Here is a 57,671-nt window from a genome sequence, read left to right as displayed (position 1 = left end):
GAACTGAATATGGACTATCGTGCTGCCGCTGCCGCCGCGATTATTGGTATGGGAGCAACGTGGGCCTTAGGTATTAGTTCTTCTGCGGCACAACTGCAAGCCAACAAAGCCAGCCTGCCCGAATCGATTTACAATCTAACCGGTGTGATTCCCTTTACCGAAACCATTTTCTTGCCACAGTCCATGATCATGACGGCTGTATTGATTATTGCCTCGATTGCTATTGCATTTTGGTCTGCACCCAAAGGGCAAGACATTAAAACCATTGATCAATTTCCCATTCAGTTTGAGGAAGAAACTAACCCGACACCAACCACAAAACGCCCAGGAGACTGGTTAGAGAACTCGCCTTTATTGAGTATCTTGATTGTGCTCTTGGGTCTGGTTTGGATGTTCAATGAGTTCAGCAAAAGCAATCCGATCTTGGCTATTTCAAGCCTAAACACCTACAACTTTATTTTCCTGATGCTGGGTATTGCACTGCATGGTACGCCACGAAATTTCCTCAATGCCGTCACAAAAGCCGTGCCAGCGGTCTCAGGTGTTCTGATTCAGTTTCCGCTGTATGGCAGTATCGCCTTTATGATGACGCAAGCCTTGAACAGTCATGATTTGTCGCTATCACATTATATTGCTGAGTTTTTTGTTTCGATTGCCTCCAAAGAGACCTTTGCCATTGTGATGGGCTTATATTCTGCCATTTTAGGCTTTTTCATTCCTTCTGGCGGTGGTAAGTGGATTATTGAAGCACCCTATGTCATGCAAGCTGCACATGATTTAAAAGTGCATTTGGGCTGGTCGGTGCAAATCTATAATGCTGCTGAAGCCTTGCCAAATTTAATCAACCCATTTTTTATGCTGCCAATGCTTGGCATTCTCAAATTAAAAGCCAAAGATGTGATTGGCTTTACCGTCACTCAATTGGTTTTCCACCTGCCTTTGGTGCTGTTCCTACTTTGGATTTTAGGCCGTAGCCTGACCTATATGCCACCTACCTTCTAAACGAGGAAAAAAACACAATCTAAATAAAAAAGGACGAATCATATTCGTCCTTTTCTCATTCTATAAATATTCAATAAAGCGTATTTTTAATGTAGCCCAATTAAGTAAACACGTTATTTAAATACACAATGCGCTCATTGGTTTTTTGATTAAAGCACTTGGTATATTGCAATTGTTGATCTTGGGCACGTAAAGCATCATCCCAATATTGTGACTGCTTTTGATAGGTTTCTTTTTCACTATCCGTCATTTGGTAGACACTTTTTTGGGAAATCACTTTACAGTCCACATCACGCTTTTCAAACCACTCAGTTTGGTCTTGTTGTAGCTGCTGTTTTTGTTCCTCAGTGAAATTGTCCCAAGTTTGGTTCAGACGTTCCACCACTTTGACTTGGTCAGCATCCAATTCCTTCTTACGAATATTCATGGCTTTCTGTGCCAGTTCCATCTGCGCAACTTCTTGCTCATTATATTGTTTTATATTCTTTTGTATTTCTGCATTTTCTTTTTCATATGCCGCAAACTGAACCGCATGCTGCGTCACCAACACTACACCATCAATCACGCCATTTTGATTGGGTACATTCAGGCTAATGCCTTCTTTATCCGTTTTAATGATGTTATAGCTAAATGCACCTTGTAGCTGATCATTGTCTAAGTTGAGTGAATATTCACCCTCTTCTAAGACATCACGCAAAGTACTTTGATAACCGTCCTCACACTCTTCACATGGACGCGCTAAAAACGCATTTTCAGCACGTTTCTGTAACCCTTTCGGGAAAATCACCACCAACTGGCTTTCGCAGTCCAATTGCTTCGCTGTATCAGGTTTTTCTGTAGTTGTTGAAATCCCTTTAATTTCAAAGCGAATACCGTTATTAATCTGCGTTAATAATTTTTCATCGGCCTCATATTCACGGCTATCACGCAGACGACGGTCTAGGGCTTTTAAGTATTCAGCTTTTAAATGCGCTTGAATTTGTTCGACATTGGCAGGAGCCGTACAACTCCAATCTGACATTTCTTGTGGTTCAGCAACCGTTTCTGCTTTATTCTCGGTTCGGTTACAAGCACTTAAAAATAAACTGCTCAAGATTAAACTGGCAAAAATTGTTTTCTTCATCATTGTTATAAAACCATAAGGCTGTTGTTTTTCGCAGCGTATTTAACCAAAAAATAAGCTTTTATGCGAGTAGCTATATAAAAGAACCCTGCCGTAGCAGGGTTAAAACATCGCTTAATTAACCTTTTCAACACCACGATCATCCACTTCACGCACCACACCAGAGTCTGTATTTAAAACCTCAAACTCGATACGGCGGTTTTTAAACTTACCTTCATCGGTTTGATTGTCTGCAATTGGCTTTTCTTGGCCATAACCAATCGCTCGCAACTGCGCAGGATCGACGCCTTTAAAAATTAAATAATCCACCACCGCCTGCGCTCGATTTTGCGACAAAGTTTTATTGACTGCCGCATCTCCCGTTGCATCTGTATGCCCCATCACGGTCAGTTTGACTTGAGGTGCTTTTTGCATCAGTGCCGCGGCCTGATCCAAAATCGACTTATTGACATCAGGTATCGCCGATGAAGCTGTATCAAAGTTAATAATTTGCAAATTCAATGCCGTGGCAACGTCTAATGCTCGAACTTGCTCAGGATTAATTTCTGCCAGTGCACGCTCAGCATCACTAATACTGGTATCCACGGCACGGCTGACATCCAGTGCTTGCTGAGTCACAACTGTCATATTACGCAGTAAAGGTTTAATTTGATCTGCCACTTTAAGTGCATTGGCTGGATCTTGTGATTGAATCGATAACTGATTGCCAAACCATGTTAAATTTACATTTGGCACACCTTTCAATGCACTGATTACACTGGGTATCGCATCTTGGTCGATAAATTCAGTGTGATACATACTCTGCATATCTGCACCACAGCCGATGCTGTTATTAAAAATTTGCTTTACTTCTTTTTGTAAAATTTCAACATAAGCTGCATTGGCTGAGAAAATTTGGCAAGTGACCAAGTCTCCTGTTGCCCCTGTGGTGATTTGAAATTTAGCAGGTTGGCTGGCATTCACATTTGCAACTGGTGCTGTTTCAGTCGTGGCTTTTTCGGTACAGGCCCTAAAAATAAAAGCAAACAATGCCGCAAAAATAATTAAAGCCAAAATTGGCAGTAAAAATGACCGTTTCTCATCTACTTTTGTGGCATGTACACTTGCAGGTGCGACATGTGTAGCCTGTCCTTGTAAGGTATTTACCCCTAATCCAGCCAGTAACGCGCTTGCCCACTCAGGTAACGCACGACTAATGGAATCTGTGTTGACCTGTAGTAAATGAGAAATCGCTTCAGGTTCTGAAGAGCCTGCCTCTGTGGCTAAAAATGCTAATGCAGGTGTAATCGAACGGCTCAAGGTACTTTCAATTTCATCTGCGGGTGCTGCCCCGCGAACATGCTCCAAAAACTGTTGCTTGAGACTGACATTCGAGGCAAAAGCATCATTGAGACGTGGATTCAACTGCTGCTGAAATGCAGGAATCAGTTCAGATTTTGACTTTAATATAGACAGTAAAATTGGTAAAAAGGATTGAATTGCTTGATTTTTTTCAAGTAAATGTTGTGTATCACCCTCTAAAACAATTGCAGAGACATTTTGTTTTAGTAAATCCATAAAATCGACATTCATGAAGTCTTACCCCACTTTTTCTCATTGTTTTCATCGTCATTTTTCAGTTTATCTGTTCATTTTTTATACTTTGTAAAATATTGTATTTGCATCAGTTTTACCTAGGCCCAATAAAAAAGCCAGCCGAAGCTGACTTTTTAATCCACGTTTAAGGTAATATTTAAGCTGCAAAAGTTTTTATAACTTTTCCTTTCACCACTTGATTGATCAAAGGTGTATTTTTACCTTGTGACAAAATATTGTCTTTATTCACAATCCAGTCTAACTCAGGATCAACCAACACCCAGCCAGCTTCAACAGACCAACGTTCAAGCATATTGGCTACCGTGGCAGGTGCAATCGTGACTTTTTCGACCCATTCCAAAGGGCTGAATAAACCTTCACGTACCAATTGCACACCAAAAGCTACATAGGTATCAAAAGCGGTAATGCCCGGCTGTGTTTCAGCAAATGGTGCTAGCTTTGCAGAGCTGCTCAGCGGTTCATGATGCGTACAAATCGCATCAATCACGCCACTTTTCACGCCTTGGCGCAGGAGCTCTTTATCCGACTCAGCACGTAACGGCGGACGGACGTGTGCAAGTGAGTTGAAGCCATCAATCAGCTGATCTGTTAAATGCAACTGATGCATTGCCACATCACATGTGACTGGCAGGCCTTTATCTTTAGCGATTTTGATCAAATCGACAGAAGCGCCTGTAGACAATAAGCCAAAGTGAGCACGAACACCCGTCGCTTCAATCATTAGCAAATACTTGGCAATGGCAATGGTTTCAGCAATCGCAGGGATGGTTGGTAAGCCCTGACGCGATGCCACAAAGCCCTCATGGACACAGCCATCTTTGGCAATTTGCGGTTCTTCTGCATAAAACACCACCGTCATGCCAAGGCCAGCTGCGTATTCTAAAGTGCGCAGCACCACATCATCGTCTGCAAAAGGCGCATTGGCATTTGAAACGGCTGTACAACCACCCTTTTTGAGACCCGCCATATTTGCAGGTTGCTTACCTTGTAAGCCTTGGGTTTGAGCACCAATCACTTCCAGATAAATGCCGCCATCCAGCATCGCTTTTTCCATCAAACCATGAATCAAAGCACCATTGTCTTGCACAATCGGTTTTGAGTCTGGCGGTGTAAACACATGCAAAATACCATTTTCACGCGCAGCACGACCTTCTGATTTTAATGTCCCGTGCTGCTGCTGACCTGGCTCACGTAGGCGTGCACATAAGTCCACCATGGTTGGCATCAACCACTTGCCTTGGCCATCAATTGTTTCAGTGACATTGGCTGTTTCAGCAACCAACTTGCCATTTTCGATATACACCGTTTGAACCGCATCTGTTCGATGAATTGGGTCAAGAACACGTACATTTTCAATTTTTACAACAGTCATGACTTATTCCTTATACCGCAATCGCGTCTAACAAACCTTGCTCTTGTAGTTGACCTTGCATTGCAAGCGCCAAAACTGCCATACGTACAGCAATCCCGTTGGTCACCTGATTTAAAATCACAGACTGTGGACCATCGGCAATACTGGAATCAATCTCTACACCACGGTTCATTGGCCCCGGATGCATCACGATGCAATCAGGTTTTGCCATTGCCAGACGTTCTTTGTTTAAACCGTACATTTTGTAGAATTCAGCTTGAGATGACAGCGCAGGCGAATCAATACGTTCATTTTGAATGCGTAAGGTAATAATCACGTCGCAGTCTTGAATCCCTGCTTCCATGTTATTAAATAAACGCACACCTTCACCGTATTCATCAAAGCCGTATGGCAGCAATGTGTTCGGTGCAATTACACGAATGTCTTTACACCCCAGTGTTTGTAATGCAGCAACATCTGAACGCGCCACGCGAGAGTGTTTAATATCACCAATGATAGCAATTGAAATATCTTCAAATTTCTTTTTGGTTTCACGGCGAATGGTCAGCATGTCCAACATAGCTTGTGTTGGATGTGCATGACGGCCATCACCTGCATTGATAATTGCAACATGCGGACAAACGGTTTGGGCAATGAAATGTGCAGCACCCGAGGAAGAGTGACGTACCACAAAAATATCCGCTGCCATCGCTTCTAAGTTCCACAAGGTGTCTCTGAGTGTCTCACCTTTGGAAGTACTTGAACGTGCAATATCAATATTTAATACATTTGCAGAGAGACGTTTTGCCGCTGCTTCAAAAGTGGTACGAGTACGGGTTGAATTTTCAAAAAAAAGGTTCATTACCGTTCGACCTTCTAAGAGGTTGTTGGTAATCAGCTGATTTTGGTCATTAAAAAAGGACTGCGCGGTGTCCAATATTTTTGTAAGAGTTTCTTTAGAAAGACCTTCGATGGTGAGGAAGTGCTTGAGATGACCATCTTGGCTGAGTTGAATCTGACTCGGAGTATGCAATGCTGCCAAGTGCATGAGAGATTCCTTGTACGTTAAGTTAACGCATTATACAGATTTTCTTTTTGATTTGGATCTCAGTTTATAACAATTGCCTTAATTATCATCGGCTTCAAAACTAAGATTATGAAATTCTTATCTATTATTTCAACCAGTTAAATTAAACCATTAAAGGCTAAATTACCCAAATTCAGAGTGTGTCAAATTGCTATAAATATCAATTCAATAGAGTTTCTTATCTCATTTATCCTAAGCGGACATTTTAAAAAGCTCTCTTGCGAGAGCGATCTAACTTCAGCGATTCTTATCGTAAAGCGCCAATATAGTGATGTGACACCTGGGCACGGTAGATTTCTTCTTCAGTGGCATCTAATTCATGTCGTGTCGTGTCGACCTGTTTAGGTTTTTCGATCACGGCTGCTTCTTCATAGTTAAAAACATCCATGACAATGTCTAAACGACTCACCAATCGAATCAGTTCAGCATCTTCTGTACTTAAAGCAAGCTCTGCCATCTGACGTGCATAACTTGGGTTTTCCACCAAATACATCACATCAATTACACGCCCCGATACACGGCGCAAACGTGCATAAAGTAAAGTTGCAATTGAAAAAGCATCAGCATGACTTACAACACCGCGATCTAACTTGGTCGACATATTCATCCCCTTTCAAGTGAAAAATATTTACTGACGATCTATCAAAAATCAGTCAGTAAATTAAACTTGCAAAGATTTAGCAAAATACGTACCAAAAACGTTATTGTTCACATGGTGATTCATTTATTTTAATATTTCCGCTGAGTAGAAGCATATTTAAAAAACCATTCAGAGGCAAAATACGTTAAACTTTAGCGAGTTTATTTTGTTTTATTTTGGTCTCTCAAATTTATGAAAACCGCTTCGCGTTTAAGCAGCTATTGGGTTACGTGTGCCGATGGCTTAGAAACCTTACTCCAAGAAGAATTAGAAGGTTTAGGTGTTCAAAACATTGAACGTTTTCCTGGGCGTTTAGTTTTCAAAGGTACACTGGAACATGCCTATCGCATTTGTATGTGGTCGCGTCTTGCGTCGCGTGTACTCACACCAATTCATGTCCATGAGCTGGAATTTAGCCATGACGCACGTGATGTTGCTGAAGAGCTCTACGAAGGTGCAATTAACTTTGATTGGTCGCTGATTTTTGCACCACAAAGCACCTTCGCCGTACGTTTACATATTGAACGTGAAATTAAGGTGAACAGCCAGTTTGCAACCTTACGTGTGAAAGACGGTATCGTCGATTCATTCATGGAAGCTGTGGGTAAGCGTCCAAGTATTGATATTAAGCAACCTGAAATTACCATTTATGCACTCGCAGGCAAAACTGAACACACTTACTGTTTAGACTTATCTGGTGATTCACTGCATAAACGTGGCTACCGTCGTTATATGACCGATGCCCCAATTAAAGAAAACTTAGCCGCTGCGATTTTACAAAAAGCCAAGCTCCTTACAAAAAGACCCGATATTTTCCTTGACCCAATGTGTGGTTCTGGGACGTTCATTATTGAAGCATTGATGATGCTGACTGACCGCGCACCTGGTTTAGTTCGTCGTTTCGGTTTCAATGGCTGGAATGGCCATGATCATGATCTGTGGATGAGCATTAAAGCGGAAGCTGCTGAACGTCATCAAACAGCCTTGGAACAACCGCTCCCTAAGTTCTACGCATTTGACGCAGACTGGGAAGCAGTAAAAGCCACCAAGCAAAATATTATTGCTGCTGGTTTTGAACGTGTACTTGACCAGATCCAAATCGAAGAACGGACTTTGGCGGACTGGCCAAACTTTGAAGCCGAAGGAAAAACAGCCTTTATTGTGACCAACCCACCTTATGGTGAGCGTTTGGGTGATAAAGCCTCAAACCGTGCTTTATATTTAGGCTTATCTGCTTTGCTGCAAAAGAACTTCCCAAATCAAACCGCAGCCGTTATCGCCGCAGCCGTCGAGCAAGCCGATGTATTGGCGCTGAATGACCCGCAAACCATGCGTTTGATGAATGGTAAACTGCCAATTTACGTACGTTCAGGTTCAGTTAAGCCAGTTGCAGTGATCAAGCCGTTCTTGGAAACATGGCAGCCGCAACAGTTTGAAGCAATTGAAGGCGCTGAAGACTTTGCTAACCGTTTACAAAAGAACATGCAGACCTTAAAGAAATGGGCAGTAAAAGAAAACATTCACTGTTTACGTTTATATGATGCCGATCTTCCTGACTTTAACGTCGCAGTCGATTTGTATGGCGAACGCTTACATGTCCAAGAATATGCGCCACCGAAAAAAATCGATCCTGAAAAAGCCAAAAAGCGTTTCAATCTTGCTTTACAGGCGATTCGTGCGGTGACAGGTTTAGGCCGTGATGCGATCTTTATCAAAACGCGTGCTCGCCAAGAAGGTAAAACTCAATATACTAAGCAAAGTACTGCTTCTAAGCGTTTTATCGTGCAGGAAGGTAAAGCGAAAATCTTGGTCAATCTAACCGATTACTTAGATACCGGCTTGTTCTTAGACCATCGTCAAATGCGTTTACGCATTGCACAAGAAGCGCGTGGTAAGCACTTCTTAAACCTATATAGCTATACCTCTACAGCCAGCTTACATGCAGCTTTAGGCGGTGCAGCAAGCACCACCAGCGTCGATCTTTCAAATACTTATTTGAACTGGTCTAAAGAGAACTTCGTCTTGAACGGCTTAACAGTCGATCATGCTGATGAACAACATCAGTTCTTTGCCAGCGACTGTTTTGAGTGGTTAAAAGAAGGTCATGAACAGTATGAGCTGATTTTTATTGACCCACCGACTTTCTCAAACTCGAAGAAGTTCTACGGTACCTTTGATGTACAACGCGACCATTTATCATTGCTTAAACGTGCAATGAACCGTTTAACCACGGATGGTACTTTGTACTTCTCGAACAACTACCGTGGTTTTGAAATGGACGAAGAAATTTTGGCGTTCTTTGATGTCGAAGAAATTACCAATGAAACTATTGGGCCAGATTTCAAGCGCAATCAAAAAATCCACCGTGCGTGGAAAATTACCCACCCAAAAAATTAATGCACTGAAGATGAAATATCAGTAGGTCTTTCATCTTCGCTAAATTTGTATTAGACAATTTTCAGATATAAAAAAGGGACGAAATACGTCCCTTTTTATATGCTACACCATCATATTTTGCATTATTCAGTCAGGAAATTGGTTTGCCCATACTTGTACTCAACTGACATTTTCATGATATCGCCCTCACGCTTCACCTGTCCAGAATTCTGCATCGCCGAAAGCAAGCTTTCGATCTCTTGTGGAGACATGCTGATGCCACCTTTTTGCAAATAATTATTCATGATGCGCGAGATTATATTTTTATCAAACTGAACATCTGCTTTATATTCCACTAAACTTGGCATCATTTTGACCATACCCATCACGGTCGATTGATGACTCGGCATAATCCGTCCCGTTATACTCGCCTGAGTAACGCCATCCCCGATAGCAAACTGATTGTCTTTGGATTCGAAACGAAACCCTTCATTGATCACTGCCAATAGAGCAGGCTCCATATCTTTTTCCATGGCCTCTTTTGCCAAACAACTGTTTTCACTTTTCGCCAAAATATCAAACAGCGTCTGTAATTTCTGTCGGTTTACATCAAGCACATTAAAATTAAACTGTACGTTTTGGACTGCTGGTGCTGAAGGCATTTGCATTTCATCTAGACGCAACAACATTTCAGTGTTTACAACTCGGTCTGTCAGCTCACTTTGTGTTTCTATGCTAAAATTCTTCAGTTCGGCATTGGTAGGTTTATTGATATCTCGATCTGACATTTTCAGCAGATCCATCTTAATTTTGGTTTCACCCGCCTCAAGATATTCACCATTCAGCCCTTGGTTACTTTCTAGCTTTAGCCCCACCATTTGCAAATGTATATTTGGATCGGTGACTGTTAAATTCGGAATTTCAAGCTGTAAATCCAGTATCTTTAACTGTTGTTCGATCGGTTTTGCACGAAACTTTAATGTCATCGGGTCTAATCTAGACTGGAGTTGAGCTTCATTGCGGGTAATCACTGGCGTAGTCAAGGTACTATTCAAAGTACCCAACCAATTCACTTTGCTTTGTACTTTAAGTGGTTCCTTCAACAAAGACTGAAGTGCACCGGGTGCCTGAGTAATGTTAATATCTGAACGAATCGCATATCCATTCCAACTCCGTTGAATATGATCCTGCCCCTTCAATTGGATCACTTCTTTCGGTTTGCATGGGTCTAGCACTAATTCAGCGGTCCAGTTCGCACTGCCGTTTAAAGCCCCCATGTGAAATTGTTGATATTGCAACTTTAAATCATTCGACTGTTTGGTGCTGTGTTGATAATAAGCCTTCAAACTTTTATCCGCATAAAGATTCCCCCCTACTGCGACCACAGCAAGCGTAAGTACGCCTCCAATACCCCACTTCAATTGAGTCATTTCTTCTATCTCAAGTTGTTTGTTTTTTATTAAAATAAATTATAAAGAGAATCTTTAAATAAAGATAATTGTTTTGCAAATAAATCACTTAGATGCAACACCCATCACATAAACGTGAAAACTTACGTCACATTTTTGCTTAAAAGTGTCATCTTTTAACATTTCTATCACGCAATAAAAAACCCAGCCGAAGCTGGGTTTTTTAGTTTCAATGAACCGTTTAAATGATTAACTCATTTTCACTTTGTCAAAGCTCAACTGACCATCTTGTGCAGTGATCATAATATTGTCTCCAGCTACATAGTAACCAGACAATATTTTTTGCGCTAAGTTGTTTTCAACCTGTTGTTGGATGGCACGTTTCAATGGGCGTGCACCGTATACAGGATCAAAACCAGCGTCAATCAATAAGTCAAAGGCTTGATCATCCACCGTTAAGCGCATATCTTTTTCAACCAAACGATCACGTAAACGATCCAATTGGATATCAGCAATACCACGAATTTGCGCTTTTTTGAGTGAATGGAAGACCACTAACTCATCAATACGGTTGATAAACTCTGGACGGAAATGTTGCGTCACGGCATTCATCACCACTGCTCGAACTTCTTCATCCAAAGGATTATCACCCAACTCACGCACATCACTCGAACCTAAGTTCGATGTCATGACGATTACGGTATTTTTAAAGTCAACCACGCGACCTTGCGAATCCGTTAGGCGACCATCATCCAACACTTGGAGCAAGATGTTAAACACATCGGGATGTGCTTTTTCTACTTCATCGAACAGTACGACACTATACGGTTTACGGCGTACAGCTTCGGTTAGCACACCACCTTCTTCGTAGCCGACATAACCGGGAGGCGCACCCACCAAACGGCTGACAGAGTGTTTTTCCATAAACTCGGACATATCGATACGAATCATGGCATCGTCACTATCAAACAAAAAGTTTGCCAGTGCTTTGGTCAACTCTGTTTTACCAACACCAGTTGGACCCAAGAATAAGAACGAGCCGCTTGGTCGGTTCGGATCAGACAAGCCCGCACGCGAACGACGAACCGCATTTGAAACTGCAACCACAGCATCATCCTGCCCAACAACACGGTTATGTAAGAACTCTTCCATATGGAGAAGTTTCTCACGTTCACCTTGCATCATTTTAGCCACTGGAATGCCCGTAGCAGCACTAACGACTTCTGCAATTTCATTGTCAGTGACTTTGTTGCGCAGTAGTTTTGGCTCTTCTTTTTCCTCAACGACTTCTTCTTCATTGAGACGTTTTTCCAGCTCTGGAATTACACCATACTGAAGACGCGACATTTCACCCAAGTCATTTTCACGCTGCGCTTTTTGCAACGCAATACGAGCCTGATCTAATTCAGCTTGAACTTGTTTGGTGCCTTCAACTAAGGTTTTTTCAGCTTTCCAAACCTCTTCTAGATCATTGTATTCGTGTTGAACTTCGCTAATTTGCTTTTCAAGATGAGCGACTTCAGCACGACTACCAGCATCTTCATCTTTTTTCACTGCTTCAAGTTGCAGTTTCAATTGAATCAAACGACGTTCAAGTTTATCCAAAGCTTCTGGCTTAGAGTCCAGCTCCATTTTGATACGAGAAGCCGCTTCATCAATCAAATCAATCGCTTTATCAGGCAATTGACGGTCGGTGATGTAACGATGCGACATTTTCGCTGCTGCAATGATGGCAGAGTCTAAAATTTTCACACCATGGTGCACTTCGTAGCGCTCTTTCAACCCACGTAAAATCGCAATAGTGTCTTCCACACTCGGCTCATCGACCAATACTTTTTGGAAGCGACGCTCTAGCGCAGCATCTTTCTCAATGTACTGACGATATTCATCTAATGTGGTTGCACCAACACAGCGTAACTCACCACGTGCCAGAGCAGGTTTTAGCATATTGCCTGCATCCATCGCACCATCGCCTTTACCTGCGCCCACCAGTGTGTGTAATTCATCGATGAACAAAATGACTTCACCATCTTGTTTAGACAAATCTTTCAGTACTGCTTTTAAGCGCTCTTCAAACTCGCCGCGGTATTTGGCACCCGCAAGCAAAGAACCCAAATCTAAAGATAAAACACGTTTACCTTGTAAGCTTTCAGGCACTTCACGGTTAATAATCCGCTGTGCTAAGCCCTCAACAATGGCTGTTTTACCCACCCCTGGTTCACCAATCAACACAGGGTTATTTTTGGTACGACGCGACAAAACTTGAATGGTACGACGAATCTCGTCATCACGCCCAATCACAGGATCTAACTTACCTGCAAGTGCGCGTTCAGTTAAATCAATGGTGTATTTATTCAGAGAATCACGTTGATCTTCATGATTGTTGCTCATGACTTTCTCATCACCTCGAATTTTTAAAATGACTTTGCGTAAGCTTTCTGCTTGCACGCCCACGCTGTTGAGTAGCGTTTTAGTTGCCCCCACTTCGGCTAAGGCTTGCATCACCCAATCGGTAGACAAAAACTCATCGCCTGCTTTTTGCGCGAAGCTATCTGCCAAATTCAGCGCTTTGACTGCCTCTGAACTTAAGTTGACGTCCCCTGTAGGATTCGTCAGTGTTGGTGCATCAGCTAGCGCTTGTTTTAATTTGCTTTGTAAAGCAGGTAAATTGGCACCCGCTTGTTGCAACAAACTCAGATTGGAGGTTTCTTCTAACAATGTTGATAAGATATGAATACCTTCAATTGCGGTATGGTCTTTCCCCACTGCAAGTGATTGAGCATCTGAGAGAGCTTGCTGTAAGCGGTTTGTGAATTTTTCAAATCGCATTCTTGTTTTCCTCACAACAAATTTCGAACTTGATGGATATATGGGAACAATTGCTCAAAATTCAATTTAAATTTAATTAATTTTTCTACATTTTAACTTATTTTTCATTAGTTTATCTTAATAATAAACTTATAAGACTCGGTTATAAGATGGGTCTTACCCGCCTTATTTTCAAGCGTCAACCTAGATTATTTATGTATTAAAGACCACGACGACCTATCAATCAGTGACAACCCAAATCATTTGATCAATTATTAATCAAACAAGCAACGCATTTTTCTATTTATTCGTGTGATGAATTGTGTCCCAGTTTACGGAATCAAAACAAAAGCGTGAAGCATGAAAAAGGCCGATCACTAGATCAGCCTCAAATGACTTAAAAGTCAGCTTTTAATTTGCTTCAATAATCTCAAAATCATGGGTGATTTCAACCCCACCATCCATCAACATTTTGCTCGCAGAACAGTACTTTTCTGCCGATAATTCCACGGCTTTTGCGACTTGCTTTTCCTTCACCGCATGACCCGTAATCACGAAATGTAAGTGGATTTTTGTGAACACTGCAGGGATGCTATCTGCCCGCTCTGCCTTGAGTTCACAGCGTACATCGGTAATTTCTTGGCGTGATTTTTTAAGTATGGTCACGATGTCAAAAGAGGCGCAACCACCCAGTCCCGTCAGGATCAATTCCATTGGTCTTGGACCACGATTTTCACCCCCATATTCTGGCGATCCATCCATGATAACACTGTGACCACTTTGAGTTTTTGCTTCGAAAGCAACATTCTCTAACCAATGAACAGTTGTTTGCATTGCAAGTACCTAAAAAAAGCTATAGATTGACGAAGTGACTGTACACTAACATAAATTGAGTTGATAAGGAATTTCAGCTCTGACTGTGTGACAAGTTCACCCTAGGTCTGTGCGATCTATATTTTATCCATTTTCGGAACCGTTAGCATGACTTCAAGCTTTTCACAATTAAGCACTGATGCGCTGTCTCCAGGTCAACTCCCCGAGTCAGTCAAAGCATTATTAAAACGCGCATATATTAATCGTTATCCTAAGCGTACCACCATCGTAGATGCAGGCTCAGAATCTAAATCTTTATATTTGATTTTAAAAGGTTCGGTCTCCATTATTCTGCGTGAAGACGATGAACGTGAAATCGTGGTCGCTTATTTAAATGCGGGTGATTTTTTTGGGGAAATGGGTCTATTCGAAGCAAACTCACAACGTACTGCAGAAGTGCGTACCCGTGATGTCTGCGAAATTGCTGAAGTGACTTATGAAAACTTCCATGAACTCAGCAAACAATACCCTGACCTGAGCTATGCAGTATTTGCACAGCTAGTTCGCCGTTTAAAAAATACCACTCGTAAAGTGACTGACCTTGCATTTATCGATGTTTCAGGTCGTATTGCACGTTGCCTAATCGACTTATCTTCGCAACCTGAAGCGATGATTTTACCAAATGGCCGCCAAATTCGTATTACGCGTCAAGAGATTGGACGTATTGTCGGTTGTTCACGTGAAATGGTTGGTCGTGTTTTGAAAACACTCGAAGAGCAAGGCATGATCGAAACTGATGGTAAAGCCATCTTAATTTTTGATGCCTCTTTAGAAGAGTCAAAAGCGAATGCTGATGACTATGAAGACGAAGAATAAGACTTTTCTTCGTAGCTGATACAGCCAAAAGCAAATCTTAGGATTTGCTTTTTTTATGTCTTTAAATCTATTGCTGTTTTCACAAAATCCTACTTTGACAAAATCATGACAAACTTTGTAAAAATAGTGATTTAACCTACTGGGCATAACTGTGTAACCTAATTCGACCGAAAAAACGCAGCCCATAAAAGGAAATGTTGAATGCAATTTAAACCCTTAGCCAATACAGGCATTTTGGTTCCTGAAATTTGTCTCGGTACCATGACCTTTGGTGAACAAAACACTCAAGCTCAAGCCTTTGAACAACTTGATTATGCCTTAGCGCAAGGCATTAACTTTTGGGACACTGCGGAAATGTACCCTGTTCCTCCAAAACCTGAAACCCAAGGTGCAACCGAAAGTATTATTGGCCAATGGATTGCCCAACGCGGCGGTCGGGACAAGTTATTTCTAGCCTCTAAAATTGCAGGGCCATCGCAAGGTGGTAGTCATATCCGTGATGGACAGACTCGTTTTAATGCAAGTGACATTTCTTCGGCTCTAGATGGCAACCTAAAGCGTTTACAGACCGATTATATCGATTTATATCAGCTACACTGGCCACAACGTCCAACCAACTTTTTCGGCAAATTAGGCTATGAAAACAGTGAAGCTCATAACACGCAAACCGTGACCTCTTTGCAAGAAACACTACAAGCACTAGAAGCAGAGATTCAAAAAGGGCGTATTCGTTATATTGGCTTATCTAATGAGACACCTTGGGGCACCATGAAGTTTCTACAAATTGCAGAACAGCTTGGTCTATCTAAATTTGTCAGTGTGCAGAACCCATATAGCCTATTGAACCGTACTTATGAAATTGGTATGTCAGAAATTGCGAAATATGAAGGCGTTGGTTTACTCGCTTACTCCCCACTCGCTTTTGGCTATCTCACAGGTAAATTCCGTAATGGTGCACGCCCAGCGAATGCTCGCGTGACACTTTTCAGCCGCTTTAGTCGTTACAGCAACCCAGAGAGTGAATGGGCAACAGAACAGTATGCACAACTGGCTGAACGTCATGGTTTAACGCCGACACAACTGGCTTTAGCCTTTATCAAGCAGCAATTTTTTGTGACCAGTACGATTATTGGGGCGACCAACTTAGACCAGTTGAAAGAAAATATTCAAGCCTTTGAGATTGATTTATCCGAAGATGTTTTACAGGGTATTCAAGCTATTCATCAGCAACAACCTAATCCTGCACCATAGATATTTCTTAATTAGCTATTCAGGTGAAGCACTACTTCACCTGTCACAAATAGTTGATGATTTTCAAAATCATCAACAGATAGTAAAAAAGGACGCCTTAGCGTCCTTTTTTATTCAAAACAAATTAACGTCTTTGATTATAAACCGCTTGAGCAGCGGCTAAGTTCTTACGCATTGCTTCAATACGCTGACTATTTGATGGGTGCGTCGACAGGAATGAAGAGCCGCCTGCTCCATCAAGCTTATTCATTTTTTCCCACAGACTAATTGCGGCTTGAGGGTTATAGCCTGCTTTAGCCATCAACATTAAGCCACCTTGGTCTGCACGACTTTCTAGGCTACGTGAGTAAGGCAAACCAATACCAATTTGACTACCTAGCTGCGCTGCTGCTGAACCCGTTTGACCTACACCTGCTGCACTTAGACCAATTCCCAAGGCCAAATCCGTTAATGCCTGAGCACCCACTTTACTCTTCGAGTGTTCTTCCAAAGCATGGACCATCTCATGTCCCATCACCGCTGCAATTTCAGCATCAGTTAGGTTCAATTTATCTACAATACCTGTGTAGAACACCACCTTACCACCAGGTGCAACATAGGCGTTGACCTGATTTGACTTAAGTACTGCCAACTGCCAGTCAAATTTCGTTCCAGTTTGATTCATTTGATCGGCATATGGCTTCAAGCGATTGAATACACCATAAATACGCTTATAGGTCGTAGATGAGGTATCTAAGGTCTTTGTGCTTCGCGCTTCATTCACTGTTTTGTTGAAGCCTTGGGTTGCTGCTGCATTTAATGTTGCAGTGTCTGCACCTGCCACTTCCGCAAAAGTTGCACAACCTGAAATTGTAACCACACTTGCTGCACACAAACTCATTAATATTTTATTTTTCATTATTGCTTAACTCCATCCATCTCAAAGCATTTTACATAATGTGCTGAATTATATTGAATAGATTTAAAGTGTTAAATATCATCACCGCGTTTTATCATAGCAATTATGTAAAAACATCTTCACAATTAAGTACAATAAGCCAAATTTCAGCGGTAAAGCTTTATCTACACGCCACCTTAAACCTACTTACATAAACTGAATTAAAAGCCAATAAACCAAACACAGGATATTTAAACCCAAATACAGGTGGCTTAAGGGTTCAATTTTTTCCTCAAGGGTCGCACTTTTACGCTTTGCAAACAGAAATGCATTTTGGAGCAGAATGATCGGCACCAAGATACAAGCAATAATCACAGACAATCCAATGAGCGCACTATAAATCACGTCTGGATCGGTGGTTTGCCCTTGAATAATCATCATCGCGATTGTTGGCGCACCACCCATAGCAAAAAGTAGTGAGTAAAAAATAGTTCCCGCGATATTCTTTTGCATCCTGCCTGCTCATCTGTTTATTATGCATTTTATTCTAACAAGCACTTATACATTATGTCGTGCTTATTCATGCAACTTTAGTCGGGAAAATCATTCCAGCTCAGTAGCTTAAATCAATACCTATCAAGCTCATGTACAAATGTATCGCACAAATAAAAAACCCTGTACGAGACAGGGTTTTTTACTCAATGCTTTATCGCTTAAGCGTCAAATGGATGACGCAAAACAATCGTTTCTTCACGGTCTGGACCTGTAGAAATGATATCGATTGGGCATTCGATTAATTGTTCAATGCGTTTTACATAGTTGATCGCCGCTTGTGGCAATTGATCCATTGATTTCGCACCAAAGGTAGACTCAGACCAACCCGGCATCGTTTCGTAAATTGGTTTTAAAGTTTCAAATGCAAGCGCATCAGAAGAACCAACACAACCAGAATCAGCAGCTTCGTAACCTATGCAGATTTTCACTTCTTCTAAACCGTCAAGAACATCAAGTTTAGTTAAGCAAATACCTGAAAGTGAGTTTACGTCTACAGAACGACGAAGGATTTCAGCATCGAACCAACCACAACGACGTTGACGACCTGTAGAAGCGCCAAATTCAGAACCTACAGTCCCTAAGTGCTTACCAATAGCATCACCTACGTCATTTGCAGCGTCATAAACCAACTCAGTTGGGAACGGACCTGCACCTACACGTGTTGTATATGCTTTGGTAATACCCAATACATAGTCAAGATGTAATGGACCCAAACCAGAACCTGAGCTTACGCCACCAGCAGTCGTGTTTGAAGAAGTTACATACGGATATGTACCATGGTCAACATCTAGAAGTGAACCTTGAGCACCTTCAAACATGATATTATCACCGTTTTTACGGTAATTATGCAGCTCTGTAGTGACATCAATCACAAGTGGTGCAACCACTTCACGCCATTGATCACACAGCGCAAGTACATCTTCTAATTTAACTGCTTCTACGCCGTAGAATTGCGTTAATTGGAAGTTATGGTACTCAAGAAGTTCAGTTAACTGAGCTTTAAGATGCTCGCCACCACGAACCAAGTCTGCAACACGAATTGCACGGCGTGCAACTTTGTCTTCATAGGCAGGGCCAATACCACGACCAGTGGTACCAATTTTCGCATTACCACGCTTGATTTCACGCGCTTGGTCAAGTGCAATATGGTTTGGCAAAATCAGTGGACAGTTCGGAGAAATACGTAGACGTTCTTTAACTGGCACGCCTTCTTTTTCAAGAATGTCCATCTCTTTGATGAGCGCTGCAGGAGAAAGCACCACACCATTACCAATTAAGCACAGTACGTTTTCACGTAAAATACCAGATGGAATGAGGTGTAATACAGTTTTCTTACCACCAACGACAAGTGTATGACCTGCGTTATGTCCGCCTTGATAACGAACGACCGCAGCCGCTTGATCTGTGAGCAGGTCGACGATTTTACCTTTACCTTCGTCGCCCCATTGGGTACCGAGTACCACAACATTCTTGCCCATAATAGCCTCATTGCATCATGCTGTTAAAATTGAAGAACTTCTCAGGTTTTAGCTTACCTGAAGAAGTGATTAAATTTGTTCTACAGTCCATTGACCTGCAACATTCACCAACTGGTGCGTTGCATATGGAAGCGTAGTTAAATCATCCTGCCCCAAAAGTTGAATCACGCTCATGCCTTGAGCACGCGTGTGTTCAATCGCTTGGATCAAATCTGTTTGGGTACCTTTGGGTGCAACCACAAGACTGTTTTGCTGAAAACGACCTGCACTAAGTGCATATAAGTCACAACTAAAGCCCGTTGCTGGACGTGCACGCCCAAAGTGCTCACCAATCCCGTCATAGCGTCCACCTTGTGCCAATGGCGCAGCACGGTTTGGTGCATAAACGGCATACATTAAGCCCGTATGGTAGTGATACGAACGTAGCTCAACCACATCAATACCCATCTGAAGATTTGGCCAACGTGCTTGAATCTCAGATTGTGTGGTTTTTAATGCATCAAAAGCGTGCTTAAATTCTACATCGGCAATAACTTCTGCACTTAAATGCGTTTGCAAGGCAGCTAAGTCACTTGCATAACGACCTAAAGTATAAAAGTCAGCACCAAAGTTTAAATCTTGGGTAAATTCTGCCAATTCTGGCAGAGCTTTACGTTGGTATAAATCAGAGAGTTGACGTTCAGTCGCTTTGTTTAAACCCGCAACCTTCACCATACTACGGAATAAGCCCACATGGCCTAAATCTAAATGGATACCGTCTGCAAAACCTGTTTTTTCAAGCAGGCTGATCATCACATCAATCAGTTCAACATCGGCATCGATGCTGTCTGAACCGAATAGCTCAGCACCTAACTGCAAAGGTGTACGCGTGGTATTAAAGCCTTGTGGTTTGGTATGTAGGACTGTTCCTGCATAGCAATAACGAGCAACGCCTTCAACTGGATGTACATGCGCATCAATACGAGCCACTTGTGGTGTCATATCTGCACGTACACCAAGCAAACGACCAGAAAGCTGATCAATCACTTTAAAAGTGGCTAAGTCTAAATCTTGATTCGATTCTGATAGAGAAGATAACGATTCGATGTATTCAATGAATGGCGTGTACACCAACTGATAACCTCGAGTTGCGAGGAAATCTAATGCTTGACGACGCAAAGTTTCAATCACTTGCGCCTGTTCTGGTAGTACATCAGCTACACCATCAGGTAATAACCATGTCTCTGAAATGGGCATGTTGTAAACCTAAAATCTTGTCTGCGCGGAACGAATCCGCATAAAAAAATCGGGGCACACCCGATTTCTCTTAGTCTATCACGATACAATGTGCTGTGCATTAGACAATTTCGGAAAATTTAATTTATCGCTTCGATGTCATCGTTAACAACTTTATACATTCTTACCGATTTTGAGCGAGCCATTCAAAACTTGACTTTAGACAATGCCCAAGTATCAGAATAAAGAATATTAACTCATCCTAGTGCTCTGCACAGATTGGAAAAATTCATATAAGACTTTGTTTTATATTTTATTTCCAATTATACCTATGCTTGCACAAAAGGCACATTCTTTTATACTTCAGCTCAATTTAACAGCAACAATAAATACAACGGCGTTATACAGATAACACTTTTAATCACATATTTTTTACTTGGGGAAAATTCGATGGAAATGCACAGCAACTTATATTACAAGCATTCAGATGCTCAAATCATGTCAAAATTAGACCGATTATTTCAAGAACATCGCGGTGATGCGAGTCAATTTACGGCTTTAGTTTGTGACATCAACCCAGAACATGGTGCTGAACTGGCCGAAGATATTTTAAATACCGTCGATAATATCGAGTTTGACTTAGGTCCTGAATCGCTATACTCCCTCGCAGGTTATTCCATCGCACACTTTGTCCATGGTTCGTCAGGTGATGAGTTCATGGAAGCGATTTTATTCTTCCTGAAAGCCTTGCTTCCAGACATCCATGCGCAAGCATGGGGTTGCGGTGATGATGATCCTTGGGAGTTTTGGTTCAAATTTGAAGGTGATGAACTGGTTCGTGAAGATGATGAACCTCTAAATGACCCTGAAGAAGATGAAGAAATTAAAGCCAGTATTTATACATGGTGGCACGCAGATCTGCCTAAAGAAATTAAAGAAGGCTTTTTAAACGAAGAATAAATGTAAAAAGCAAAGTACACATAATCCTTTGTGTGCTTTTGCTTGATTATGACAATTCAAATTTAAGGATTATCGTTTCAAATATTCATCGACGGACATCACTGTCGCAAACATTTGAAATGCAGCTAAACATGCAGTCTGTACATCACTCGCTTGTGTGGTTTTATTTGCATAGCTCAAATCACGTGTCGCTGTCGCATCTGCGATTACAACAGGGTCATAACCAAACTCAGCAGCCGCACGTGAGGTTGCATCTACACACATATGCGTCATCATGCCACTAATTACTACTTTTTCCACACCAAGCTGATCTAATTTAGCTTTCAAATTGGTTTGAAAAAAACTGTTTGGATAATGCTTCTCAACCACAATAGAGTCTGTTTGCATTTTTAAGCCTGAATGTAATTCAACGCCCACCGTGCCAGCTTCAAAAAATGGTACATTTGGTTGATTAAAAATATGTTGAATATAAATAATGGGTTGTTCGTTTTCTAAAAATGCATTTTCTAGTAAATTAATCTGTTTCACTGCCTGCTCAGCCTGATACAACTCCATCTTCCCTTTTGGAAATAATCATTTTGAACATCAATAACGATCAATGCTGTTTTTTCCATTTTAATCACCCTCTCATCTTCATTTCAGTCTAATGTATCTATGCCATAGAATAAGTAAAATGAACCCATTCTTGCAGTTGGATGTGAAAGAATGTATCAATAAATGCTTTCATTCTGAAAGAACAATCATCACGATGGCAAATCAAGATCCAATTGACTCAAAAATCTTAAAGATTCTTAAAAATGACTCACGATTAAGTCATAAAGATATTGGCGAATTGGTTCATCGCACAGGTCAAGCTGTAGGAAATCGTATTGCAAAAATGCAAAATGAAGGCCTAATCCAAAAATATACGGTTGAATTAGAATATGAGGCGACTCAATTTATTCGCATCATGATGGAAAATCATCAATTTGATCAGTTTGAAATATTTTTAAGCCAATTCGATAAAATTGAATATGCCTATAAAGTCTGTGGTTCAGCGTGTTATATGCTGATTAGCCACTTTACCCAACAAGACATGAATGACTTCATTGAAAAACTTTCTCCATGGGGACAATATTCTGTAGACAGTGTCGTCAGAGCAATTGAACTGCAGCCTTAACTCCCAAGCCACTCATGAAAGTAACTCCAGAGTGATCAATTTGATTCAACTGAAAAGCCAGTCTAATGAGTTAAACATTTGTCTACACACTATTGAACTCAACTTAAAAAAACACGCACAACCGTTAAAAAATCTAAGTAATTGGCAACTCGGTTGTCTGCTTGATATTTTGCAGCGGAATTTCTGTTTTAATACTTTGTATATTGGGGATTTTATTTAGACGATGGATTTGAAACTGTCTATAGGCGTCTAAGTCTGCAACCACAATACGTAAAAAGAAATCACAATCCCCTGCCATTAAATGACACTCGACTACTTCAGGAACTTCACGAATTGATTCAACAAATTGGTTCACCGTTTGCGGATCCTGACTTTTTAGCCAAATGCGTGCAAACACGGTCAATCGCAGATTCACTTTAACAGGATCAACCAAAGCCACATAAGCCCGAATAATTCCGTCTTCTTCTAGTTTTTTTACTCGTCTTAAACACGGTGAGGCAGACAGTCCAATGCGCTGAGCCAACTCATTATTTTGAAGTTTTCCATCAACTTGTAGCACTTGCAATATACGTTTATCGGTTTGATCCATAAATTTCACCTCCTAAAGCATAATTTTGCTCATATTTAACCAATTACAGCATATTATTCCAAACAAGCCCTATATTAAGCTAAATAAAGCAAAAAATATCTTCAAAAAAAGCCTACACTTATTCACCTACTGCACCAAAACCTAGCACGCATAGGCGATTTAAAATGTTCTCCCTTAGAAATACGACTCAAGAACTCAATGACTCCACCGATTACGTCGAGTTTAAGCGTGGTATTAAAACATCTATCCCCATGCTGCTGGGCATTATTCCTTTTGCTTTGGTCCTAGGAACACAAGCCACTCAAAAAGGCTTTAGTCATTTAGAAGTTCCATTATTTACTGGCCTAAACTTTGCGGGCGGTTCCGAGTTTGCCGTGCTCGAAGTCTGGACCAATCCACCAAATTTTCTCGTTTTAATTTTCATTACGTTCCTAGTCAATAGCCGTCATTTGCTCATGGGTGCAAGTCTCGTGCCCTTTTTACGCCATTTGCCTAATCGACAAGTTTTCCCTGCCCTGTTTTTCATGTGTGATGAAAGTTGGGCTGCAGCCCTTGCCGATGCAGAACAAAAGAAAAGATTTGGGCTACAACAGGCCTTTAGCATGTCCTACTACGCAGGCATCTGTTTTGCCCTGTACTTGATGTGGGTTAGTTTTACCAGCTTAGGTGCCATTCTTGGTCCTTTGCTAGGCGATGTTCATCGTTATGGGTTTGATATGGCCTTTGCTGCGGTATTTTTGGTTTTACTACGTGGCATGTGGAAAGGATTCAGTGCAGCTCGCCCTTGGCTCGTCAGTCTAATCAGTGCAGCCATTGCTTATTTATATTTACCGATGGGTTGGTATGTGCCTATTGGTGCAATCTGTGGCATCGCCTCTGCCTTCTTATTTATTCAGGAGGATGAGCTATGATCCACAGCACAACACTTGTCGCGATTTTATTGGTCGCAGCAACCACTTATCTGACGCGTATATTGGGCTATGTTTTGCTTAAAAATAAAACTTTAAGCAACAAACAACGAAAGATTTTGGAAGTTGTTCCGGGCTGCGTACTTATTTCAGTAATTGCACCTTATTTTGTCAAAGACAATGTCGCAGATCTACTCGCCATTGCCATCACTTTGATTGCAGCTTCACGCTTTTCACTACTACCAACCGTTGTAATTAGTATGCTGAGCGCGGCATTATTGCGTACCGTGCTCATCTAATAAACTTAATTTTTAGCGCTCAGGCTGTACGGCTTTAGCGAGAATATTCACCAATTCAGCATTTTGTAGCTCAACTTTTTGCAACTTAGACGTGGTCTGCTCGATCACTTCCTGTTGCACATGCATCTTTTTTGCAAGATCTTGCATAATTTCCAAGGTCTTTTTTAAATTTTCTTCAAGATGATGTACTTTTTCTTGCAGTTGATTTTGCTCTACGCTTGGATCGGTTTTATCTGCCTGATTTTTAAATTGAAACCAAATTAAAAATACGACAGCGACCGCCAACAGCAAAATAAATCCCCAAATTAAGATCAACATAAGCACCGCTCTACATTATTTTCGTTTATGAATTCATGATAACCACAAGTCTGTATTCGGTCTATGCCTATCATCTTGTTTTCAGAGTAAAAGATGCTTAAAAATAAAGATCTTTAGGTGGTTGACGCACTAAAAGATTCACACAAATCTAATAAGCGATTTGCATAGCCCCATTCATTGTCATACCACGCAAAGACTTTGGCTTGATGCCCGACCACCATGGTTTGCGTTAAATCAACAATGAGTGAATAGGGTGAATGGTTAAAATCCGAAGACACCAAGGGTTCATCCGTCACATCCATAATTTCACGGTAGTCTGACTTCGCCGCCTGAATCAGTACTTCATTAATTTTATGATCGGTAATTGGTGTCTGCGAAATAAAAGTTAAATCAATTGCAGCCACGTTAATGGTTGGCACACGAATCGAATAACCATCAATACGATCAGCCATCTTAGGCATCACTTGTTTTAAAGCACCAAGGGCTGACGATGTCGTTGGGATAATGTTTTGACCTGAAGCACGGGCACGCCTTAGGTCACGATGCGCATGATCCAATACAGACTGATCGGCAGTCACTGCATGAATTTCGGTCATGAGTGCAGTATCAATCCCAAAAGCATCATCAATGATTTTAACCAAAGGCACTAAGGCCTGTGTGGTACATGACACACTGGAAATGATTTGGTCATTGGCTTTCACCTCATGGTGATTCACCCCATACACAATTGCGGCATCAACCGAATCAAAAGGTGCCGCGCCAATAATAACCCGCTTTGCACCTGCACTGATATGCCCTGTTGCTGCTTCACGCGAGCGAAATAAACCTGTGCACTCTAGAACCACGTCTACATGGAGACTTGCCCAAGGTAAATCTTGTGGGTTTGCCTGACACAATACTTCAACTTTGAGCTGCGCTTGATCTTTAGAAAGATGTAAATAAATCCTTTCATTTTCATAACTTAAATCGACTTTTCCGGGAAAGCGCCCATGCGTGGTGTCATATTTAAATAAATGCAATAAGGTTTCTACATCTGCTACATCATTCACCGCGACGATTTCAAACTGAAAGTTCTTTGGATTTTCAAACCAAGCACGTAGTACATTACGTCCGATCCGACCAAATCCATTTATCGCCACTCGTTGCATGACTTGCCCTTATTTATAAAATGATGAAAGATAAAGCAGGCCTATATTAATGGATTTATACAGATTTGGTTAAGCTTTCTTTTTCTATCATCTATCAGCGAAGATGATGAATATGAACCCTTAAGTCATAAATTGATCTACCTAACCACCTCGGACCAATCAACTCATTTCCACGAAATGATATAAATATCCAACAATAACAAGCAAAATCTTAGAACTATCGAATACATAGAAATGTCATCAATTCGCCTTAAAGTGATTGGTGCAACATCCTTTTTCCGTTATAATTTGGCGTTTTAAAATTTTTAAGCCAGTATCTGAAGTCAGCGTATTTAGAATAAGACTTTCTTCAGCTACTATTAGCCAAATCGAAATTATGGAGTGACTTGGTTGTGAGTACTCGTTTTATGACATCAGCTGAAATTCGCGAAGCTTTTTTAAGCTACTTTGAATCGCAAGGGCATACACGTGTCGCGTCGAGTTCTCTAGTTCCCGCCAACGACCCTACCTTGTTGTTTACCAACGCGGGTATGAACCAATTTAAAGATTGTTTCTTAGGCCTAGAAAAACGTGATTATGTACGTGCAGTGTCTTCACAAAAGTGTGTCCGCGCAGGTGGTAAACACAACGACTTAGACAATGTCGGTTATACCGCACGTCACCATACCTTCTTTGAAATGTTAGGTAACTTCTCATTTGGCGACTACTTCAAACGTGATGCAATCAAATTTGCATGGGATTTCCTCACTGGTGAAGCTTGGTTAGCACTGCCTAAAGACAAACTCTATGCAACGGTTTACCACACTGACGACGAAGCATTTGACATCTGGAACAAAGAAATTGGTTTAGATGCATCACGTATTATCCGTATTGGCGACAACAAAGGTGGCCAATACGCATCAGATAACTTCTGGGCAATGGGCGATACAGGTCCTTGTGGCCCATGTTCTGAAATCTTCTTTGACCATGGCGACCATATTTGGGGTGGCTTACCGGGTACACCTGAAGAAGATGGCGACCGTTTCATTGAAATTTGGAACAACGTATTCATGCAGTTTAACCGTACTGCGGATGGCGTATTACACCCTCTTCCGGCGCCTTCTGTTGATACAGGTATGGGCTTAGAGCGTATTTCTGCTGTTTTACAACACGTTAACTCAAACTACGAAATTGACCTGTTCCAACACTTACTCAAAGCAGCCGCTGAAATTATTGGTTTAGATACCGCTGCACTTGAAGCAGAAGCTCGCGAAAAAGGTACACCAGTTCAATATCCTGCGTCACTTAAAGTGGTTGCGGATCACGCACGTTCATGTTCATTCCTGATTGCTGATGGTGTAAACCCATCAAATGAAGGCCGTGGCTATGTACTGCGCCGTATAATCCGTCGTGCAGTTCGTCATGGTAACAAACTGGGTGCAACAGGCTCATTCTTCCATAAAATGTTGCAACCTTTAATTGAAGTGATGGGTCAAGCTTACCCAGAACTTGAAGCACAAAAGGCACGTATTGAAGCGCAATTACTGAAAGAAGAAGAGCAATTTGCTAAAACTCTAGAGCAAGGTTTGAAATTGCTTGAGGGTGAGTTGGCTCAACTGAAAGGTTCAGTGATTCCCGGTGAAGTGGTGTTTAAACTGTATGATACTTACGGTTTCCCAACTGACCTAACTGCTGACATCGCTCGTGAACGTGATTTAACCATTGATGAAGCAGGCTTTGAAGTTGAAATGGCTGCTCAACGTCAACGTGCACGCGATGCAGGTAAATTCGCAATTGACTACAACTCTGTTGTTAAAGTTGAAGGCGAAACTCAGTTTGACGGCTATGACGCAACAGTTGGCGAAGGTCAAATTATTGCGATCTATAAAGATGGCGAACAAGTTAATGAAGTGGTTGAAGGTGACGAAGCCCTCATCGTACTGAACCAAACCCCGTTCTATGCAGAAAGCGGCGGTCAAATTGGTGACACGGGTATTTTCAAAAATGACACAGGTATTTTTGAAGTCCAGGACACCAAGAAATCGGGCGGCGCTTTTGTACACCAAGGTATCGTGACTGTAGGTAGCATTAAGCTTGCTCAAAATGTTGAAGCAACAGTTAAAGCAGACATCCGCGCTGCAACTGCACGTAACCACTCTGCAACTCACCTTTTGCATGCTGCACTACGTCAAATCTTAGGTGAGCACGTACAACAGAAAGGCTCATTGGTTGCGTCAGACATCTTACGTTTTGACTTTGCCAACGATCAACCTGTTTCGTTTGAACAACTTCAAGAAATTGAACGCTTAGTCAATGCTGAAGTGATTGCAAATACAGCAGTAAGTACTGAACTTCTAGACATCGAATCTGCGAAAGCAAAAGGTGCGATGATGCTGTTCGGTGAAAAATATGGCGATGAAGTTCGTGTACTTTCAATGGGTTCAATCATTGAAGAGAAAAACTTCTCAATCGAGCTATGCGGTGGTATTCACGTTAAACGCACAGGCGACATTGGCTTGTTCAAAATCACTTCTGAAGGTGGTGTAGCTGCAGGTGTACGCCGTATTGAAGCGGTAACAGGTACCAAAGCCATTGAAGTTGCTCAAAAAGCTGACCGTGATATCAATACCATCAATGGTTTATTGAAAGCTCAAAAAGACCAAACTTTAGAAAAAGTTGAAGCCTTAGTCGACACAGCATCAAGCTTGCAAAAACAGATTGAGCAACTCAATCAAAAACTTGCCAGCTTCCAAGCTGCTGAACTGCTTAGCCAAGTTCAAACGCTTGCGGGTCGTCAAACGCTGATCACGACTGTTCAAAATATGGATGCGAAATCACTTCGCAACCTACATGACGGTGTGAAATCAAAATTAGAAAATGCAGTCATCGTACTTGCTGGTGTTGAAGGTGACAAAGTTAGCCTGATTGCATCTGTAGCAAAAGACTTTACTGCTTCTATTAAAGCAGGTGACATCATCAAACATCTAGCAACTGAGCTTGGTGGTAAAGGTGGTGGCAAACCTGACTTAGCACAAGGTGGCGCGCCACTAAACGAGAAGTTTGCAACAGTGATGGCAGATTTAACTGCTTGGCTTGAAGCGAAATAAAACTTCACCTTTTGTGTAACTGACCCTGAATGATGCATTCAGGGTCATGGTTTATATGGAACAACTATGGCATTAATCGTTCAAAAATATGGCGGTACCTCTATGGGTACTCCAGAGCGCATTTTAAATGTTGCTCGTCGTGTAAAGCGTTGGCATGACCACGGCCACAAGGTTGTAGTGGTTGTATCAGCAATGAGTGGCGAAACCAATCGTCTACTTGCTTTAGCGAAAGCCATTACCGAAACCCCTGACCCACGAGAATTAGACCAAATGGTTTCTACGGGTGAACAGGTAACGATTTCAATGTTAGCAATGGCGCTCAATTCTATTGGCGTTGAAGCTAAGTCACTTACAGGTCGCCAAGTCGGTATCAAAACAGACAATGCGTTTACCAAAGCACGTATCGAGTCGATTGATACCGATACCATGACTGCGCATTTAGATGCTGGTCGTGTGATCGTGGTTGCTGGTTTCCAAGGTTTCGATGCCGATGGTAATACCACCACCCTCGGCCGTGGCGGTTCAGATACTTCTGGTGTAGCACTTGCTGCGGCATTAAAAGCAGATGAATGCCAAATCTATACAGATGTAGATGGCGTTTATACCACTGACCCACGCGTTGCACCAAAAGCGAAAAAAATAGACCGTATTTCATTTGAAGAAATGCTGGAAATGGCATCACTTGGTTCTAAAGTTCTACAAATTCGCTCGGTTGAATTTGCAGGAAAATACCAAGTGCCTTTACGCGTATTATCAAGTTTTGATAATGACGATGATGGCGCATTCGACGAAGAATTTAAAAAGAACGTCGGAACACTAATCACCACTGAGGCGGAAGACAACATGGAACAACCAATTATCTCTGGTATCGCATTTAACCGTGACGAAGCTAAACTTACGATTCTAGGTGTTCCTGATGAACCAGGTATTGCATCTAAAATTTTATCGCCAATTGGTAATGCCAACATTGAAGTGGATATGATTATCCAAAATGTTGAAGAAGATGGTACAACTGACTTCACCTTCACGGTAAACCGTGGCGAACTTGCAAAAGCAACAAAAATTCTTCAAGAAACTGCTCAAGCCATTGGTGCGCGCGAAGTTGCTACACGTGACGACATTGTTAAAGTGTCAATCGTAGGTGTTGGTATGCGTTCACACGCAGGTGTTGCAAGTAAAATGTTTACTGCCCTGGCTGATGAAGGCATCAACATTTTGATGATCTCAACTTCAGAAATCAAAATTTCTGTGATTATTGAAGAAAACTACCTAGAACTTGCTGTACGTTCTCTACACACTGCTTTTGGTTTAGACCGTGAACATGGTGAATCAAGCGCACGTGCTTAAGCAATCTTGCGAAAAACTTGTCATTGTCTGACAGTTTTTGCAAAAGACTACAAAAATCAGCGGCCACTATAGTTTTTTCTATAGTGGCTCTGTTATATTAAACCCGAGGCTTTCTTAAATTTAGATGAATGTTATACCTAATGTCACTAGATATCTAAAAATTCAAGTGTCATGCGGTTGTATTAAACATTTGTTTAAATTTTTTTAAATACAAAAAATTATGTATTTTACTTTAGTACAACTGCAGGTTTAGCGTTTTGCAAGGAGATAAACATGCTGATTTTGACCCGACGCGTCGGTGAAACATTAATGATTGGGGATCAAGTAAGTGTTACTGTACTTGGTGTCAAAGGCAACCAAGTTCGTATTGGTGTCAATGCTCCCAAAGAAGTATCTGTACATCGTGAAGAGATTTATCAACGCATTCAGCATGAACGTGCAATGCATGAACATCTTCAACATCTTGATCAGGATTACCAGCCTGCGTTTGAAGATGAAGGTGCACAGCAGAATAATTTCAATCGTTAAGATTGAAACATTCAGATATAAAGCGGCCCGATTGGCCGCTTTAAATTTTTATATAGCCTCTTTTTGCTCAAGCGCCTCAATCACTTTCTTTACAGGCCCAAAACTACGACGATGCTCGTCGATGATCCCATGTTCAGCAATCGCCTCAAAGTGCGCTTTGGTTGGATAACCTTTGTGTTTGGCAAAACCAAACTGAGGATATTTTCGGTCCATCTCAATCATTTGATGGTCACGTGTCACTTTGGCCAAAATACTCGCTGCTGAGATTTCAGCATGTAAAGCATCCCCACCCACAATTGCCTCACAACTCATACTCAAGCCTTGTGGAATTTTATTACCATCAACCAAGACATGTTCGGGCTGTATTGCAAGCTGTTCAACCGCGCGGCGCATCGCAAGCAAAGATGCTTGTAAAATGTTGATCTCATCAATTTCAGCAGCACTCGCCTCAGCAATCACCCATGCTAATGCTTTTTCCTTAATTTCGACAAAAAGTTTTTCACGTTTTTTTTCAGTCAATTTTTTGGAATCATTCAACCCTTGTATTGGGTTATTCGGGTCTAAAATTACCGCAGCAGCGACCACTGAACCCACCAAAGGGCCGCGCCCTGCCTCATCTGCACCTGCAATTTGCATTTTCTACTCTCATAAAAAAATGGCTGATCAACAGCCATTTTAAAAACTTAACAATTTATTCGGCTTAGTTTAGCATTTCAGAGGCGCATGTGGCTGTTGTTTTTGTTGCGGCTAAAGCGCCATAGGTTGCCTTTGCTTTGGGATCAATTGCCGCCAAAGCCAACTGCTCTTTAGACAATACTTTGGGAGAGTTATCACCTACACAGTTACATACTTCACGTTTTTTCTTTTGTTTTTGGTCTTCTGATAACAGCTTACTGCCCATGATCCATGTCGGATTAGTTTCGATTTCATCCATACATTTTGCATGTGAGGCCATTTTAATAGCCGAAATTCCATCATCATCTGAGCTAGATAAAGGATTCGACACACACGCGGAAAGCATAAGCGAGCCAAACAAACAGAGAATTAACTTATCATTTTTCATACAGATACACCCTTTGTTGTAAAAGAAATCAGGCTTCAATTGTTATTATTCAATTCAATATAAAAGATAAACGCCAAAAAGTACAAAAAAAACCGCAAAGAAGCGAGGCATGTCCCCCGCTTCTTTGATATATCACAACTTAATTCACCGCTTCAGCCACACATGCATTGATGGTTTTGGTCACAGCATTGCTAATAATGGTTGTTCGCGCCGCAGGGTCAATGGCCGCTGTTGCCACATCGACAGCGGTAATATTTTGTGGGGCTTTTTCACTTACGCAACCACAAATTTCGGTTTGAATATCGGTTTTTTGGTCAGCCGTCATAAATTTGGTTGCTGTTTTCCATGCCGGTAGATTATTCAACTCAGTCGTACATTTTGCATTAATGGCAATTTTAAGCGCCGCTGTACCCAGTTGTTGCGTGGTGGTCGTCGTATTGGTCGTTGCCATATCAGTCGTTGTACAAGCCGACAGGATCAAAGCCAAAGGAGCAAGCACTGCAATCATTTTTTTCACGGAGTTATCCATTTATAACAGTTAAAGTGCGCGTATTTTGCCGAATCTTTGCTATTTACGGAAACACTATTTCCATGCCATTTTAATATCTTTCGCCTATTGCACAGCTTTAGATCAGTCATACGCCATTGGTCTGTGCAGCGTTGCAGAATATCAACGCTATGTTGCATCTACTACATTTTTGACCTATCTATAGTTCTATAAAATAGCGCAACATAAAAATGGATGTGAATCTAATGAACTCGGCAAATACCCATTACACGCGTACTGCTCAAATCCTGCATTGGCTCATGGCAATTATCTTTATTGCTGCTTGGCTGATTGGTTTTTATAGCGGAAACTTCCTCAGTTATGATGCTGATGGTAGCTTTAAAGGGGATGTCATTACCTTACATAAGAACATTGCAACCACGATTATCTTTCTAGTAGTGATTCGTATCTTTTGGCGTTATACCCACCCTGCACCCAAACTTCCAGACAGCATGTCACCGTTAATGCAAAAAATGGCACACTTCGGTCATTTGGCTTTATATTTCATTTTGTTGGCTTTGCCTATTACTGGCTGTTTATTTAGCTGGAGTGCTGGGCACCCTGCACCTGTATTATACCTTTTTGAAATTCCCCGCTTAGTACAAGATAACCCTGAATTACTCGCGATCGTAAAACCTTTACATATCTGGATTTCATGGGCAGCAGGATTGCTGTTGGTAGGTCATATTGCAGCAGCACTGAAACACCACTTTATTGATAAAGATAATGTGTTAAATAGCATGACCAAACAAGCAAAGTAATACTAAGTTGAACCAGCCTAAAAGCATCAATCTGTTGCTTTTAGGACTTCATCCACCACACATCCTTTCAGCGTATTCAACACACCCTGTTGTACCACCTGTTTTTTGACTTGTTCATCAACTACGGTATGTAGCAAGGTTGTTGCTGGAATATCCTTTAACGCATTTTCACCCACGCAACCACAGATTTGCGTTTGGAGCTGATTCTTTTTCTCTTCACTAAGCAATGCTGTACTGACTTTCCACAGCCTTGTCGCTTCAAGCTCAACACTGCACTGATACACCACCACTGGCCTTAATAGCTTTTGAGTTAACCCTGTATCCGTTTTGAGTAAATAAACTGCAAAGAGCACAACAATAACCACAAGCGATGCAATGATTTTTTTCATATCGACCTCACATAAAAAAGACAGAGCGAACTCTGTCTTTAAAAGGACATTAGATTAAGCAATGGCTGCAATTTCAGCCGCCCATTTTTGCTTCTCTTCTGCCGAAATAAACGACGCTTCAAAAGAGTTCAGCGCCAATTGTTTTAGCTCAGCTGCTGTTAAGTCTAACGCATCTGTAATGGCAATAAAGTTATCATTCATATAACCACCAAAGTACGATGGATCATCTGAATTTACTGTCACTTGCACACCTTGTTGCAACAAACGGCGGATATTGTGCTGTGCCATATCGTCAACGACACATAACTTTAAGTTACTGAGTGGGCAAACTGTCAGTGGCATTTTCTCTGCGATCAAACGCTGCATTAATACAGGATCTTCTTCAGAACGTACACCGTGGTCAATACGATTCACTTTAAGCAAATCTAAAGCTTCCCACACATACTCTGCTGGACCTTCTTCACCTGCATGCGCAACCACTAAAAAGCCTGCTTCACGCGCTTTAGCAAAGACACGTTCAAACTTTGAAGGAGGATGCCCAACTTCGCTTGAGTCCAAGCCCACACCAATGATTTGATCTTTATAAGGCAATGCCTGTGTTAAAGTTTCAAGGGCTGCTTCTTCACTTAAATGACGCAAGAAACACATAATCAAATGCGAACTAATGCCAAATTTTGCCTTGGCATCATCACATGCGCGTTGCAGACCATTAATCACTGTTTCAAAAGCAATACCACGGTCTGTATGCGTTTGTGGATCAAAGAACATTTCGGTATGCACTACACGGTCTTCGGCACATTTTTCAAAGTATGCCCAAGCCAAGTCGTAGAAATCTTGCTCATGAATCAGTACATTTGCACCTGCATAATAGATGTCTAAAAACGATTGCAAATTGTGAAAATTATAAGCCTGTTTTACTTCTTCAACCGACTTATAAGGAATGTCTATTTGATTACGCTGTGCGATTGCAAACATGAGTTCTGGCTCAAATGTCCCTTCAATATGTACATGCAATTCAGCTTTTGGTAAAGCACGAATGAGCTCCAATTGACTCATAACTTTTCCTCTTTAAAAATAAAAAAGGGCGTAAACTGAGTTTACACCCTTATCACTATTTGATGAATTAGCCACCAAATAACGCGAATTTTAATGCCCAAAGCACAGCTACAATCCACACCATGTACGGTACAGTCGCCGCTTTACCGGTGAACAATTTAACCAATGCATAGCTAATAAAGCCCATCGCAATACCATCTGCAATTGAGTAGGTAAATGGCATAAATACAATGGTTAAGAACGCAGGTACGGCTTCAGTAATATCATCCCAATCAATATGGGTAATCCCCTGAATCATTAACACGCCAACAAATAACAATGCTGGAGCTGTTGCAAAACCGGGTACAGATTGAGCTAAGGGTGCTAAAAACAAACATAAGATAAATAACACACCGACCACAACTGCGGTTAAACCTGTACGGCCACCAGCAGCAACGCCCGCAGACGACTCAATATATGGTGTCGTCGAAGATGTACCTAATGCTGCACCTGCAACAATTGCGGTTGAGTCTGCAAATAATGCTTTTTTCAAACGTGGAAGCTTGCCATCTTTCAGTAAGCCTGCACGGTGTGACACACCCACCAATGTACCTGTTGAGTCAAATAAATCGACCAAGAAAAATACAAAGATGACACCCACTAAGCTTGCCGTAAATAGACCTTCAAAGTCCATTTGCATGAATGTTGGAGCAATTGATGGAATCTCACCAACAACACCTTTAAACTCGCTTAAGCCCATAGCTGTTGAAATTGCAGTTAAAGCCAAGATGCTAATAATAATGGCACCACGCACTTTAAAGTGATGCAGTACAACCACCATCAAGAAGCCAAATAAAGCCAAAAGAACCGTCGGTTGCTTTAAGTCGCCCAATCCAACCAAAGTTGCTGGATTGTCCACAATAACGCCTGCATTTTTTAAAGCAATCAACGCAAGGAATAAACCAATTCCGCCGCCAATCGCAAGCTTAAGCGACATTGGGATTGCATTCACAATGGCTTCACGGATCTTAAACATACTGATCGCAATGAACACCAAACCTGATACAAACACTGCAGCTAAAGCAGTCTGCCAAGGCACACCCATACCCATACACACCGAATAGGTAAAGTAAGCGTTTAAGCCCATACCTGGTGCTAATGCAATTGGATAATTTGCAACAATACCCATAACCAAACAGCCAATTGCGGCTGCAAGACAAGTCGCTACAAAGACAGCACCATGATCCATCCCCGTTTCGGATAAAATCATTGGATTCACAATAATGATGTAACACATGGTTAAGAATGTGGTTACACCTGCAAGAAGCTCTGTACGAAAACTGGTTTTATTTTCACTCAGTTTGAACATACGCTCGAGCATATTTTCTGAAGATGGATTAGGAGTCGTCATGACCTAGCCCCTGTAAATAAACTTTTAAAACTGTATAACTGCCAAAAAATTTCGACACTCAGTACGATGAAAATCTGATTAAATTTCTGGAAGTTAAAGCAATGAATATGCCAAATTTCCTCAATTCAGGAAAAGTTTATTTAGCCATGAATGGTTCAAACGCAGGGTCGAACCATATATACCTAAACAAAAAAGCCGCATAAACCGTATGCAGCTTTCAACAAAAACGTCATTTTAGACTCAAAATCTAAAATTCAATATATCTTGGCGCGAATTATAACACACTGATTTTTAATTGTTTTAAATTTATTTTTAATTAAAATTCAACATGATAAGTCATTTACACATGATTTTATTCTATCTTAAGCGTCAAAGTACTTTAATGGAGACCTGCTCGATTATTGCTTCAGCATCACTTTGAAGCGGGCTACTGACTTTTTCAGGCACGACCTTTGCCTTTGAGAAAGGACTCAACTTTTGCACTTTAGGCTCAGCACTGTTCATGAGTTGATTCAACTGTTGCTGTTTTTTCGTTTCTGTATCCTGAAAAACAGCAAACCCAAGCAAACAAACTGCAGCCACAAAAATAGGGATTAGAATTTTTTTCATGACATTCACAATATCCACAACTGCTTTAGCATGATTACAAATCATAACAAATAATACAAAGGGTCACACATTTATCAGATAAAAAGCATCTTCACACTTTATAGTTTTTTCTGATTTAATTATTTCAATAACATAAGATTAAGTTAAACGAGTGAGAAAAAAATATGATCAAAGTGCTCAATTTTGTAATATTTTATATTTCAAAAAATTACAGTTGAATAACCTTTTATGAACATAATTTGGTTTAGACAAGATCTTCGCATACACGACCATGCTGCACTTTGGCATGCAAGCCAACATGGACCTATGCTGGCTTTAGTGATCCTATCCCCACAACAGTGGCTATTACATCATGACGCGGCTGTAAAAATTGATTTATATGTCAGACAATTGCACGATTTAAAACAGAGTCTTGCTCAACTGAATACTCCTTTGCTCATTCTAAATATTCCGCTGTGGCAAGATATTCCACTTCAGCTTTCATCTTTATGTCATACACTGCAAGTACAACAAATCTTTGCAAATATCGAAATGGGCGTGAATGAGCTTAAGCGCGATGCCGAAGTTCAACAATGCTTAAATCAGCAACACATTGAATTTACACTCTTCCAAGATCGAACCCTCTTTCCCTTAAACAGTATTCGTAACCAATCTGGTAAGCCCTATCAAGTCTTTGGCGCTTTTAAAAAAACCTGTTATGAGCGCTTAAATATTGGCTTACCGCAGTGCTACCCTCTCCCTTCTGCACAGCAACCTATACAGCTTCCTGCCGATTTAAATACAGCCATTCCACTCATTGAATCGCTGATTGATGTGAATACGAATGAGTTAAATCAAATTAAAGCCTATTGGCCTGAAACGGAAATATATGCGCTTTCTGTACTCGATGATTTTATTGATCACAAAGTTAGTGACTATCAAAAAGAAAGAGACTTTCCATTTTTAAATAGCACCAGCCAACTTTCGGCTTATTTAAATCTCGGGATCGTGTCCATTCGCCAGTGCCTCAATGCCCTGTTTCGTGCTCAACACGGTCAATTTATGATTGATAACACAGGCCAGCAGACTTGGTTAGATGAATTACTTTGGCGGGAGTTTTATCAGCATATTTTATTTGATTTTCCACATGTCTCTAAACATTTGCCATTTAAAGCCAGCACGCAGCGTATTGTATGGCGAGATTCGCCTGAAGATTTAAACGCATGGCAACAAGGTCGTACTGGTATTCCAATTGTGGATGCAGGTATGCGACAACTCCTTGCGACAGGCTGGATGCACAATCGAGTTCGTATGATTGTCGCAATGTTCTTAACTAAAAATTTGTTGATTGATTGGCGTCTGGGCGAGCAATGGTTTATGCAACATTTGGCTGATGGTGACTTAGCTGCCAATAATGGCGGATGGCAATGGTGTGCCTCCACGGGTACCGATGCTGTACCTTACTTCCGAGTTTTTAACCCTGTGAGCCAATCTCAGAAATTTGATAGCAATGGTGACTATATTCGACAGTGGCTACCAGAGCTTGCACATTTAGATGCCAAAAGCATTCATGAGCCTTATGCGAAGCAGCAGAATATGGAATTGGACTATCCCCAACCAATCGTCGATTTAAAATCGAGTCGTATTCGTGCCATCGAAGCATTTAAAGGGCTTTAAACATTCAAAGCTTGGGCTAAGTTCTGTTTAGCTAGACGCTCATAGCACTTTTGGAAAAATGGCGTCTGGTACAGTGGCTGCGTTTCTAAAAAGTGCCTTAACACTTGTTGACGCTTCTGCACATAAAGTGAAGGCTCAACCCAAGCATATTCTTGCCGAATTTGGCGTTCATATTCAGCAAAACGCATAGGGTCACTGGCTAAAATAGCCAGATCAATATCCAATAGATAAGCCAAATCAGTGTCAGCTGTCGGTGCATGTGCTTTGGTTGCCAAAATCCATGCATAGATCTTTGCAATTTGCTCAGCTCCAAGCACATTTTCAAGCATCCGTTGCATGTAGTCGGCGCTTTGCTGCTCATTGTCATGTGCTTGCGGGTTATAAATGACATCATGAAACCAAATGGCCAACTCAACAGATAAAGTATCGTCTAAGTAGGTTTTGATCTGATGAAAATGCTCTAAACATTCAACAATATGTTGAATGCTATGATAATGCCGCTGTACTTCACTATAGGCGTCATACAGCGAGGCATGGAACTTTTGAGTAGTATCGTCGTCCAAACTCAATTGCTTTGTGGTGAGCGCCCAATAGTCCTGAAACTGTTTTGTATACTGCACCATTGGAATGACCTTTCGTTATGCTGCCTGTTCATCTCGTTTAAAGACCAACTCACCTTTTAATGAGCTGTCGGCATCAAAGTAATAACCATCTGTTTGGAATGATTTTAACCCTTCAATTTGATCAATTTGGTTTTCAATCATATAACGCGCCATCAAACCACGTGCTTTTTTGGCATAGAAACTAATGACTTTATATTTGCCATTTTTCTGATCTAAAAACACAGGCTTAATAATTTCTGCTTGAATTTTGCTTTCTTTTACAGATTTATAGTATTCATCCGAAGCAATATTCAGCAAAATTTTAGAACCTGCCTGTTCTAAATCTTGGTTAATTAAATCGGTAATGTGATTGCCCCAAAACTCATACAGATTATGTCCGTGTGGGTTAGCCAGCTTGGTTCCCATCTCTAAACGATATGGCATCATCAAGTCCAATGGACGTAGCAAACCATATAACCCAGAGAGCATTCTTAAATGTTGCTGTGCATATTCAATGTTCGACTCCGACAAATGATAAGCATCTAAACCAGTATAGACATCGCCCTTAAAAGCAAACATAGCTTGTCGCGCATTGGCAAAGTTGAATTCTGACTGCCAATCGCGAAAACGATCGACGTTTAAAGTGGCAATTTTTTCACTGACGCTCATTAAGCTTGCAATTTCACTTGCCGACAGTTTGCGACTAACTTCGATCAATTCTTGGGAATATTGCAGCAATCTGGGTTGTGTATACGCATCGGTAGGTAAAGCAGTTTGGTAATCTAAAGTTTTGGCAGGAGAAACAAGGGCAAGCATAGATAACCTGATTAAAAAACAATTAAACAGACTATATCAGTAGACTTATTTTATTGCCAATCTGTGTTTTTAATAAGCATAAACGGTTAAACTAGCCCATTCTCCTGTTATATGTATCGATTCTCTATGTCTGAGCAGATGTTCATTCAAGGTCCAGTTGGGCAAATTGAAGTTTTTGTAGATTATCCACAGGGTGAAGTGAAAGGATTCGCGGTAGTTACTCACCCCCATCCACTCCAAGGTGGTACACCTCAACACAAGGTTCCTGCATTACTTGCGCAAATGTTCTTAGAACGTGGTTGTATTGTGTACCGTCCAAGTTTCCGTGGCTCAGGTCAAAGTGTTGGTCTACACGACGAAGGTCACGGCGAAACTGATGATGTTCTTGAAGTGATTAAGCATGCTCGTGCAGCACATACAACTTTACCCTTCTATGCGGGTGGTTTTAGTTTCGGTGCGCATGTCATGGCGAAATGCTATGATGCTTTACAAGAAGAAATTCGACCAAAACAAACCATTTTATGTGGTCTACCAACGGCAACGGTCGCAGGTGTACGCCACTATGTAACGCCACAACTTAAAGGTGACATCTTATTCATCCATGGCGAAGCCGATGAAGTGACCTTACTGTCTGACATGATTACATGGGCTAAACCGCAGCGCCATTTAGTGACTGTATTACCTGGTGCAAACCATTTCTTTACCGGTTACTTAAAACAGTTACGTATTGCGATTACACGTTTCCTGTGGATTTAACACATCACTCAATTCAAGAAAGAAATGGCTGTCTAACATTAGCACCTTTCTTTCTTGAACTTTTTATTTTTAATCTAGACGTATCTCTTTTTCTATTCCAACGCTTAATAAGCCATTTCCAGCAGCTTCATTAGTCGTCCCTTATATCTATTCTCTTCCCAAAATAATTTTAAGTTTCCTTTTGAGCGCCAAACTCAATCAGCACAATCTCCATCCAATGCCTGTTTTAAAAATAAGTAAGGATTTAATCCTGCTAATGGTACTTTATGCAACAATCTACGCTTGAACTTGATATATTCTGCACATCATTATTCAAATAATAAATTATACAATCAACATCTTAGCTCGTGAGAGCTATTCATTTAGATAATTTTTAAAATATTCAGGGATTTTATGAAAACAATTCTCGGGGCAGTTTTAGTCACTATAGCCACCACATCTGCCTGTGCTCAGGACATTATAGGAACTTGGCGTTATATCGATGATAAAACTGGAGAGCCTAAAGGTCTGGTGAAAATTGAAAAGCAAGCCAATGGGACCTATGCTGGAACTGCACTAAAAGCAACTCCTCGTCCAGGTTATACAGCTAAAGAATTCTGCACCAACTGCCCTGCACCCTACACCGATAAGCCTATTATTGGTATGCAAGTGATTACAGGTTTAAAGACTGAAAATAATATTAATTATACGCATGGCAAAATCATCGATCCCGTTTCAGGCAAGCTATATAGCCTAAAAGGAAAAATTAGCCCAAATGGGAAAAAGCTATTCTTAAGAGGATATTTAGGCGTTTCTGCTGTGGGACGTAGCCAAACTTGGTTACGTGTAGAATAAGGCTTCTAGCAAATGCAGTTATAAGCGCGTTGACCCATCAAAATATTAAACGTGTTCTGTCCTAAAAAATGCTGAATCAGGAAAAATCAATTCAGCATTTTTTATCTATTCAATTAGCCTTTCCACTCAAACTCAGTAAAACTTTTATCTGTTTTTAGCGTATTTTCAACCGCTTGTGCAAGTTGGTTCAACAAGCTTCGTTCAGCAATTCGGTCTAACCAGTCTTGCTCTTCTTCTGGATAAGAGGCAATTTCGCACACCAGATTTCCTTCGCTGTCATGACCTTGGCACGTAATAGACAGTGGCAAAGTATGATTATCGACACTCACAGCCACCTGATCACCACTTTGTGGCAATGTTTCAAAACCAAATTGACCTAACTTTTGAACCAGCAAGTCTTGTACCTGCTTCTGTACCACACCGCTTTCACTTACTTCCTGCTGCTGTCCATGCTGTGCTGTAAATTGTAATTTTCTCATTGATCATCCCAAAGGCTTTTTTGTTATATGGGTTTAGCATAATGGCTTAACACAAAACAGCCAAGCAAAAGCTTGGCTGTTCTCACACAAAATATCTAAGCTTTAGTCTTATTCAGTGACTTGGATCGCTAAACCAGCTTGATTGCTTAATTGCGTAAAGGTCGGGAAACTGGTGGCAACCGTTTCAGTACCAATGATTTTAATTTCACCAGAGGTGCGTAAACCTGCCATTGAGAAACTCATTGCAATACGGTGATCGTGATGTGATTCAATTTCTCCACCGGTGAAAATCGCGCCCCACTCGCCCGAATGACCTTTACCCTCAATAATGATGCCATCGTCAGTCGGTGTACAATCGATACCCATGGTTTTTAAACCATCTGCCATCACTTGAATACGGTCTGATTCTTTCACACGCAACTCAGCAGCACCCGTTAATACAGTTTGCCCTTCCGCACATGCCGCAGCAATGAACAATGCAGGGAATTCATCAATCGCCAATGGCACTTGATCTTCAGGCATATGAATCCCTTTGAGTGTACGTGTGCCTTGAATACGAATGTCTGCAATCGGCTCTCCGCCTGCAATACGTTCATTTTCAACCGTAATGTCCGCACCCATTTGCTTCAAAATCTCGATCACACCTGTACGCGTTGGGTTAATGCCCACGGCTTCTAAAGTGACGTCTGAACCTTCAGTAATCGCAGCACCCACCATAAAGAAAGCAGCCGATGAAATATCTGATGGCACTTGAATCTCTGTACCAACTAACTTACCGCCACCTTGCAGTGAAATACAGTTGCCTTCTGTTTTCACGTCATAACCAAATGCACGTAGCATACGTTCAGTATGATCACGCGTAGGTTCTGGTTCGGTAACAGATGTTTCACCTGCCGCCCACAAACCTGCCAATAAAATCCCAGACTTCACCTGCGCAGATGCCATTGGCAAATCATAGTGAATGCCTTGCAAAGCTTGGTTTCCAGTGATCGAAACAGGCGGTGTACCACGCTCACCTGTGGTTTGAATCTGTGCACCCATTTCACGTAACGGTTTAGCAATACGTTCCATTGGACGCTTCGACAGTGATGCATCACCCGTCATTACAGAGTCAAATTTTTGTGCAGAAAGCATGCCTGAAAGCAGACGCATCGAAGTACCTGAGTTACCCATGTAAAGCGCACTTGCTGGCGCTTTTAGGCCATTTACGCCCACACCATGAATCGTCACTTCACCATTTTTAGGACCTTCAATGCTGACTCCCATATCACGGAAGGCTTGTAAGGTTGCTAACGCATCTTCACCTTCCAAGAAACCTGTCACATGTGTCGTTCCTTCCGCAATTGCACCAAACATGATTGAACGGTGTGACACAGATTTATCGCCTGGCACGCTAAACTTACCTTGGAAACTCTTTTTACCCGGTAATATGGTGAATTGCTGTGTCGTCACTTTATTGTTCTCCATGAAAGGTTTTTGAGCGAGCATATGGTTAAAATGCTGGCGTGCTGCTTGTGCATGTCCGAGCAAGCCCATTAAAGCATGTGAATCTTCATCTTCAATGAGTTTACGAATCGTTGCCAGTTGGTTTTCAAAACCATCTACGGCATTTAAAATGGCTTTTTTATTGGCAAAAAAGATGTCATGCCACATTTGTGGGTCACTTGCCGCAATTCGAGAAAAATCGCGGAAGCCTCCCGCAGCATAGCGAAAAATATCTAAATTATCTTCACGGTTTGCCAGTTGTTCAACTAAGTTAAAAGCCATCAAATGCGGAAGATGACTGGTATGTGCCAAGACTTCATCATGCTTGGCCACATCCATACAAATCACTTCTGCTTTCGCAGCTTGCCATAGTTGGATCAGTTTCTCTACAGCCCAATCAGCACTGGTCGGTAATGGTGTCAAAATCACTTTATGATTTGCAAATAAATCGACCTTACCTGCATGCACACCCGTGTGTTCTGCCCCCGCAATTGGATGCCCCGGTACAAACCCAGCAGGTAATGCTTCGCCATACACTGCTTTAGCCGCGTCGACGACATTGCCTTTGGTACTGCCTACATCGGTAATAATCGTATGTTCTTGCAAATATGGTTTGATGGTTTCCAAGACTTTTTGCGTTGCACGAACGGGTAAGGCTAAAACCACCAAGTCCGCACCTTGAACCGCCTGCACAGGATCACTATACCCCTGTTGGATTAAGCCCAAAGCTTGGGCATCCTGTAAGGTTTTTTCCGAACGTGTAGAGGCTACAATATTTTGGGTTAAACCTTCAGCAATCATCACCCGTGCAAGACTTGAACCAATCAGTCCAAGACCAATAAATGCAACTTTTTCAAATAGTGGCACAGACATAATTTAAGCGTTCGCCTCTAAACCTAGTACGTTGGCCAAAGCCGTTAAAAATTTCGTATTTTCAGCTTCAGTTCCAATCGATACTCGTAAATGATTGGCGATGCCCACAGGACGAACAATCACCCCTTCTTTTAATAAAGCATTAAAAGTTTGTGCAGGATCGGCTTGTATATCGACCAAAATAAAGTTGGCACGAGAAGGCTCATAGTTTAGGCCTAGCGCTTTGAAACCTGTTTCAAGTTGCACCATGCCCGCTTTATTGACCACACGTGATTTCTCAATGAAATCTTCATCTTTCAGGGCAGCAACCGCTGCTACCATGGCTAAATGGTTGACGTTAAACGGCTGACGAATACGATTTAAGAAATCTGTCACTTCTGCCGATGCTAAAGCAAAACCAACACGTAATGCCGCTAAACCAAAGCACTTCGACATGGTACGGCTAACAATCAAGTTCGGATACTGTGCTAAAAACTTTAAGCTGTTAAAGTTTTCTGGGAAATATTCCACATAAGCTTCATCTAAAACCACGATCACATGACTTGGTACTTTTTGCATGAAGCGCTCAAATTCAGCCTCTTCAAACCAAGTTCCTGTCGGGTTATTGGGATTCGCAATAAACACCAATTTGGTATTGTCTTTAATTGCCGCCGCCATCGCATCAAGGTCATGCGAAAAACCTTGAGCAGGTACCTCAATCGCTTCAGCATTGATGGCTTGCGTGACCAAAGCATAAACTGCAAATGCGTGTTGGCTATACACCACTGAGTCTTTTTCTGAAACAAAAGCACGAGCAAAAATTTCTAGCAGATCGTTTGAACCATTGCCTAAAGTAATACAATCATGTGCTACACCAAACTGCGCATGAATTTGATCCTTTAAAATAAAACCACCACCGTCTGGATATCGTCCAATTTCCGCCAATTCAGCAGCAACTGCTTCTTTTACTTGGTCCGAACAACCCAAAGGGTTTTCATTTGAAGCAAGCTTAACAATATCGGTCATTCCCAATTCACGCTCTAATTCGCTGATTGGCTTACCTGGTTGATATGGTTTTAACTTCGCAATACCTTCATTGGCTGGAGCAAACGACATGTGACCTTTCCATTCTTACAAGTGGTGTACATGGTTGAGTTTGGAGTAAACCCAACCACCTTAGAGATTACAGTACTGCAATCGGGTATGAACCCAATACTCGAACTTCTTTCACGAGTGGACGAATCTCTTCAATCGCCGCTTTAACATTGTCTTGTTCCACATGACCTTCTAAGTCGATGAAGAAGACATAAGCCCATTTTTCAGGCAATGCAGGACGCGTTTCGATACTGGTCAAACTAATGTTGTGCTTTGCAAATGGTGCAAGGATTTCCAATAATGCACCTGCACGATCATGTGCAGAAATCAGCAATGACGTTTTATCATTACCGCTTTGCGGGATTCTTTCACGACCAATCACCAAGAAACGTGTAGTGTTCTCAGGATTATCTTCAATATTGCTGTGTAAAATTTCTAAGTCATAAATACTTGCTGCAACATCAGATGCAATAGCAGCCGAATGCCATTCAGTACGAATACGACGTGCCGCTTCAGCATTCGAGCTTAAAGCAACACGTTCCACACCTGGATAGTGTGCGTCCAACCATGCACGGCACTGCGCCAAAGTTTGCTGATGCGCATAAATTTGTTTAATGCTGTCTTTACGCGTGTTTTCAGACACAAGAAACTGGTGATGAATACGCAATTCAACTTCACCGATCACATTTAAGTGTGAGGCTTTAAAACAATCCAAAGTATGATTGACCACACCTTCTGATGAATTTTCTACCGGCACCAAACCATAGTGTGCACTGCCTGCTTCCACTTCACGGAACACTTCATCAATAGTTGGCAAAGGACGAACCACAGCATCATGTCCAAAGTGCTTCAACACCGCAGAGTGTGTATACGTACCGACAGGGCCTAAGAATGCAATACTTTGCGGTGCTTCTAGAGCCAAACATGCAGACATAATTTCACGGAACAAACGTGCCATGGTCACATCAGACAAAGGGCCTTCATTACGCTCCATAACATTCCGTAAAACTTGCGCTTCACGTTCTGGACGGTAAAACATTGGATTCTCTTCAGAAGCAAATTTTGCTTTTGCAACAGCTTCCGCCAGTTTCGCTCGACGGTTAATAAGTTGTTGAATCTGTTGATCAACAGAGTCGATATCCTGACGGATTTGATTGAGGTCAAGAGAAGTCGTTGTGTTTTGATCGTCTTGGATCATTGTTATGTCGCCCTTCATATACATTGTGCAAACAGTATAACAATAGTTAGCTTTGAAATCTTGCGCAATAAAACTTTGCATGTTTCAGTGCTAAAAACAGACAGTTGATTTAATCATCAAGTTTATCAATAAACTGCCCCAATAATAGACATCAATAAAACCACTGAGCCCTGCCTATTTTTCTCGTGTGGTTATGCATAGAACAACACTCAAACAAAACACTAAGACGATGGTGTTTAGGTCTTAGCTTATCGCTTTTAAAACTGTATCTAGGTTTTGAAAAATTTTGCTACACCTTCACAAAAATCACCATTCATCCGTATTTCAGTGCGTTAGAATATCTTTTAAAATATGCTTTACTTAAGTTGACGTATTCATAACAAAGAGAGTATGCAGCAGTAGCGATTGCTCTATAGTCTCAATAAAACAAAACAATAATGAACTGTAGGTACTGTCATGCACAAAAAAATTGCAGTCTTGGTCACCTATGACTTTGAGGATGCCGAATATGCTGAACCCGTAGAAGCATTTCGAGCAGCTCGGCATAGTATTATTAACCTTGAAAGTCAGGCTGGAAAAATCATTTATGGCAAAAAGCGTAAAGCTTTTGTCACCATTGACCAAAGTATCGATGATGCCTCTGTGCATGACTTCGATGCCTTACTCATCCCGGGTGGGTTTTCGCCAGACAACCTGTGCCAAGATGAACGCTATATCTTATTTGTCAGGCACTTTGCAAACACGCAAAAACCCATTTTATGCAGTGCAGACGCTCCGCAAATTTTAATGCATGCTGGAGTTGTGAAAGGTAGGCGCATGACGTGTATCCATCACCTTCATCAAGACTTAAAAGATGCAGGTGCCGTGCTTTATGACACAGGTGTTGTGAATGACAATAATTTATACATTTCATCGCAAACCCGATATGACCTCCCCGCCTTTATACAAGAAAGTTTATTGGTACTGAACAGATAAAAAAGAGCCTACTTGAGGCTCTTTTACGCATGTTTATATCAACACCTAAGGCTTAGCGCCCAAGTAAGCTACGCGCGACAATTTCTTTCATAATTTCATTGGTCCCGCCGTAGATGCGTTGAATACGTGCATCGACAAAGAAACGTGAAATTGGATATTCACTCATATAGCCATAGCCACCAAAGAGCTGCAATAAATTATCTGCCACCTTCATTTGCATATCTGTTGAAAAGCATTTCAGCGCAGCTGCTGTTTCGACATCCAGTTTGCCTTGCATATAAAGCTCAACATTTTGATTGTAAAAAGCAGCTGTGGCTTGTTCATCAATCTTGGCTTGAGCCAAAACAAAGCGTGTATTTTGGAACTGCGAAATATGTTGACCAAAGGCTTGACGCTCTTTGACGTATTGGATAGTGACATCTATCGAACCACGAATTGCCCCTATAGCCGTTGCTGCAATTGCTGTACGCTCACGTGGTAGCTCTTGCATCAGATAGGCAAAACCTTGACCTGCTTGTCCCAACAATTGATCTTTCGGGACTTTTACATTGTCATAAAACAACTCAGAAGTGTCTTGCGAATGTAGCCCAATTTTGTCGAGGTTGGTGCCTTTTTTAAACCCGTCTAAGTGGGTATCGACTAACATCAGTGAAACACCCTTTGCGCGGGCTTGCGGATCAGTTTTTACTGCCAACACCACAAGGTCTGCATGCTGCCCATTTGAAATAAAGGTTTTAGAGCCATTTAAAATATAATGCTCCCCTTGCAAAATGGCATTACTTCGCATGGCTTGTAAGTCTGAACCCGCACCCGGTTCCGTCATTCCAATCGCGCCGACCACTTCACCAGACACCATTTTCGGTAACCAGTACTGCTTCTGCGCTTCCGTTCCAATATGCAAAATATAAGGCGCAGCAATTTCGGAGTGACAAGAAATACCTGTCGATAAAGCACTAAAACCTGCACGTGCCGACTCTTCCACCAACATCAATGAATAATGCGTTGGAACACCATAACCGCCATATTCCTCAGGTACATCGACACATAAGAAACCATTTTCACCCAAGACATTCCAGACTGAGCGCGGCATTAAGCCTTCTCGTTCCCACTGTTCATAGTGTGGCGCAATGTGTTCATTCATAAAACGGCGAAAGTTATCGCGAAATAGTTCTAAGTCTGCATCGTAATTCAACATGCTTCTTCCTTGTAGTGACGTTGTTTTATTATTCAGCTCACATGCTAGCCATTTTTAAGGCAACTGTCATGAACGCATCAGGCCATTTTATATTCCAATAAAAAAGGAAGCCTTTGGGCTTCCTTTTTAAGATGAACTGAAATTATGCGTGAGCATTTTCTTCAACAGCCATCAAGCGATCTACTTCTTCTGGATTTGCAAGTGCGAAGTTTAATTTTTCTTGGTCTAACTGACCCACCCATTTCGCAACAACAATCGTTGCCAATGAGTTACCCACCAAGTTGGTTAAGGCACGTGCTTCAGACATAAAACGGTCAATACCTAAGATAAGCGCAAGACCCGCCACTGGAATATGACCAACGGCTGACAAAGTCGCTGCCATCACAATAAAGCCCGAGCCTGTTACACCCGCAGCACCTTTCGATGAAATCAATAACACACCCAATAAAGTCACTTGGTGCATAAGATCAAGCTGAGTATTGGTCGCTTGTGCAATGAAGATCGCAGCCATCGTTAAGTAGATTGAGGTACCATCTAAGTTAAATGAATAACCTGTTGGAATAACCAAACCAACCACTGACTTTTCACATCCCGCAATTTCAAGCTTTTTCAGCATACGCGGTAAAACCGATTCTGAAGATGACGTACCCAGTACGATCAACAGCTCTTCGCGAATCATACGAATCATTTTCAAAATGCTGAAGCCACAAAGACGTGAAATTGTGCCGAGAACCAAGAAAATGAAAAGCAGACAGGTAATGTAGAAGCAGATGATCAACTGAGCAAGTTGCGCCAAGCTACCGATACCATATTTACCGATGGTATATGCCATTGCACCAAAAGCACCAATTGGAGCAAGTTTCATGATCATGTTTACAATGTTAAAGAACACATGCGAAATTTGATCGATGAACTTCAGTACAGGTTTACCTGCATCACCCAACTTGTGTAATGCAAAACCAAACATCAAGGCAAAGAGCAGCACTTGCAGGATTTCACCTTCAGCAAATGCACCAACCACAGTGTTTGGAATAATATGCATAAAGAAGTCGACAGTCGATTGCTGCTGACCAGATTCAACAAACTTTGAGATACCAGAAGTATCTAATGTTGAAGGGTCAACGTTCATGCCCACACCTGGCTTCCAGATGTTAATGACCAGTAAACCGATCAATAGTGCAATAGTCGATACAATTTCAAAGTAAAGTAGCGCAACACCGCCTGTTTTACCCACAGACTTCATACTTTCCATACCCGCGATACCACTCACGACAGTACAGAAAATTACTGGCGCAATAATCATCTTGATCAGCTTAATAAAGCCTTGACCTAGAGGATAAAAAAGCTCGCCCCAGCCGGGTACATATTTTTCAACGCCATTGATAACTTGCGTACCACTAGGGAAAAAATGTCCTACTAAGATACCCGCAATAATCGCGACAATAACTTGAAAATATAGTGACTTATAGATTGGTTTCTTAGTCATAACGAATACTTCTGTAAATCAAAAGACTGAAAAAATCGGTATACCTATACTTCCTCATAGGTAGTTGGCTTTCTGATAAACACAAAAAAGCCCACAGTTTGGACCGCATCCAAACACCGGGTAAAAAAATCATGGTGTACAAACAACAGCACTGTGACAAAAATCACAGTTCATTCACATTTACTGCAATGGGAGAGACTAAAAACTAGCGAGTCACAATTATTGGGTAAATTTTACCTAACATTCTTTAATCAAAGTAAACTGATTTTAATCATAATGTATAAAATCTAAACAATATGACTCATACTTTAGTCTAATGGTGGAAAATTTATTTAAAATTAAAAGTGCTGTTTTTTTTGATTGTTCCACTAAAATAACACAACACAGCCTTCACTTACTTTGGTTTTTTCATGAACAACAAAAGAAATATTTATAAAGATGCTGAGCACCCTTTTGCTCAGTTTGTTCGCATTATTGGCAAAGGAAAAAATGGTGCACGCTCACTCAGTTATGAAGAAGCTTACCAAGCCTTTGATATGATCCTGAAAAATCAAGTGTTGGATGTACAACTCGGTGCATTTCTGATGCTACTTCGGGTTAAGGAAGAGTCTGTAGATGAACTGGCAGGCTTTGTTCAAGCCACACGAGATCAACTGCCGTTCACGCCTTTAGAGGTCGATTTAGACTGGTCGTCTTATGCAGGCAAACGTAAACACTATCCATGGTTTCTTTTAGCGGCGCTGACTTTAGCCAAAGCAGGTTATAAGGTCGTGATGCACGGTGCATCAGGTCATACCATTAACCGTATTTATACTGAACAGGTATTAGAGTATCTCGATTTTAATATTTGCCAAACTCAAGCAGATGTGGAACAGGAATTAGCGTCGCGTAATTTTGCATATTTACCGCTGCACGCCATCTCCCCGATTTTAAGTGACTTAATTTCCCTACGAAATGTTATGGGCCTTCGCTCACCCATTCATACCCTTGCGCGCCTGATCAATCCTTTTAATGCCAAAGCAACCCTGCAAGCTATTTTCCACCCTGCCTATCGTGGTTCGCATCAGCAAGCAGCATTTAAATTAGGTTATCAAAATAGTGCGGTCATTAAAGGTGAAGGCGGTGAATTTGAACGTAACCCAGATGCCAAAACACTGATCTGCGGCATTAAAAATGGAGAACTCTACGAACATGAGCTACCCAAACTTACCGACAATCGAAGCCCAATTGAAGAAGAGTTAGATTTGGCTGAGTTTAAAGCAGTTTGGCTGGGTGAAAAGCAGCATGAATATGGTGAAATGGCAGTGACTGAAACCATTGGGATTGCACTATATACCATGGACGTATGCGATACTTATAGCGATGCCATGCAACAAGCCAAGCAGCTTTGGCGTACTCGTTTCTGAGCTGAGTAGACAAACAAAAGCGTGAACGTTATTCGTCACGCTTTTCGATCCAGTAAAAGTCAGCCCAGTAAGGATAACGCTTTCCCGAAGAATGAATATTTCTGAGATTCAACTGATCACCAATATGGATATCGATTTTTCGAGATTCATAAGGGCCAGATAAATAAACATCTTTTTGTTGTCCAATGAGGTTTGAACAATAGAGCTGATGGCTTTTTATCTTTTTCGAGACATCGCCTGCATGGGCGTTATGGATCTTTATTCCAATCAACAACATCGGATAACCATCATTTTTCATTGATGTGTATTCTGTGACTGGATTTTGAAAATTTTGACTCGGTAACACAGAAACATCTAATAAACATTCAATTTTTCTTGCATCACTTGTTGGCTCTGCAAATACATTGGTCGAAATTGCAGTAATGAAGAACAAACTGAGTCGAGTGAGCTTTATTATTTTTATAAGCATAATGATTGAAACAGTTTTGCAGGTTATTCTTTTTAGATTCAGTTGTTGAATCACCAAGCATCTGCTGCTGAGCGATTCAACGTATTTTTAATCAATTAAATAAAGCGAATAGGTTTAAATTCTGGTTCAGGCACATGAGAATCACACTCCTCACCTTCTTCTTTATGCCCTTTATCGATATAGCCAGTACGTTCTTTTTCAGGAGTATTCTGATGCTCCCAAGCAATAACGGCTTGCATACAAGTTTGGCGTTGTTCAGCAGTCAACGCAACGCCATTCGGCCATTTACCAATTTCTACAGCTGTTTTTAAACGCTCAACAATATCGGCATCTAAAATAGAAAGCATCTGTTCAATATTCATGATTTAATCCTGTTGAAAAGAGTCAAAATCTTGGTTCCAACCGAGTTTAGTTCGGCATGACATATAAAAATCATAACCCGGTGGATGTAATAAATTCAGTTTAAAGGGGTGCTTACGAATATGTAAGCTGTCACCCACATTGAGCGAAACACTGTGTTGACCATCGGCACTGACCATCGGCAAAACACGGTTTTCACGAATCAGAAGCTTTATTTCACTGTGTCCACCCACCACAATTGGGCGTGAAGACAAGGTATGCGGATGCATCGGTACCAAAGCAATCGCATCCATCCCCGGATGCACGATTGGACCACCACCTGACAACGAATAGGCTGTTGAACCCGTAGGCGTCGATACAATCAAACCATCACTGTGTTGACGGTAGACATATTGACCATCGATATTCAGTTCGAAGTCAATCATATGCACCGACTTACCCGAGTGTAATACCACATCGTTTAGCGCAATCGCATCATAAATCGTCTCGCCCTTTGAGCGAATTTCCATTTCCAATAAGAAACGACGATCTAACTGAAACTCACCTTTTAAAACTTGATCGAGCTTAAAAATCACTTCAGTCGGCTTGATGTCGGTTAAAAAACCCAAACGCCCTCGGTTTACACCCATTACAGGGGTATTAAATTTAACCAAGGCACGTGCAGCATGCAGAAGTGAGCCATCTCCACCTACCACAATCACCAAATCGACCACTTCACCCAGAAGCGCACGACTCACCGTTTGCGTGTTTTTATAAGGAACCAGTTCAGCGGTTTGCGCATCAAAAACGGGATGTAACCCTAAGCTGAGTAGATGATCATGAATAAGACATAAGGTTTCGACAACTGAAGACTTATCTGGACGTCCAATTAAGCCTATGTTTCGAAATGTTTTATGTGAAATTTGCACCTGCAACATCGCTCCGCTACGATTCCCGCCTATCATAACATTATTTATTTAAATTGATTCAAAAACTAAAGTGACTGCTGCTACACACGGAATTGTCTCTATATTTCAGTTCGTTCACAGTTTAATTATTGCAAATTAGCGAAAAGCTTCGCATGATTAGCACAATTTCTCAGGATCTTATTCGTATTTATGAAGTCAGAACGTGGCATAGGTTTAATTGCACTGATCTTCTGCATCTTAGTCATTGCAGCATTCTTGGTGTTTAGTATTTATTTAATAAGACTCGACTCCGTTGTACGTGACAAGTTTGAAGGCAAGCGCTGGGACATTCCTGCGAAGGTATTCGCACGCCCACTCGAAGTGTATACCAATGCCCCTGTCAGTCAGGCTGACTTCACTCAAGAGTTAAAACTTTTGGGCTATAAGTCCTCGGAAAACTATACCAAATCAGGGAACTTTGTCAGTTCTGGCAATGAGCTATATGTACATACCCGTGGCTTTGACTTCGGTGATAGTGTCGAGCCTGAACAAGTGCTTAAAGTCACCTTTGCCGATGAGCAAGTGGCTGAAGTCAGTGCAACTAAACCCTCTTCTACAGGGATTGCACGTTTAGAGCCGATGCTGATTGGCGGGATTTATCCGCAGCATAATGAAGACCGTGTCCTGATTAAACTCGACAAAGTCCCTAAGCCTTTAATTGAGGCTTTAATTGCAACAGAAGATCGTAATTTCTATAGTCACCACGGCGTTTCGATTCGTGGTACGGCACGTGCGATTGTGAGTAATGTCACGGGTGGAAAACGTCAAGGTGGTTCAACACTGACCCAACAGTTGGTGAAAAACTTCTACCTCACCCCTGAAAAAACCATTAAGCGTAAAGTCAATGAAGCATTTATGGCTTTATTGGTCGAGTTTCACTATGACAAAGATGAAATTTTAGAAGCCTATCTCAATGAAGTGAACCTCGGGCAAAATGGCAACTATTCTATTAATGGCTATGGCTTGGCTTCGCAGTTCTACTTCGGGATGCCTTTACGTGAGCTAAATATTGCACAACAAGCTTATTTGGTGGGTTTGGTACAAGGTCCAACCTTATATAACCCTTGGCGTAACCCAGAAGCTGCGAAAAAGCGCCGTAATATTGTTTTAAACAACATGTTGGTCATGGGCTATCTGACCCAAGAACAATATGAAACTGAAACAGCTCGCCCTTTAAATGTGATTGCCAAACCGACTCTCGGCCCTTCACGTTTCCCAGATTTCTTAGACATTGTGCGTCGTCAGTTACGTACTGAATACCAAGAAGGTGATTTGACCAACCAAGGTCTACGCATCTTTACAACGCTCGATCCGATTGCCCAAACCAAAATTCAAGACGCGTTTAAATCGACTGTTGGTCGCTTAAGCCGTGGCTCAAGCCGTCTAAAAGAGCTGCAAGGTGCAGTATTGGTTGCACATCCTGAAAATGGTGAATTGGTCGCAGCTGTTGGTTCAACCCAAGACTTTACTGGTTTTAACCGTGCACTCGATGCCAAGCGTCAAGTCGGCTCACTGCTTAAACCTGTGATTTACCTCAGTGCAATTCAGTCGGGACGTTACAACTGGGCCAGCCCAATTGAAGATAGCAGCATTAGTATTCAAGGCAATGGTAAAGCATGGACACCTAAGAACTATAGCGGTGGCGAACACGGCGTTGTACCAATGGTACAGGCACTGTCTAATTCATATAACTTGTCAGCAGTTCGCCTTGGTCAAGAGTTTGGTTTATCGACGTTTAGTAACCACCTAAAACGTTTTGGTGTGACCAGTAATATTCCAACCTATCCATCCATTTTCTTGGGTGCGGTAGACATGTCTCCGATGGAAATGCTCAGCATTTATGGCAACTTTGCCACAGGCGGTTTTAAGTATCCGACTAAATCCATTCGTACTGTTGTCGATCAAAACGGTCGCTTGCTGACCCGTTATGGTTTAAATGTCCAACAAACCATTGACCCTGCTTCTGCCTATGTCCTGAACTATGGTCTACAACAAGTGATGACCTCAGGTACAGGTCGTTCAGCTTATAACACTCTACCGAACTCGCTTCAGCTTGCAGGCAAATCTGGAACCACCAATGACACCCGTGACTCATGGTTTGCAGGTTACTCGGGCAATTATGTTTCTGTGGTTTGGCTAGGTTTAGATGACAACAAACAAACTGGCTTAACAGGTTCTTCAGGCGCGTTGCCAGTGTGGACCAATGTAATGAGCCAGTTGCGTCAAAAACCAGTCAACTTACGCCAACCGGATGATGTGCAATGGCATTGGATTGATCGTGGCACGGGTTATCTTGCCGCTCAAGGTTGTGAAGGCGCAATGTATATTCCCCTCTTGCGAAACACAGTACCACGCAAAGCAACCGCATGTGGCTTACCGCATTATCAAGTTGAACCCACTTACAATCCTGAAACAGATGGTTACCAAGCTACACCTGAACAAGGCGACAGCATAGACAACTATATTCGTGAAAGTGAATCAAACATGCAGCGCAACTTAGAAGATGAGACGCAAGTCATTTCGAGTGGTAGCTACCAACCTGAATAAATAGGACGGATTTAAATTTTGATGTGGTTTAAACGTTTAAGTATCTTAGCAACTATCGTGACTGTGGCAGGCTGTCAAAGCCTCCCACAGCCAGCTAAAAAAAAGATACCTGAAAAGCCGACACAGGCGGATAAAGAGCAGAAAACACCCTCAGGGGTCACAATTCACCCTTATGACCGCGAAGAGATTCAACGTCAGAAGATTGTGATTCCTGAACAGAAAAGCAAACAACAGTTTAATGATGGGCGACAGCTTCCTGCTTTTAAAAATCTGATGCAAAAAACACAAACGGCCTATCGCCAAGGCCAGTGGAGTCAAGCACAAAGCTACGCCATGCAAGCACAGCGTTTAGCACCACAGTCGAGTGAGACCTTTTTGTATTTGGCTTTAATTGCTAATCAACAAAAACAACCTGCAAATGCGGAATCGCTTGCACGTCGCGGCTTGAGTTATGCCCAAAGCAATGCCATGAAAAAGCAGCTTTGGAGCATTATCTTAAAAGCGGGTCAAATGCAGAAGAATCAGAAAACCATTCAACAAGCCCAAACAGCAATCAAAAGTCTGTCTTAAAAGCGTGCTCCGTTAAATGGAGCGCTGCCCTGCTATACCATAAGCACCATAACTTTGTGCCTTGGCTAAATCGGCTAACTGTAAGCCGCCGAGAGCAAAAATCGGGATATGAATCTCTTCTGCAATCAAACTGAACTGTTGCCAACCCAAAGTTTCACTATTTGGGTGGCTGAGTGTATCAAGTACGGGACTGAGTAAAAGAGCATCACAGCCAATTTCTTGTGCATGTTCAGCACTGCTACGGTCATGACAGGCCGCTATATAACGCTGCCCAACGTTCAACTCCCCTTTACTCAGTTGCATCAATTGAGATTGTTTCAGGTGTATGGCCGCAACTGCCTGCTGTTGTAGTGGATTTAAACCTTTCCATAGTTCTATATTGACAATCAGCCGTGCCAATTGTTCTACACTCAGTTCTGCAATTTTTAAAATATGTTCAGGACTGGCAGGCACTCGCCAATACAGCACTTGTTGTTCAGGCAAATCCTTCAACACATCGATTTGATCTGAAATTTTAATCACGGGTGCAGCATAAAGTCGCTTCAAAATGGCCTGATTGGCTTTTGGAAAGTTAAGATCTTGTAATTCGGCACGCTTGAACCACGCCCATGGTGAGTGAATGTCTGCCAATAGATGATTTGATACTACGGCATGAAATAAATGCAAATTGACAATCACATCGTCATATTCAAACTGAATACAGTCAAAAGCATGCCAATCTTGTATATCAATTCCGACCTCTTCTAACACTTCACGGCGACAAGCTTGCTCAGGCGTTTCACCTGCTTCCACCTTCCCTCCAGGAAATTCGTGCTTATTGCCCTGATGCTGTTCCGCCTGGCGCCAGCCCACCAACACTTTGCCTTGATGTAAAAGGATGGCTATAGCAACTTGAACCAAAGGTTTTGACATAATCAGATTCCATTTCAGATGTGTAGTGTATTGAGTGATTGCATGTAACGATATTGAAGTTTTTTATATTTTCAGCGAGAAAATGTTGACAGCCTCATTCGATAATGATTATCATTTAAATCGTTCAACATATACCACGGAGTCGCCAGAATGAACGCACCATTTAGCTTATTTACTCGTAACGAAACAACCCATTCACTACCAATGCTACACTCAAACAACTTATTTGCCCTAGGCCGTGAAATTCGCATTATGCATGCTGGAGAAGAGTATCGTCTACGACTCACTCGCAATAATCGACTCATTCTTACCAAATAAGAACTATAAAAACCCAATAACAATAATCGTGGAAACAAGCAGTATGTCAGCGCGTACTGCTTTTTAATGTCTTTAAGTTTGATCATTTATGCTGTTTTT

At 41.5% G+C, this 57,671-nt stretch carries 54 protein-coding genes and 1 pseudogene (1 of these 55 only partly in view); 20 read left to right on the top strand and 35 right to left on the bottom strand.

Going from position 1 to position 57,671, the window contains the following annotated elements; all coding sequences use genetic code 11:
- Positions 1-1,002 carry the 3' portion of a short-chain fatty acid transporter gene (locus GVX98_RS04820; RefSeq protein WP_159127393.1) on the top strand. The gene continues 408 nt to the left of window position 1, outside the view, so 1,002 of the gene's 1,410 nt are visible here — the last part of the coding sequence; its start codon lies beyond the left edge, outside the window; its stop codon occupies positions 1,000-1,002.
- A 100-nt stretch (positions 1,003-1,102) separates the two neighbouring features.
- Here GVX98_RS04820 and GVX98_RS04815 read toward each other — a convergent pair whose 3' ends face one another.
- From GVX98_RS04815 to GVX98_RS04795, 5 genes are all read right to left on the bottom strand, one after another.
- A complete protein-coding gene (locus GVX98_RS04815; protein ID WP_159127392.1) occupies positions 1,103-2,128 on the bottom strand; it encodes a DUF1311 domain-containing protein in 1,026 nt (341 codons plus the stop codon).
- Between the two features lie 111 nt (positions 2,129-2,239).
- Positions 2,240-3,697 (bottom strand): OmpA family protein, encoded by a 1,458-nt coding sequence (locus GVX98_RS04810; RefSeq protein ID WP_004982295.1) that lies wholly within the window; start codon positions 3,695-3,697, stop codon positions 2,240-2,242.
- A gap of 160 nt (positions 3,698-3,857) precedes the next feature.
- Positions 3,858-5,093, bottom strand: coding sequence for a dihydroorotase (locus GVX98_RS04805; protein ID WP_159127391.1), 1,236 nt, complete (start codon positions 5,091-5,093; stop codon positions 3,858-3,860).
- A 10-nt stretch (positions 5,094-5,103) separates the two neighbouring features.
- The gene (locus GVX98_RS04800) at positions 5,104-6,120 is read right to left on the bottom strand and encodes an aspartate carbamoyltransferase catalytic subunit (RefSeq protein WP_159127390.1); all 1,017 of its coding nucleotides are present in this window, start codon (positions 6,118-6,120) and stop codon (positions 5,104-5,106) included.
- Positions 6,121-6,406: 286 nt separating this feature from the next.
- Positions 6,407-6,760, bottom strand: coding sequence for a hypothetical protein (locus GVX98_RS04795; protein WP_159127389.1), 354 nt, complete (start codon positions 6,758-6,760; stop codon positions 6,407-6,409).
- A gap of 231 nt (positions 6,761-6,991) precedes the next feature.
- Here GVX98_RS04795 and rlmKL point away from each other — a divergent pair, with 231 nt between their 5' ends.
- Positions 6,992-9,196 carry a bifunctional 23S rRNA (guanine(2069)-N(7))-methyltransferase RlmK/23S rRNA (guanine(2445)-N(2))-methyltransferase RlmL gene (gene rlmKL, locus GVX98_RS04790; RefSeq protein ID WP_159127388.1) on the top strand — a complete coding sequence of 735 codons (2,205 nt, stop codon included), beginning with the start codon at positions 6,992-6,994 and terminating at the stop codon, positions 9,194-9,196.
- A 122-nt stretch (positions 9,197-9,318) separates the two neighbouring features.
- Here rlmKL and GVX98_RS04785 read toward each other — a convergent pair whose 3' ends face one another.
- From GVX98_RS04785 to GVX98_RS04775, 3 genes are all read right to left on the bottom strand, one after another.
- Entirely contained in the window at positions 9,319-10,605 is a 1,287-nt protein-coding gene (locus GVX98_RS04785) for a DUF945 family protein (RefSeq protein WP_159127387.1), read from the bottom strand.
- A gap of 228 nt (positions 10,606-10,833) precedes the next feature.
- Complete coding sequence (gene clpB / locus GVX98_RS04780) at positions 10,834-13,413, bottom strand: ATP-dependent chaperone ClpB (protein ID WP_159127386.1); 2,580 nt, start codon at positions 13,411-13,413, stop codon at positions 10,834-10,836.
- Between the two features lie 390 nt (positions 13,414-13,803).
- Entirely contained in the window at positions 13,804-14,226 is a 423-nt protein-coding gene (locus GVX98_RS04775) for an OsmC family protein (protein WP_004982311.1), read from the bottom strand.
- 147 nt (positions 14,227-14,373) lie between these two features.
- Here GVX98_RS04775 and crp point away from each other — a divergent pair, with 147 nt between their 5' ends.
- Positions 14,374-15,081 (top strand): cAMP-activated global transcriptional regulator CRP, encoded by a 708-nt coding sequence (crp, locus tag GVX98_RS04770; RefSeq protein ID WP_004696183.1) that lies wholly within the window; start codon positions 14,374-14,376, stop codon positions 15,079-15,081.
- Positions 15,082-15,282: 201 nt separating this feature from the next.
- Positions 15,283-16,332: an NADP(H)-dependent aldo-keto reductase gene (locus GVX98_RS04765; RefSeq protein WP_159127385.1), complete on the top strand. Its 1,050-nt coding sequence runs from the start codon at positions 15,283-15,285 to the stop codon at positions 16,330-16,332.
- 124 nt (positions 16,333-16,456) lie between these two features.
- Here the strand turns inward: GVX98_RS04765 and GVX98_RS04760 are convergent, their stop codons facing one another.
- From GVX98_RS04760 to GVX98_RS04745, 4 genes are all read right to left on the bottom strand, one after another.
- Entirely contained in the window at positions 16,457-17,230 is a 774-nt protein-coding gene (locus tag GVX98_RS04760) for a M48 family metallopeptidase (protein WP_004982314.1), read from the bottom strand.
- Between the two features lie 186 nt (positions 17,231-17,416).
- On the bottom strand, positions 17,417-17,722 hold the full coding sequence (locus GVX98_RS04755) for a hypothetical protein (RefSeq protein WP_004696180.1): 306 nt from the start codon (positions 17,720-17,722) through the stop codon (positions 17,417-17,419).
- 200 nt (positions 17,723-17,922) lie between these two features.
- Complete coding sequence (locus GVX98_RS04750; RefSeq protein ID WP_004982316.1) at positions 17,923-19,242, bottom strand: adenylosuccinate synthase; 1,320 nt, start codon at positions 19,240-19,242, stop codon at positions 17,923-17,925.
- Between the two features lie 69 nt (positions 19,243-19,311).
- Entirely contained in the window at positions 19,312-20,478 is a 1,167-nt protein-coding gene (locus GVX98_RS04745) for an ATP phosphoribosyltransferase regulatory subunit (protein WP_159127384.1), read from the bottom strand.
- A 429-nt stretch (positions 20,479-20,907) separates the two neighbouring features.
- Between GVX98_RS04745 and GVX98_RS04740 the strand changes: the two genes are divergently transcribed.
- Positions 20,908-21,417 (top strand): hypothetical protein, encoded by a 510-nt coding sequence (locus GVX98_RS04740; RefSeq protein ID WP_004982321.1) that lies wholly within the window; start codon positions 20,908-20,910, stop codon positions 21,415-21,417.
- 69 nt (positions 21,418-21,486) lie between these two features.
- Here the strand turns inward: GVX98_RS04740 and GVX98_RS04735 are convergent.
- Positions 21,487-22,031 (bottom strand): annotated as a pseudogene (locus GVX98_RS04735) (cysteine hydrolase family protein).
- A gap of 134 nt (positions 22,032-22,165) precedes the next feature.
- Between GVX98_RS04735 and GVX98_RS04730 the strand changes: the two are divergent.
- Entirely contained in the window at positions 22,166-22,576 is a 411-nt protein-coding gene (locus GVX98_RS04730) for an Lrp/AsnC family transcriptional regulator (protein ID WP_004982324.1), read from the top strand.
- 133 nt (positions 22,577-22,709) lie between these two features.
- On the opposite strand, the gene GVX98_RS04725 is transcribed toward GVX98_RS04730, so the two are convergent.
- On the bottom strand, positions 22,710-23,165 hold the full coding sequence (locus tag GVX98_RS04725; protein WP_004982327.1) for an Lrp/AsnC family transcriptional regulator: 456 nt from the start codon (positions 23,163-23,165) through the stop codon (positions 22,710-22,712).
- Positions 23,166-23,329: 164 nt separating this feature from the next.
- Between GVX98_RS04725 and GVX98_RS04720 the strand changes: the two genes are divergently transcribed.
- Both GVX98_RS04720 and GVX98_RS04715 read left to right on the top strand, forming a co-directional pair.
- On the top strand, positions 23,330-24,076 hold the full coding sequence (locus GVX98_RS04720; RefSeq protein WP_004982329.1) for an AzlC family ABC transporter permease: 747 nt from the start codon (positions 23,330-23,332) through the stop codon (positions 24,074-24,076).
- Positions 24,073-24,372, top strand: a complete 300-nt coding sequence (locus GVX98_RS04715) for an AzlD family protein (RefSeq protein ID WP_004696169.1) — start codon at positions 24,073-24,075, stop codon at positions 24,370-24,372. Before GVX98_RS04720 ends, GVX98_RS04715 begins: the two co-directional genes overlap by 4 nt.
- A 12-nt stretch (positions 24,373-24,384) precedes the next feature.
- On the opposite strand, the gene GVX98_RS04710 is transcribed toward GVX98_RS04715, so the two are convergent.
- Positions 24,385-24,690 carry a hypothetical protein gene (locus GVX98_RS04710; RefSeq protein WP_004696167.1) on the bottom strand — a complete coding sequence of 102 codons (306 nt, stop codon included), beginning with the start codon at positions 24,688-24,690 and terminating at the stop codon, positions 24,385-24,387.
- A 113-nt stretch (positions 24,691-24,803) separates the two neighbouring features.
- Positions 24,804-25,838 (bottom strand): type I glyceraldehyde-3-phosphate dehydrogenase, encoded by a 1,035-nt coding sequence (locus GVX98_RS04705; protein ID WP_005400575.1) that lies wholly within the window; start codon positions 25,836-25,838, stop codon positions 24,804-24,806.
- 392 nt (positions 25,839-26,230) lie between these two features.
- Between GVX98_RS04705 and alaS the strand changes: the two genes are divergently transcribed.
- The 3 genes from alaS to csrA all read left to right on the top strand — a co-directional run bounded on the left by alaS (position 26,231) and on the right by csrA (position 30,799).
- Complete coding sequence (alaS, locus tag GVX98_RS04700) at positions 26,231-28,924, top strand: alanine--tRNA ligase (RefSeq protein ID WP_171065392.1); 2,694 nt, start codon at positions 26,231-26,233, stop codon at positions 28,922-28,924.
- A gap of 66 nt (positions 28,925-28,990) precedes the next feature.
- Positions 28,991-30,271 carry an aspartate kinase gene (locus GVX98_RS04695; protein ID WP_004982338.1) on the top strand — a complete coding sequence of 427 codons (1,281 nt, stop codon included), beginning with the start codon at positions 28,991-28,993 and terminating at the stop codon, positions 30,269-30,271.
- 273 nt (positions 30,272-30,544) lie between these two features.
- Positions 30,545-30,799: a carbon storage regulator CsrA gene (csrA, locus tag GVX98_RS04690; RefSeq protein WP_004982340.1), complete on the top strand. Its 255-nt coding sequence runs from the start codon at positions 30,545-30,547 to the stop codon at positions 30,797-30,799.
- 48 nt (positions 30,800-30,847) lie between these two features.
- Here csrA and rnhB read toward each other — a convergent pair whose 3' ends face one another.
- The 3 genes from rnhB to GVX98_RS04675 form a co-directional block, all read right to left on the bottom strand.
- Positions 30,848-31,435: a ribonuclease HII gene (gene rnhB / locus GVX98_RS04685; RefSeq protein WP_159127382.1), complete on the bottom strand. Its 588-nt coding sequence runs from the start codon at positions 31,433-31,435 to the stop codon at positions 30,848-30,850.
- A 64-nt stretch (positions 31,436-31,499) separates the two neighbouring features.
- Positions 31,500-31,862 carry a hypothetical protein gene (locus GVX98_RS04680; RefSeq protein WP_004696154.1) on the bottom strand — a complete coding sequence of 121 codons (363 nt, stop codon included), beginning with the start codon at positions 31,860-31,862 and terminating at the stop codon, positions 31,500-31,502.
- Positions 31,863-32,001: 139 nt separating this feature from the next.
- The gene (locus GVX98_RS04675) at positions 32,002-32,379 is read right to left on the bottom strand and encodes a hypothetical protein (protein WP_035326742.1); all 378 of its coding nucleotides are present in this window, start codon (positions 32,377-32,379) and stop codon (positions 32,002-32,004) included.
- Positions 32,380-32,600: 221 nt separating this feature from the next.
- Here GVX98_RS04675 and GVX98_RS04670 point away from each other — a divergent pair, with 221 nt between their 5' ends.
- Positions 32,601-33,170, top strand: a complete 570-nt coding sequence (locus GVX98_RS04670) for a cytochrome b (RefSeq protein WP_171065393.1) — start codon at positions 32,601-32,603, stop codon at positions 33,168-33,170.
- 26 nt (positions 33,171-33,196) lie between these two features.
- Here GVX98_RS04670 and GVX98_RS04665 read toward each other — a convergent pair whose 3' ends face one another.
- The 4 genes from GVX98_RS04665 to GVX98_RS04650 all read right to left on the bottom strand — a co-directional run bounded on the left by GVX98_RS04665 (position 33,197) and on the right by GVX98_RS04650 (position 36,614).
- Positions 33,197-33,559 (bottom strand): hypothetical protein, encoded by a 363-nt coding sequence (locus GVX98_RS04665; RefSeq protein ID WP_159127381.1) that lies wholly within the window; start codon positions 33,557-33,559, stop codon positions 33,197-33,199.
- A gap of 54 nt (positions 33,560-33,613) precedes the next feature.
- On the bottom strand, positions 33,614-34,615 hold the full coding sequence (locus GVX98_RS04660; RefSeq protein WP_058869964.1) for an adenosine deaminase: 1,002 nt from the start codon (positions 34,613-34,615) through the stop codon (positions 33,614-33,616).
- Between the two features lie 67 nt (positions 34,616-34,682).
- Entirely contained in the window at positions 34,683-36,005 is a 1,323-nt protein-coding gene (locus GVX98_RS04655; RefSeq protein ID WP_004696144.1) for an NCS2 family permease, read from the bottom strand.
- A 369-nt stretch (positions 36,006-36,374) separates the two neighbouring features.
- A complete protein-coding gene (locus tag GVX98_RS04650; protein WP_224468725.1) occupies positions 36,375-36,614 on the bottom strand; it encodes a hypothetical protein in 240 nt (79 codons plus the stop codon).
- A 228-nt stretch (positions 36,615-36,842) separates the two neighbouring features.
- On the opposite strand from GVX98_RS04650, the gene GVX98_RS04645 reads away from it, so the two are divergent.
- Positions 36,843-38,270, top strand: coding sequence for a deoxyribodipyrimidine photo-lyase (locus tag GVX98_RS04645; protein WP_159127380.1), 1,428 nt, complete (start codon positions 36,843-36,845; stop codon positions 38,268-38,270).
- Here GVX98_RS04645 and GVX98_RS04640 read toward each other — a convergent pair.
- Both GVX98_RS04640 and yaaA read right to left on the bottom strand, forming a co-directional pair.
- Complete coding sequence (locus GVX98_RS04640; RefSeq protein WP_159127379.1) at positions 38,267-38,893, bottom strand: metal-dependent hydrolase; 627 nt, start codon at positions 38,891-38,893, stop codon at positions 38,267-38,269. The two genes, GVX98_RS04645 and GVX98_RS04640, sit on opposite strands and share 4 nt — an antisense overlap.
- Positions 38,894-38,908: 15 nt before the next feature.
- On the bottom strand, positions 38,909-39,688 hold the full coding sequence (yaaA, locus tag GVX98_RS04635) for a peroxide stress protein YaaA (protein WP_159127378.1): 780 nt from the start codon (positions 39,686-39,688) through the stop codon (positions 38,909-38,911).
- 126 nt (positions 39,689-39,814) lie between these two features.
- Between yaaA and GVX98_RS04630 the strand changes: the two genes are divergently transcribed.
- Together GVX98_RS04630 and GVX98_RS04625 are read left to right on the top strand one after the other, a co-directional pair.
- A complete protein-coding gene (locus GVX98_RS04630; protein ID WP_010327145.1) occupies positions 39,815-40,444 on the top strand; it encodes an alpha/beta hydrolase in 630 nt (209 codons plus the stop codon).
- Between the two features lie 393 nt (positions 40,445-40,837).
- Complete coding sequence (locus GVX98_RS04625) at positions 40,838-41,278, top strand: DUF2147 domain-containing protein (RefSeq protein ID WP_010327146.1); 441 nt, start codon at positions 40,838-40,840, stop codon at positions 41,276-41,278.
- 113 nt (positions 41,279-41,391) lie between these two features.
- Here GVX98_RS04625 and GVX98_RS04620 read toward each other — a convergent pair whose 3' ends face one another.
- The 4 genes from GVX98_RS04620 to pheA form a co-directional block, all read right to left on the bottom strand.
- Positions 41,392-41,757, bottom strand: coding sequence for a hypothetical protein (locus GVX98_RS04620; protein ID WP_125274733.1), 366 nt, complete (start codon positions 41,755-41,757; stop codon positions 41,392-41,394).
- Between the two features lie 108 nt (positions 41,758-41,865).
- Positions 41,866-44,115: a bifunctional prephenate dehydrogenase/3-phosphoshikimate 1-carboxyvinyltransferase gene (locus tag GVX98_RS04615; protein ID WP_159127377.1), complete on the bottom strand. Its 2,250-nt coding sequence runs from the start codon at positions 44,113-44,115 to the stop codon at positions 41,866-41,868.
- 3 nt (positions 44,116-44,118) lie between these two features.
- The gene (gene hisC / locus GVX98_RS04610) at positions 44,119-45,210 is read right to left on the bottom strand and encodes a histidinol-phosphate transaminase (protein ID WP_159127376.1); all 1,092 of its coding nucleotides are present in this window, start codon (positions 45,208-45,210) and stop codon (positions 44,119-44,121) included.
- 67 nt (positions 45,211-45,277) lie between these two features.
- Entirely contained in the window at positions 45,278-46,387 is a 1,110-nt protein-coding gene (gene pheA / locus GVX98_RS04605; protein WP_004696123.1) for a prephenate dehydratase, read from the bottom strand.
- A gap of 456 nt (positions 46,388-46,843) precedes the next feature.
- Here pheA and GVX98_RS04600 point away from each other — a divergent pair, with 456 nt between their 5' ends.
- Complete coding sequence (locus GVX98_RS04600; protein ID WP_159127375.1) at positions 46,844-47,362, top strand: DJ-1/PfpI family protein; 519 nt, start codon at positions 46,844-46,846, stop codon at positions 47,360-47,362.
- Positions 47,363-47,414: 52 nt separating this feature from the next.
- Here the strand turns inward: GVX98_RS04600 and GVX98_RS04595 are convergent, their stop codons facing one another.
- Both GVX98_RS04595 and GVX98_RS04590 read right to left on the bottom strand, forming a co-directional pair.
- On the bottom strand, positions 47,415-48,557 hold the full coding sequence (locus GVX98_RS04595) for an acyl-CoA dehydrogenase family protein (protein ID WP_159127374.1): 1,143 nt from the start codon (positions 48,555-48,557) through the stop codon (positions 47,415-47,417).
- A 142-nt stretch (positions 48,558-48,699) separates the two neighbouring features.
- Positions 48,700-50,043 (bottom strand): dicarboxylate/amino acid:cation symporter, encoded by a 1,344-nt coding sequence (locus GVX98_RS04590; protein WP_004696118.1) that lies wholly within the window; start codon positions 50,041-50,043, stop codon positions 48,700-48,702.
- Positions 50,044-50,453: 410 nt separating this feature from the next.
- Between GVX98_RS04590 and GVX98_RS04585 the strand changes: the two genes are divergently transcribed.
- Entirely contained in the window at positions 50,454-51,449 is a 996-nt protein-coding gene (locus tag GVX98_RS04585; RefSeq protein WP_159127373.1) for a glycosyl transferase family protein, read from the top strand.
- Between the two features lie 28 nt (positions 51,450-51,477).
- On the opposite strand, the gene GVX98_RS04580 is transcribed toward GVX98_RS04585, so the two are convergent.
- The 3 genes from GVX98_RS04580 to GVX98_RS04570 all read right to left on the bottom strand — a co-directional run bounded on the left by GVX98_RS04580 (position 51,478) and on the right by GVX98_RS04570 (position 53,222).
- Positions 51,478-51,918 (bottom strand): hypothetical protein, encoded by a 441-nt coding sequence (locus tag GVX98_RS04580; RefSeq protein WP_159127957.1) that lies wholly within the window; start codon positions 51,916-51,918, stop codon positions 51,478-51,480.
- A 95-nt stretch (positions 51,919-52,013) separates the two neighbouring features.
- Entirely contained in the window at positions 52,014-52,280 is a 267-nt protein-coding gene (locus GVX98_RS04575; protein ID WP_058869973.1) for a YeaC family protein, read from the bottom strand.
- Between the two features lie 3 nt (positions 52,281-52,283).
- On the bottom strand, positions 52,284-53,222 hold the full coding sequence (locus tag GVX98_RS04570) for an NAD(+) kinase (protein ID WP_004696112.1): 939 nt from the start codon (positions 53,220-53,222) through the stop codon (positions 52,284-52,286).
- A gap of 153 nt (positions 53,223-53,375) precedes the next feature.
- On the opposite strand from GVX98_RS04570, the gene mrcB reads away from it, so the two are divergent.
- Together mrcB and GVX98_RS04560 are read left to right on the top strand one after the other, a co-directional pair.
- A complete protein-coding gene (gene mrcB, locus GVX98_RS04565) occupies positions 53,376-55,772 on the top strand; it encodes a penicillin-binding protein 1B (protein ID WP_159127372.1) in 2,397 nt (798 codons plus the stop codon).
- 21 nt (positions 55,773-55,793) lie between these two features.
- The gene (locus GVX98_RS04560) at positions 55,794-56,342 is read left to right on the top strand and encodes a tetratricopeptide repeat protein (RefSeq protein WP_159127956.1); all 549 of its coding nucleotides are present in this window, start codon (positions 55,794-55,796) and stop codon (positions 56,340-56,342) included.
- A gap of 12 nt (positions 56,343-56,354) precedes the next feature.
- Here GVX98_RS04560 and GVX98_RS04555 read toward each other — a convergent pair whose 3' ends face one another.
- Positions 56,355-57,254, bottom strand: coding sequence for an NUDIX domain-containing protein (locus tag GVX98_RS04555; protein WP_159127371.1), 900 nt, complete (start codon positions 57,252-57,254; stop codon positions 56,355-56,357).
- Between the two features lie 150 nt (positions 57,255-57,404).
- Between GVX98_RS04555 and hemP the strand changes: the two genes are divergently transcribed.
- Positions 57,405-57,572: a hemin uptake protein HemP gene (gene hemP / locus GVX98_RS04550; RefSeq protein ID WP_004982394.1), complete on the top strand. Its 168-nt coding sequence runs from the start codon at positions 57,405-57,407 to the stop codon at positions 57,570-57,572.
- The last annotated feature ends 99 nt before the right edge of the window (positions 57,573-57,671 follow it).

It is taken from the genome of Acinetobacter sp. 8I-beige, assembly GCF_902505955.1.
GTDB classification, from domain to species: Bacteria; Pseudomonadota; Gammaproteobacteria; order Pseudomonadales; family Moraxellaceae; genus Acinetobacter; species Acinetobacter johnsonii.
The sequence above is the reverse complement of the archived record's forward strand: the minus strand, read 5'-3'. Positions and strand labels throughout refer to the sequence as shown.

Coding starts and splice junctions, on each gene's coding strand:
- GVX98_RS04600 (WP_159127375.1), top strand. CDS start 46,844: ATGCACAAAAAAATTGCAGTCTTGGTCACCTATGACTTTGAGGATGCC.
- GVX98_RS04815 (WP_159127392.1), bottom strand. CDS start 2,128: ATGATGAAGAAAACAATTTTTGCCAGTTTAATCTTGAGCAGTTTATTT.
- GVX98_RS04620 (WP_125274733.1), bottom strand. CDS start 41,757: ATGAGAAAATTACAATTTACAGCACAGCATGGACAGCAGCAGGAAGTA.
- GVX98_RS04615 (WP_159127377.1), bottom strand. CDS start 44,115: ATGTCTGTGCCACTATTTGAAAAAGTTGCATTTATTGGTCTTGGACTG.
- GVX98_RS04795 (WP_159127389.1), bottom strand. CDS start 6,760: ATGTCGACCAAGTTAGATCGCGGTGTTGTAAGTCATGCTGATGCTTTT.
- yaaA (WP_159127378.1), bottom strand. CDS start 39,688: ATGCTTGCCCTTGTTTCTCCTGCCAAAACTTTAGATTACCAAACTGCT.
- rnhB (WP_159127382.1), bottom strand. CDS start 31,435: ATGCAAATTGCAGGTGCAGATGAGGCAGGGCGCGGCCCTTTGGTGGGT.
- GVX98_RS04725 (WP_004982327.1), bottom strand. CDS start 23,165: ATGGATCAAACCGATAAACGTATATTGCAAGTGCTACAAGTTGATGGA.
- GVX98_RS04765 (WP_159127385.1), top strand. CDS start 15,283: ATGCAATTTAAACCCTTAGCCAATACAGGCATTTTGGTTCCTGAAATT.
- GVX98_RS04575 (WP_058869973.1), bottom strand. CDS start 52,280: ATGAATATTGAACAGATGCTTTCTATTTTAGATGCCGATATTGTTGAG.
- crp (WP_004696183.1), top strand. CDS start 14,374: ATGACTTCAAGCTTTTCACAATTAAGCACTGATGCGCTGTCTCCAGGT.
- GVX98_RS04585 (WP_159127373.1), top strand. CDS start 50,454: ATGAACAACAAAAGAAATATTTATAAAGATGCTGAGCACCCTTTTGCT.
- mrcB (WP_159127372.1), top strand. CDS start 53,376: ATGAAGTCAGAACGTGGCATAGGTTTAATTGCACTGATCTTCTGCATC.
- GVX98_RS04680 (WP_004696154.1), bottom strand. CDS start 31,862: ATGAAAAATGATAAGTTAATTCTCTGTTTGTTTGGCTCGCTTATGCTT.
- GVX98_RS04665 (WP_159127381.1), bottom strand. CDS start 33,559: ATGAAAAAAATCATTGCATCGCTTGTGGTTATTGTTGTGCTCTTTGCA.
- rlmKL (WP_159127388.1), top strand. CDS start 6,992: ATGAAAACCGCTTCGCGTTTAAGCAGCTATTGGGTTACGTGTGCCGAT.
- GVX98_RS04645 (WP_159127380.1), top strand. CDS start 36,843: ATGAACATAATTTGGTTTAGACAAGATCTTCGCATACACGACCATGCT.
- GVX98_RS04570 (WP_004696112.1), bottom strand. CDS start 53,222: ATGATAGGCGGGAATCGTAGCGGAGCGATGTTGCAGGTGCAAATTTCA.
- GVX98_RS04650 (WP_224468725.1), bottom strand. CDS start 36,614: ATGAAAAAAATTCTAATCCCTATTTTTGTGGCTGCAGTTTGTTTGCTT.
- csrA (WP_004982340.1), top strand. CDS start 30,545: ATGCTGATTTTGACCCGACGCGTCGGTGAAACATTAATGATTGGGGAT.
- GVX98_RS04555 (WP_159127371.1), bottom strand. CDS start 57,254: ATGTCAAAACCTTTGGTTCAAGTTGCTATAGCCATCCTTTTACATCAA.
- GVX98_RS04695 (WP_004982338.1), top strand. CDS start 28,991: ATGGCATTAATCGTTCAAAAATATGGCGGTACCTCTATGGGTACTCCA.
- GVX98_RS04805 (WP_159127391.1), bottom strand. CDS start 5,093: ATGACTGTTGTAAAAATTGAAAATGTACGTGTTCTTGACCCAATTCAT.
- GVX98_RS04755 (WP_004696180.1), bottom strand. CDS start 17,722: ATGCAAAAGAATATCGCGGGAACTATTTTTTACTCACTACTTTTTGCT.
- GVX98_RS04715 (WP_004696169.1), top strand. CDS start 24,073: ATGATCCACAGCACAACACTTGTCGCGATTTTATTGGTCGCAGCAACC.
- GVX98_RS04800 (WP_159127390.1), bottom strand. CDS start 6,120: ATGCACTTGGCAGCATTGCATACTCCGAGTCAGATTCAACTCAGCCAA.
- GVX98_RS04630 (WP_010327145.1), top strand. CDS start 39,815: ATGTCTGAGCAGATGTTCATTCAAGGTCCAGTTGGGCAAATTGAAGTT.
- GVX98_RS04730 (WP_004982324.1), top strand. CDS start 22,166: ATGGCAAATCAAGATCCAATTGACTCAAAAATCTTAAAGATTCTTAAA.
- GVX98_RS04580 (WP_159127957.1), bottom strand. CDS start 51,918: ATGCTTATAAAAATAATAAAGCTCACTCGACTCAGTTTGTTCTTCATT.
- GVX98_RS04625 (WP_010327146.1), top strand. CDS start 40,838: ATGAAAACAATTCTCGGGGCAGTTTTAGTCACTATAGCCACCACATCT.
- GVX98_RS04660 (WP_058869964.1), bottom strand. CDS start 34,615: ATGAGTCAATTGGAGCTCATTCGTGCTTTACCAAAAGCTGAATTGCAT.
- GVX98_RS04750 (WP_004982316.1), bottom strand. CDS start 19,242: ATGGGCAAGAATGTTGTGGTACTCGGTACCCAATGGGGCGACGAAGGT.
- GVX98_RS04595 (WP_159127374.1), bottom strand. CDS start 48,557: ATGTTGAATTACGATGCAGACTTAGAACTATTTCGCGATAACTTTCGC.
- pheA (WP_004696123.1), bottom strand. CDS start 46,387: ATGATCCAAGACGATCAAAACACAACGACTTCTCTTGACCTCAATCAA.
- GVX98_RS04640 (WP_159127379.1), bottom strand. CDS start 38,893: ATGGTGCAGTATACAAAACAGTTTCAGGACTATTGGGCGCTCACCACA.
- hisC (WP_159127376.1), bottom strand. CDS start 45,210: ATGTCGTTTGCTCCAGCCAATGAAGGTATTGCGAAGTTAAAACCATAT.
- hemP (WP_004982394.1), top strand. CDS start 57,405: ATGAACGCACCATTTAGCTTATTTACTCGTAACGAAACAACCCATTCA.
- clpB (WP_159127386.1), bottom strand. CDS start 13,413: ATGCGATTTGAAAAATTCACAAACCGCTTACAGCAAGCTCTCTCAGAT.
- GVX98_RS04560 (WP_159127956.1), top strand. CDS start 55,794: ATGTGGTTTAAACGTTTAAGTATCTTAGCAACTATCGTGACTGTGGCA.
- GVX98_RS04655 (WP_004696144.1), bottom strand. CDS start 36,005: ATGACGACTCCTAATCCATCTTCAGAAAATATGCTCGAGCGTATGTTC.
- GVX98_RS04760 (WP_004982314.1), bottom strand. CDS start 17,230: ATGAAAAATAAAATATTAATGAGTTTGTGTGCAGCAAGTGTGGTTACA.
- GVX98_RS04710 (WP_004696167.1), bottom strand. CDS start 24,690: ATGTTGATCTTAATTTGGGGATTTATTTTGCTGTTGGCGGTCGCTGTC.
- GVX98_RS04740 (WP_004982321.1), top strand. CDS start 20,908: ATGGAAATGCACAGCAACTTATATTACAAGCATTCAGATGCTCAAATC.
- GVX98_RS04810 (WP_004982295.1), bottom strand. CDS start 3,697: ATGAATGTCGATTTTATGGATTTACTAAAACAAAATGTCTCTGCAATT.
- GVX98_RS04775 (WP_004982311.1), bottom strand. CDS start 14,226: ATGCAAACAACTGTTCATTGGTTAGAGAATGTTGCTTTCGAAGCAAAA.
- GVX98_RS04720 (WP_004982329.1), top strand. CDS start 23,330: ATGTTCTCCCTTAGAAATACGACTCAAGAACTCAATGACTCCACCGAT.
- GVX98_RS04670 (WP_171065393.1), top strand. CDS start 32,601: ATGGATGTGAATCTAATGAACTCGGCAAATACCCATTACACGCGTACT.
- GVX98_RS04745 (WP_159127384.1), bottom strand. CDS start 20,478: ATGCCCATTTCAGAGACATGGTTATTACCTGATGGTGTAGCTGATGTA.
- GVX98_RS04590 (WP_004696118.1), bottom strand. CDS start 50,043: ATGACTAAGAAACCAATCTATAAGTCACTATATTTTCAAGTTATTGTC.
- GVX98_RS04705 (WP_005400575.1), bottom strand. CDS start 25,838: ATGCAACGAGTGGCGATAAATGGATTTGGTCGGATCGGACGTAATGTA.
- GVX98_RS04785 (WP_159127387.1), bottom strand. CDS start 10,605: ATGACTCAATTGAAGTGGGGTATTGGAGGCGTACTTACGCTTGCTGTG.